This window comes from Mucilaginibacter sp. P1_D10, from assembly GCF_056406215.1.
This window is the reverse complement of record NZ_JBFUAP010000003.1, coordinates 173,014-230,684: the sequence shown is the minus strand read 5'-3', so window position 1 is coordinate 230,684 and position 57,671 is coordinate 173,014. Positions and strand designations below refer to the sequence as shown.

Genomic DNA, 57,671 nt, shown 5'->3' with positions numbered 1-57,671 from the left:
CATTGGTAAATATCGGCACCGAAGGCGGCTACCGCACCACGCTGCACCAAACCGGCTTCGCTGGTAAATATGGGCACGTTATGTTCGTTGCAGCTCTTCAGAATAGTTTCGAATGCCGCGAACACCGTATTATCCGGGTTGGCAAAAAAGGCATCGATGTTTTTGCCGAGCAAAGCCTGTGTAACCAACTGCGCATCTGCAGATGAATTCAAGGGCAGGGCGATAATCTTCACGTTGAGTTTATCCGCCAAACCTTGTATCCGGTTAAGGGCATCCGCAGATTGCGGTTCGCTTTGGTTATAGATCATGCCAATGGTGAGCTGCGCGCCTTTCGGCTTCAAAAGCTTGGGGATAATGGCAAAGGAGGTATCAATATAATTCAATTCCTCCATGGTGCCGAACAAATTTGCAGGGCCTTTGCCGCTTGCATCGGCCACCTTCATTCTTTCGGGCGTGGGCGAAACCATCTGGAAGATGGGTATCGTTTTTGTTTTTTGGATAGCCGTTACGGTGGATAAGGTGGTGGAAGTGGCGAGCAAATCCACTTGCTCTGATACGAACTGGTTCACTATCGTAGTAAGCGTAGGGATGCTGCCCTGCGCGTTGCTGTATTTTATTTCGATGTTCTTTTTGTCTTCGCTGAAGCCATTGTCATTTAGGGCTGCTACGAAGCCGTCTTTAGCCTGCGATATGGTTGCATCCTCAAAAGCATCCACGAAACCGACCAGGGGCACGCCGTTCTTTTGGTTAGTTTTACAAGAAAAAACGGCGGTAATTACTAAGGCGGCGAGTAGAAGCTTGGCGGTTTTCATATCATCAAAAGTAGTTAAAGGCGGTCGTTTTTAAAGCCCTGTATGGGCGTATTTTGTCTTTCAAATATCAGAATTTTCCTATCGCGACGCTTTTTTTACTTATTTTAGCCCTTAATGATACCCATTGTTTCAAAATTACCTCAAACCGGCACCACAATATTTACGGTAATGTCGGCCCTGGCTGCCGAGTTGGGCGCAATCAACCTATCGCAGGGTTACCCCGATTATGATTGCTCGCCCGAGTTGGTAGAGTTGGTAAGCAAGGCCATGACTAACGGGCATAACCAATACGCACCCATGCCGGGATTGATGGCCCTGCGCGAACAGATTGCTATCAAAACCGAAAAACTTTACGGCGCTGTATATAATCCCGATACCGAAATCACCGTTACCGCCGGCGGCACGCAAGCCATATTTACGGCCATAAGTGCGGCAATACACCCCAACGATGAGGTAATCATATTCGAACCGGCTTACGATTGTTATGCCCCTGCCATTAAGCTGATGGGCGGCGTGGTTAAGTCGCTGGAACTTGACCCGCCCGATTACCGCATTGCCTGGGATATGGTAAAACGCCTCATCAACGGCAAAACCAAAATGATCATCCTCAATTCGCCGCATAACCCTACTGCAACCATTTTGCGCAAGGAGGATATTGACGAGTTGAGTGCCCTGGTGAAAAACCAGGATATACTGATACTGAGCGACGAGGTGTACGAACACCTAATATACGACGGCGAAACGCACCACAGCATGGCCCGCTACCCCGAGCTGCAGCAGCGCAGCTTCATCGTATCGTCGTTCGGCAAAACCTTCCATGCCACGGGCTGGAAGATGGGCTATTGCCTCGCCCCTGCTTATCTGATGGCCGAATTCCGCAAAATACACCAGTTTTTGGTATTCAGCGTGAACGCACCCATGCAACATGCCATAGCCGAATATCTAAAGGATGAAAACACTTATTTAAGCCTGCCGGGCTTCTTCCAGCAAAAGCGCGATTACTTCCGCGAGGGACTGAAAGGCAGCCGTTTTAAACTGCTGCCATGTGCGGGTTCGTACTTCCAGTCAGTTAGTTACGATGGCATTACCGATGAGAAAGATACTGAGTACGCCATTCGCCTTACCAAAGAAATAGGCGTAGCTTCTATACCTGTTTCGGTGTTCTACAGGCAGGGTACCGATAGCCACATATTGCGTTTTTGTTTCGCCAAAAGGCAAGAAACCATCGATAAAGCCGTTGATAGGTTGTTGAAAGTGTGATGACAGATAGTTCATGGTTCATAGTTCATAGCAGAACCATGGCGCTATTGTATATTTACTAACGAGATGGCTATGAACTATCAACTATACCCTATGAACTAATATGGATAATTTGAAAGTTACCGTTTACCAGGGATATTTATTTTGGGAAAACATCGATAAAAACCTGCAGAATATATCGCTGAAGCTATCCGGCATCCGCGAGAAAACCCACCTCATCATCCTGCCCGAGATGTTCAACACCGGCTTCAGCATGAATGCCGAAGCATTGGGCGAAGAAATGGGTGGCAAAACTATGCAATGGATGGATGCCACCGCCAAAAAATACGATTGCGTGGTAACAGGCAGCCTCATTATTAAAGAAGACAATAAATATTACAACCGCCTCATTTGGATGCGCCCCGACGGCAGCCACGAGCATTACGATAAACGCCACCTTTTCGCCCTCGGCAAAGAGCATAACACCTATACGGCAGGCACCAAAAAACTCATCGTGGAGTTAAACGGCTGGAAGATATGCCCGATGATTTGCTACGACCTGCGTTTCCCGGTGTGGCTGCGCAATGTGAACGAAGATTATGATGTGCTGCTCATCGTAGCCAACTGGCCCGAACGCCGCGCCCTGCACTGGCGCACCCTTATCCCCGCTCGGGCAGTCGAAAACCAAAGCTATGTAATAGCCGTGAATCGTGTAGGCCACGATGGCAACGAGGTATACCACTCCGGCGATTCTACCTGCATCAGCCCCAACGGCGACGTAGTGTACTACAAACGCGACGAGGAAGACCTCTACACCTTCTCCATCATCCACGACGAAGTAAAGAAAATCCGCCGTGCCTTGCCGTTTTTAAAGGATGCGGATGAGTTTAGGTTGGAGTAAGATGTGCAGATTTTAGATTTCAAATGTGCAAATGACGTACCCGCACCCCGCGTCATCGAAAAGTTAGACTCATTGGTATTGAACAACAAAGGCCGGATCGCAATCCAGCCTTTGTATATAATCGTGAAATATTTTACTTCTTTTTTTGACCGGGCAACCCCACCCTTTGAAGGGTCTGTGTGGCTTCCTCCAATTTTTCGATAAAAAACGGCTCATTGGCGTGGCTTTTAACGTTCTCGCTAACAACACCCGGCCCAAAACCTTTTATCGTTTTCAACTTTTTTTCTACCGTAGGCATACTTACTCCTTTCATCAACCTGATATTCAAATGTAATTAATTACTTCTGATATGCCTTGATTCCATCAATATCAGCCTTTACCATCTTAATCAGAAAGTTAGAGATGAGGGATTCTCAAGCATGTTCTTTAAAATTCTGTTAATTCTAAAATTCTGTAAATTCTGATTCAGACAAATTATTATGGCGATGCCTTCGGCCCTGTCTGCCGACAGGCAGGCCGGGCTATGCGCTCATACTACACAGGCCTTAGCCACACGGCCGGTATCCGCTCCTATCCCTGGATTGCGCGCTTTTTCAAATTCTTTGCGGCTTCGCGCCTTTGCGAGAAATAACTCTACCACTCACATTCACCACCACACACCAATGAACCAGTGAACAAATGAACCAGTGAACCAACCAAACCAATATTTCTTCCTATTTTGCGTTATCCAAAAAACTAAAACTGGCTTTCTACATGAGATTGATTATACGCGGTGCTTTACTGGTGTTTATTTTAAGTTCGGCATTGGGCGCACTAGCCCAGGACACCGCTAAAACTGCTGCAAAGCCCAAAAAGGAAAAGAAAGAAAAACCGCTCAAGAAAAAGGAGCTCACCCAGTTCGTTAACCCCTTTATTGGCACCGGCGGGCATGGGCACACTTATCCCGGCGCGGTTGCGCCATTCGGCATGTTGCAGTTGAGTCCCGATACACGTTTAGAGGGCTGGGACGGCTCGTCGGGCTATCACTATAGCGACACCACCGTTTACGGTTTTTCGCATACGCATTTGAGCGGGACAGGCATTGCTGATTATTGCGACGTGCTGTTTATGCCCACCACGGGCGAGCCGCAATTCAAGAACACTAATTACCGCTCGGGCTTCAGTAAAAAGAATGAGTTTGCTTCCCCCGGCTATTACAAAACCAAGCTGAATAAATACGACATCGAAGTAGAGCTCACCGCCACCACCCGCGCGGGTATGCACCTGTACGACTATCCAAAAACCGATAAAGCCAACATCATCATCGACCTGCAGCACCGCGATGAGGTGCTGGATTCCTGGATAGAAGTAGTTAACGACCATGAAATACGCGGTTTCCGCCGCTCAAAATCATGGGCAAACGACCAATACCTTTACTTCTACGCCAAATTCTCCAAGCCTTTCAAAACCTACGGCATAGCACTTAACGACCAATTGCAGGCCGGCCAAAGCAAGATACAAGGCAAAAACGTGAAGATGTATATCCAGTTCGATAACCCCGGCGAGGTGCTTTCCAAGGTGGGTATATCATCCGTAAGCGTTGATGGCGCACTGAAGAACCTCGACACCGAAATGCCTGATTTCGATTTCAAGAAAATACTCAAAGCCACCAAAACCGCCTGGAACGACGAACTGAACAAGATACAGGTAGAAGGTGGCGCGCCACCCAGAGCGCAGCAGCAACAGGAAGTTGGCCCATACGGCTACCCTACCTATATGAAAAAAGGTGTCGAGTTGCCCGACCCTGCACGCCGCAAACAGGTGATATTTTACACCGCGCTGTATCACTGCATGCTGGCCCCCAATATCTATAATGATGTAGACGGCCAATACCGCGGGCTGGACCAGCAAATACATACCGCAAACGGCTTCAACTACTATACGGTATTTTCGCTATGGGACACCTTCCGTGCCGAAAACCCGCTATTGACGCTTATCGACCGCAAACGCACTACCGATTTCATCAAGACCTTTATAGCCATGTATGAGCAGGGCGGCTTGCTGCCTATATGGCCGCTGGCTTCCAACGAAACCTTTTGCATGGTGGGCAACCACTCTATCCCGGTAATTGTTGATGCTTACGCAAAAGGCATCCGCGATTTTAATGCCGAGGAAGCCTTCATTGCCATGAAAGCCGCCGTAAACCGCAAGCAGTTCGGACTGGATAATTACGTAACTACAGGCGCGGTAAACGCCGATGTTGAGCATGAGTCGGTGTCTAAAACGTTGGACTATGCTTACGATGACTGGTGCATTGCCCAGATGGCCAAAATGCTGAACAAACCCACCGAGTACGCCGAATACATCAAACGCGCACAGTATTGGAAGAACGTTTTCAATAGCGAGAACACCTTTATGCAGGCCCGCGATAACGGCGGCTGGTACACGCCGTTCGACCCTACAGAGATCAACAACAACTACACCGAGGGCAACGGCTGGCAGTACACCTTTTTGGTGCCGCAGGATGTGGAAGGCTTGATAAAAGCCATGGGCGGCAAAAAAGATTTCGAGATAAAGCTGGATGAACTATTCAGCACCACGGCAAAACTCAGCGGCCGCGACCAGGCCGACGTTACCGGACTGATTGGCCAATACGCCCACGGCAACGAGCCGAGCCACCATATTGCCTATCTGTACAATTTTACCAATGCGCCCGATAAAACGGAGTACTATGTAAACAAAATACTGCGCGAACAATATAGCGACAAACCCGATGGCCTGTCGGGTAATGAGGATTGCGGGCAGATGTCGGCCTGGTATGTGATGAGCTGTTTAGGCATTTACAATATCGCGCCGGGGCAGCAGCAGTTCCAGGTGGGCGTGCCACAGTTCGAGAGTATCATTATCAGCCTGGAGAACGGCAAACGTTTCAACATTAGCAATACCGGTGCAACCGTTAGCCGCGACAATAACTTCTTGCAGGGCCTCAACCTGGATGGCAAAGCCTATAACAAGCTATACATCAATTACGAAACGATAGTGAAGGGCGGCACCTTCGAGGTTTTCAGCGGCAGGATTGCCAATAAGCTATTCGTGCAGGATTTGGAGAAACCCACCTCGTCCATCACCGATGAGCTGATCGTACCGAACCCTTACATCGTGGCCGGCACCAAAACTTTCAAAAAACCTATCACTGTAGAAATTAAATGTATAGATGCCGCAGCAAAAATATACTACACGCTGGATGGCACCACCCCTACCGCAGCATCGCAGATTTACGATAAGCCTATACAGATATTGGTAAACACTACCGTTAGGGCTGTAGCTATCAATAATGGCAAGAGCAGCTTTGTAGATGAGGCCACCTTTGTCAAGATACGCAGCGACATCAAACTAACCCTTACCAATAAATACCTACCTAATTATTCGGCGCAGGGCGATGAAACGCTGATCAATGGCATCCATGGCACCAGCAACTGGCGCTTGGGCAACTGGCAGGGCTATCAGGGCAAAGATTTGGAAGCGGTGATTGATATGGGCACTGTGAAACCCATCAAACAGCTAAGCCTGGGTACGCTGCAGGATAGCCGGGCCTGGATCGTTTTCCCGCAATACGTACAATACTGGATATCCGATGATGGCAAGAATTACAAACTGGCCGCAACGGTAAACACCAAAGTGGATGTAAAAAACATGGATGTGCAAACCCAGGAATTTGCCGCTACGGTGAACGTAAAAGCCCGCTACATCAAACTCGTAGCCAAACAATACGGCCCGCTGCCCGATTGGCACGAAAGCAAAGGCAGCCCGTCGTACATTTTTGCAGATGAGATAACGGTGGAGTAGATTTGAGATGTGAGATGTGAGGTGTGAGGTGTGAGATGTGAGATATAGGTGCAATTCTAATTTAGAATTTTGGTTTTAGATTTAGAATTTAGGGGTTAGAATTTAGGATTTAAAAACATGGATGAAAATCTTTTAAATCGTGTACGCGAAGCGTTGGTAGATATATCGCACATCGAAGAAAAGCGCATGTTTGGCGGTATTTGTTTTATGGTGGATGATAAGCTCTGCATCTGCGTAAACAGCCAGGAGATGCTCTGCCGCATCAACCCTGATGAATTTGAAGACGCACTGGAAATGGATGGCGTGCGCCCCATGCAGCAGCGCGAACGCACCGCAAAAGGCTACGTTTTTGTGCATGAGGATGCCCTCACCAACAAAAAAGATTTCGACAATTGGGTCCAAAAGGCGCTGGCTTATAACAAGATAGCTAAGGCTAGTAAGAAGAGGAAGAAGTAAGCAAACCCCTCACCACAACGTCATTGCGAGCGATAGCGCGGCAACCATCGGTAGGCAGAGCGGCTCTGCAAGTCCGACCTTTGTGCCGAGGATTGCTTCGTACCTCGCAATGACGCGTTGGTGAACGCCGCGTCGCCCCTTCCCCCAAATCCCCCGCTGCGACTCGCAATGACATTTGGGGGAAGTCGCGGTCATTCACCCCCCATCAATCCCAATTAAACGTAACCTCCCTATTATTCAGTTTCCACTTTTTTGGCCATTGTTCGCTTATCCAATCAAGCGGCTCGCCGGTTGGCTGTACTTTGGCTGCCTGGGCGAAGGCGGTCTTGATAGCGGCCTTTTTATCTGCATCTAAAAATTCGGTCTCGGCAGATATGAACAACGGCGAGCCGCTTTCTGCCAGCAATTGCAACCACTGGCGGTTCCGTTCCCAGGCGATATCGTGCGTAAGGCCTACGCAATCGCCATCGGCGGCGTAGAAAGTATTGTTTTGCGGCAGGCGGAACGCAAGGGTATTCACGCCATATTTTTTGGTACGTTGCCATTCCTTCCCACTGGTATCATCGCCTATGCGGTTTAGTTCGAATATGCCTGCCGATAAATGGCTCACGGTATTACAGCCGATAATGTACATGTCTCCCGCCGCCTGGCGTATAGTGCCGTAAAGGGTGTTGATGATTTCGGCGTTGGTCTTACTTTGGTCGTTAAAATGCCAGCCGGGTACGGTAAGCCCATCCTTCATCTGAACCCCCCAGCGGCCAAAAATATCCCAGCTGCTATAGTCGTGCTTTACCATATCATAACCCCAAGTTTTATACAGGCTGATGTTACGCTTTACCCTTTCCAGGGTTTCGGGCAAGGTGGGGTCGAGTATCTTCTCGTCGGTGTTACTGCGGGTAGGCAGCGTTGGCGCCAGCAGCGAGGCTTTGTCATCGTGTCGGGCAATCAAAGGGCGTGTCCACAAGCCAGGGCGCATGCCGATGCTCTTTATCTCATCGGCCATTTTGTGCATGTCTTTAAACTTATCGTTTACAATCGAAAAATCATCTGGCTGTTGCCAGCCATCATCGATAAGCGAGAACGGACGGTTAGATGAATCGGTAACAAAGCCCGCCATTACCGTAGTTTGCTGTTTTACGCTTTCAAATGAGTTTTTGCCGTACATCACATACCAATCGTTTATACCATAAACAGGCTGCTTAGGCAGGCGTGGTTTTGCGCATATCAGCCTGCAAAAACGCGTTAAGGTTGCCCAGGGCCTTTCGCCTGCAGGGCTAAGGGAAGTAACGATATCTGCAGCATGCAGTTTACGCTGGCCAAGCTTTACGCCATCTCCGCCCGATCTCGTGTCCATGGTCAACTGCAGGCTGTCGTCTGCAACATCCCACCAGCACATGGTATTGCCGCCTGTTTTCACGCCGAAGGCGGCGGTTTCTTTCCCATCATGCAGCAGCACATACCATGGGTTGCGTACACCTACTTGTGGCGCTTTCCAGCCCAGGTCGGCATAGCTCCGTTCCCAGTGGTCGCCGAGTACCCTACTGTATTTTTTTGTTTGGTATTTCCATTTAAGGCGCACAGAAAGCAAATCGGCAGTTGGCGATTGTACATAAACTGCCTGCGCATTGCCTGCGGCTTTTAATTGCACCTGCACATCTTTATAGGTATAAGCAGAACCGCCCGAAGCCCTTAGTTTCACCCAACCCTCGGCCAATTCGGCCCAGGCCTCGTCGGGATGGTCGATAAAGGCATTGCCGCCGATACCTGCAAAAGTGAGCCTGCTGTACATTGCCGCGGCCATAGATGCAACAGATAGTTTGATAAAATTACGACGTAACATAGGGTGCTATAATAGGTAGGATAAATGTAGTAATTACAGGCAAAAATCGCTCTATCGCTTGTAACAAATCCTCAAAGCCGCACTCTAACTGCATAAGGAATACTAAATTAATACCATACGCTCTATGAATTGGAAATTCTTATCACGCAAAAAAACCGATACAACTAAGCCTAAAAAGAGCAAGGCGCGCGAATGGGTAGATGCTATTTTGTTCGCCCTGGTTGCGTCAACCATTATCCGTGGTTTGCTATTTTCGGCATTTGCCATTCCTTCGGCCTCTATGGAGGGCAGCCTGATGACAGGCGATTATCTTTTCGTGAGCAAATTATCATACGGCGCGCGCATGCCCATGACGCCTTTAGCTATCCCGTTTACTGAGTCTACGGTTTATGGCGGCATGAAAACTTATTGGGATGCCATACAGCTACCCTACTACCGCCTGCCCGGCCTTGGCGAAGTGAAGAGAGGGGATGCCGTTGTATTTAACTACCCTGCCGAAACCGAACCCCGCCCGGTAGATATGCGCGTGCACTATATCAAACGCTGCGTTGGGCTGCCCGGTGAAACCATTACTATTGTAAACGGCCAAGCCTATGCCGACGGCAAAGCGGTAAAAAACGCACCGCATGCGCAAACATCATACGATGTTGTTACGAACGGAACGCCTTTAAATCAGGATATTTTAAACGACCTGCATGTGGAGACGGGTAATTTCAACGGCGTAGATACCTACGAGATGATTATCCCTACCGATGCCTACGAGCAGGTAAAAAGCTTTTCTAACGTAAAATCAATTACACAGAAAAATGAGCCGAAAGGCCAGGCCGATATGCGTATTTTCCCTCAAAGTACACTATTTAAATGGAATGAGGACAATTACGGCCCTATCCTAATACCTAAAAAAGGGATGACCATAACCCTTAACGACAGTACCACCGCGCTATACAGCCGCGCTATTGAGGTGTATGAGCACAACAAACTGGAGATTAAAGGCAAGGATGTGTACATAAACGATAAAAAAGCCGATACCTACACTTTTAAGATGAACTACTACTGGATGATGGGCGATAACCGCCACAATTCGGAAGACTCGCGTTTTTGGGGATTTGTTCCCGAGGACCATATCGTAGGCAAGGCCGTTATCACCTGGATGAGCATCGACAGCACCGCATCGTTCTTCAGCAAAATCCGCTGGAACAGGGTGTTCAGGCCGATACACAGCGTAGAGCAATAGGAACTTGTCTGAACTCGAATTTTAAGGAATTAAATAAATTGACAGAATTAAAATTTCATAATTCTGTTAATTCGGAAAATTCCCCCAAACTGCGAAGCTTTCTTGAACACCATCTAAAATAATAATTACTTTGTGAAAAATTCGGGTTCAGACAACCTCTCATGCCTCGCCCCATAGACAACTACTTCCTTCAACAGCCCGAGCCGACCAAAAGCTGCTTGCAATTCCTGCGCGGGCATATCCTCGCATTAGATGCCAACCTTACCGAGGAATGGAAATACGGCATGCCTATGTATTGCTATAAGGGCAAAATGTTTTGTTATTTATGGACGCATAAGAAATACGGGCAACCCTATATCGGTATAGTAGAAGGCGGTCGTATCAATCACCCTGATTTGTTGCAAGAGAAACGCGCCAGGATGAAAATATTGCTGATTGATGCCGCGCAGGATATCCCGGTTGAGAAAATTGACGGGATATTGAGGGAGGCGCTTGGGTTTTATAAATGAACCCTAAAATCTTCGCTATCGCGATTAACGCAGCGTATCTCGTGGTGTGCATAGTGCAAACTTCCAGCTTGCGTCAGTTGAAAGCTGATGCAATGCCCGCCACGAGTTGGAAACTCGCGGCAGCTAACATTACTACCGCTGCATCAGCCTCGCCACATATTTGCCAATAATATCAAACTCCAAATTAACAACGCCGCCTTCGCGTACGTTGTGCAGGTTGGTATGTTCATAAGTGTAAGGGATAATGGCTACGGAGAAATAATTTGGACCGGAGTTTACTACCGTAAGGCTGATGCCGTTTACGCATATTGAGCCTTTCTCAACCGTAACGTTGCCTGTTGCAGCATCGTATTCGAAGGTGTATTCCCAACTGCCGTCCAGCTCGGTAAATTTGTTGCAGATGGCGGTTTGATCTACATGCCCCTGTACGATGTGCCCATCCAACCGGGCGTTCATCTGCATACAGCGTTCCAGGTTTACGGGCTCGCCAACTTTTAGGTGGCCAAGGCTGGTTTTATTCAGGGTTTCTTCTATGGCCGTAACCGTGTGCGTGGCTTCTGTAAGCCCTACAACCGTAAGGCAAACGCCGTTATGCGCTACCGATTGGTCTATCTTCAATTCATTTACAATGGCCGATTCCACAGTGATATGCAGGTTGCCCTGTTCCCGGCGCAAATCGGTTATTTTGCCTAAAGTTTCTATAATTCCTGTAAACATGTCGCAAAAATAATGTTTTGCTACGCGATTTTTAAATGGCGGGCATAAGAGGATATTTGGATGAGAATTTACTTACTCGTTGTTGCTCACCACCACTATCTCCACGCGCCTGTTCAGGTCCGAATCGTGGGCAGTAACCTCGGGGAAAATTTTCGGATCGCTGCTGCCAACGCCTTTGTGGCTCATCCGATTTTTCTCAATACCGGCCTTTACCAGGTAATTGTACACGAATTCGGCCCGATATTTAGACAGTGCGTATTTCTTGTTATCGAAATCGAAGCCATCCCGCCCGCTATATTCGCAGCAGATATGCCCTATAATTTTGATTTTAAGCTTAGGGTGCTTCTTCATCAACTCCACCAAAATATCTGCGTATTTGTAGGATGCCGGCGTCAAAAAATGCTTGCCGCCCATAAAAAGCAATTCATCTATATCGATTTTTTCTCCTGGTTTCAGTGTGGCCAGCCTATCTACCTTAGCCTGGAATATGGTGTCCCTAAAAACAGGGTCAGCGTGGTTTATTACCGTTAGCGTATCGGGCGGCATAGGTAACAACGGGATAGTTTTGAGCACGATAACATCCACCCTCCTATCCTTTGGGCTTCCTTTGGAAGTTGTTTGTCCGTAAGATGCCAGCTCACCTTTTCCTTCGCTTGAAATATCTATTCCCGGCAAAAGCTGTTGCAGGTAAGACTTAACATTATCCGCACGGGCTAAGCTTAGCCCCGCGTTGTATGTCGTGCTACCTAAATAATCCGCGTACCCGATAATCCTTATTGCTTCTATGCGGCTGCTATCCGCCACAAAAGCCGAATCGAGTTTTTGCCGGTGCAGGTTTACATCTTTTTGGTTGATGTTGTAATACAGGTGTAGGGTGTCGATTTGTGCAAAAAGGGTTGCCGATTTGAAAAACAAAACGATGATGAATACAAATGCAGTTTTATAGCTAATCATTAATATCCTTTAGCGTACCCCTATTTAAAACAACTAGCCAGTTCCACCCTTTTGTTGCGCAAATCCTTTCCGCCTTCCATTACCGATTTTAGGTTGGCGAGGTAAAACGTCCACCCTATCTGGCATTGCACCAGCAGGTTCTTTTCGGGGTCGCTCTCCTGCGGGATATCTTCCTGCAACAAATCGATGATGGTGAGCCCGTTGCGTGTGGAGAAAGACACGCTTACGGTTGTATTCCCGGTAAACGTAAACTTGATGAAATCCTTGCCGTTGGCTTCCAGCACGTTGCCTTTTTCGGTAACGGTATTATCGTAACCGTGCCAGTGCCATGCGTAGGTATCTTCTTTAGCAATCTGCTCATCAGGTTCGCGGCGGCGTTGGGGAACGGTGAAAAAATCGGCCTTGCGCAGGAACCATTTCTCCAGTCCACCGGGCGTGGCCCAGGCCAGGTAAAGGCTGCGCATATCCACATTATAGTCGCCGCAAAGCTTGAATTTCTTCCACCTGATGTCTTCCATAACCGGTTAAATTGGTCAGATAAAACTAAGTATAAAACTTTGCGTTTCGTTATCTTACCATCAAATTGATTTAAACATGCCAAAGCAAAGCGCGGGGATTTTAGCCTACCGGAAATTCAATAACCACCTGCAGGTTTTCCTGGTACATCCCGGCGGACCATTCTATGCAAAAAAGGATGCCGGTGTATGGAGTATCCCCAAAGGGGAGTACGAAAGCGACGAGGACCCGCTAATTGCAGCCAAAAGGGAGTTTGAAGAAGAAACAGGACATGCTATCGACGGCCATTTCATCGCCCTTGCCCCTATCAAATACAAAAGCGGCAAAGTAGTGCAGGCATGGGCGGTGGAGGCCTACATAGATCCTGCCAATATCAAAAGCAATGAGTTCGAAATGGAGTGGCCGCCCAAATCGGGCAAAATGGCCAGCTTTGAAGAAGTAGATAGGGCGGATTGGTTTGATGTGGATGTCGCGAAGCAGAAGATAGTGCCCGCGCAGGTGGGGTTATTGGTGGAGTTGGAGGGAATGCTCTGAACCGTTGATTTTAATGATTAAATGATTTCGTTGATGAAAAAGCAATATTAACTCCTGTTCTTCACCCAATTAGATACCCCACCTCCGTTACTTTCCGCCAAAACAATCTTGTTACAGCCCAATAGCTTCTCCATCACCAAAGCAGCGATTAAAGCCTCTTCCTCCGTACCGGTATCCAGTGATTCCGGCGTAAAGTATTTCTTTACGAAGTGCGTATCGAACTGCCCCGAGGTAAAGGCCTCGTGCTGCATTACGAATTTGCCGAAAGGCAAAGTGGTGGTGATGCCGGTAATGTGGTATTCGTCAATAGCGCGTACCATGCGTTCTATGGCCTCGGTGCGGTCTTTACCGTAGGTGATGAGCTTGGCAATCATTGGGTCGTAATAAATGGGGATTTCCATGCCTTGCTCAAAGCCATCATCTACCCTTACGCCGGGGCCTTTTGGGGTAATGTAGGTTTGCAGCGTGCCGATATCCGGCAGGAAGTTATTGGCGGGGTCTTCGGCGTAAACGCGCAATTCCATGGCATGGCCCTTTATTTCCAGGTCTTCCTGTTTAAAACTGATGGCTTCGCCACGGGCAATTTTTATCTGTTCTTTCACCAAATCTATGCCGGTAATCAGCTCCGTTACCGGGTGCTCAACCTGCAGGCGAGTGTTCATTTCTAAAAAGTAAAAGTTGAGCTGTTCATCCATAATAAACTCTACCGTGCCTGCGCCGGTATAGTTTACAGAACGCGCCACATCCACCGCGCATTTACCCATGGCTTCGCGAATTTCGGGAGTCAATACCGATGATGGCGCTTCTTCCATCACCTTTTGATGGCGGCGCTGTACCGAGCAATCCCGCTCGAACAGGTGTAGGATATTGCCATGCGTATCGCCCAAAACCTGTATCTCTATATGCCTCGGCGAAGAAACATAACGCTCTATGAATACCGATCCATCGCCAAACGCCGAAGTAGCCTCGGATACGGCGAGATCCATCTGTTCTACAAAATCTTCGGGGGTATCTACTATGCGCATGCCTTTGCCGCCGCCGCCCGCCGCAGCCTTGATAAGTATAGGGAAGCCTACTTCAACCGCGCGGAGCTTTGCTTCGGCAATATCGGTAATGGCTTCTTCGGTGCCGGGCACCATGGGGATGTTGTATTTTAATGCGGCGGCCTTGGCGGATAGCTTGTTGCCCATTACCTCCATAGCCTCGGGCGAGGGGCCGATGAGTATCAAGCCTGCCTCACGTACCTGCCGGGCAAAAGCAGCGTTCTCGCTTAAAAAGCCGTAGCCGGGATGTATGCCTTCGGCACCGGTCAGCTTACAGGCCGCAATAATTTTATCGCCGACAAGGTAACTTTGGTTTGACGGTGCTTCGCCGATGAACACGACTTCGTCGGCATAGCGTACGTGCAAAGCCTCGCGGTCGGCAGAAGAATAAACGGCCACGGTTTTAATGCCCATTTCGCGCGCGGAGCGCATTACCCGCAAAGCTATCTCGCCACGGTTTGCTACCAGTATTTTTTGCATAGGTAACAAATGTAATGGTCTGAACCGGGATTAAGCAGATTTTTACGATTTATGGGATTTTGAACTTCCACGTTATGTCGAACTTGCGTCTCTCTGGGTCTCTTTAAAAAAGGACCCGGCGGCTCGAGGACATTCACACGCAGCATATCCGCTCTGCATAGTGAGAATTCATAGAATATGGAATAATGCACAGGCTTTAATTCTGACAATTCGTTAATTCCTTAAAATTCGAGTTCAGACAGTTTACCCTACCAAACTTTCCTGCTCAATTTTCTTTTGCAGTTCCAGTATGGCGCCTATCAGCGCTTCGGGGCGCGGGGGGCAGCCTTGTACGTAAACGTCTACGGGTATTACCCTATCAACACCCTTTACCACGTGGTAACCGTGCTGCCAGTAAGGGCCGCCGCAGTTACTGCAAGATCCCATGCTGATCACATATTTTGGGTCGGGCATTTGCTCGTAGAGGCGCTTGATGCGCTCGGCCATTTTAAAGGTAACGGTACCGGCTATGATAATTACATCGGCCTGGCGACTGGATGGACGCGGGAAAACGCCGAAACGGTCGAGGTCATAGGTAGCGGCCATGGCACCCATCATTTCTATAGCGCAGCAGGCAATACCGAAACTCAGCGGCCAAAGCGACGACAGCCGCGCCCAGTTGAGCAGATCGTTCATCTTGGTTATGACGATGCCGCCGCTTTCGTTAGTTAAATCAGGCGTCATTTGCGGGCTTTTTAAAACTTGGTTTAAACATAGGCTTGGGCGGGGAAGTTGCAGTGGCAGATGCAGTTGCAGTCGGATTAGTGGCAGTAGCAGGAGCTTGCAGGCTGAACGCTTTTACTTTAAACGCGCTTTGCTGCAGGTTTATTTTATCATACAGCGATTGCGGGATGTTGGTGCCGGAATCGGGCACGGTTGGGTTTGGTTTTATCCAGTCGAGGTCGCCTTTTACCCAAACATAGGCGAGACCTAAAATGAGGATGCCTAAAAAGATGAACATCTCGATAAGCGAGAACCAGCCCCAGCGCGGATCTAATTGAATAATCTCCTTGTTGCCGAAAACGGTGGCCCATGGAAACACGAACACCATCTCTACATCGAATAATAAAAACACCAGTGCGATGACGTAGAAACGCGAATTGAAGGGCAGCCAGGCATTGCCGGTAGGTTCTTCGCCGCATTCGTAGGTACTAAGCTTCTCTGGGTTAGGGTTTCGAGGGGCCAGCAAGCGGTTCACGCCGAATAGCATCAGTATCATTACGATGCCTGTAATTAAAAAGATAAGTATCTTTCCAAATTCTGATATTTGCGAAACATCATCCATGACAGCAAATTTAACAAAACAAACCCAATTCGACGCGATAATTATCGGTGGAGGCGCCTGCGGGCTCATGTGCGCCGTACAAGCCGGCTTTTTAGGCAAACGCGTGCTGGTACTGGAGAAAAACGATAAGCCCGGCGCAAAAATACTCATCAGCGGCGGTGGCAGGTGCAATTACACCAACCTGTATGCTACGCACAAGCAATTCATATCACAAAACGAACATTTCAGCCGTTCGGCTTTAGCGCAATGGACGGTTGACGATACCGTTACTTTTTTTGAAACCTACGGGATAGAAGGCAAAGAGAAAACCCTGGGCCAATTGTTCCCCGTGAGCGATAAAGCGAAAGATGTAGTGAATGTTTTTACCACCCTATGCGATGATTTGGGGCAGGAAATTTGGTGCGATGCCGAGGTTACCGCCATTGAGCAAGATGCGGACGGCTTTACTATTTCCTTCGAACGGCATGGCAAGCAACAAACCCTATCGGTTCCTAAAGTGGTCATCGCCTCCGGCGGCCTGCCGATAGCCAAAATGGGGGCAACAGATTTCGGTTTACGCGCGGCGCGTAAATTCGGTATGCTGGTTACCGAAACCTTCCCTGCCCTGGTGCCGCTCACCATCACCGGCAAAGACCAGCCCTGGTACGAGCAGCTAAGCGGCAACAGTGTATTTTGCCGGGTATGGAACGACAGGGCAAGCTTTGAAGAAAATATCCTGTTTACGCATTGGGGATTGAGCGGCCCGGCCATTTTACAGATATCCTCGTACTGGAAACCCGGCGAATCTATCTATATCGACCTGCTCCCCGGCAAAGATATCACAGAGATGATACTGACCGAGCGCGAGCAAAACGGCAAAAAAATGCTGCTGGCTTACCTTGCCGGCCTGTTTACCCGAAAATTTGCCGACGCGCTTAGCGATTACGTGCCGGCCGAAAAAAACCTCGCCTCCCTTACCAAAACCGAACTTGAAGACATCAGCATACTGATACACGAGTTTAAAGTAAAACCGGCAGGCACCAAGGGTTATGATAAGGCCGAAGTGATGACCGGCGGGGTAGACACCAACGAACTATCCTCCAAAACCCTCGAAAGCAAAAAGGTACCGGGCCTGTTCTTCGGTGGCGAATGCGTAGATGTTACGGGCTGGCTAGGCGGTTACAACTTCCAGTGGGCCTGGGCAAGCGGGTTTGTTATAGCGCAGAATTTATAGGGCACGAATTGAGTGAACACTAAATCCACGAATTGAGACGAATTTCACAAAGCGCAATTGTAATTGAGCCGTTTACTTCGCGCAGTGAAAGCGCCTAACGATTTGTAAAATTCGTGGCAGCTCCAAATTCGTGAAATTCGTGTTCACTCACATCCACGTAAACGGGTCGCCCGAGGCGATATGCGTTATTTTCATACCTGGCAGTTTGGGCTGAAGCCATTCTACAAAATACTCCATGCCGGGTTCTTCGCTCACCGAATGGCCCAGTACGATCAAGGCAATTTTCCGGCCTTCCTCATTGGCGTTTCTTATAAATTCGGCTGTCTCCCATTCAGATTGCTCGCCGATTATCAATACGTCGGGTTTATCGTTAACTACCGCCGTAAGGTGCCATTTGCCGCCGGCCGCACCCGGAATGATCGTGAGTTTCTCACAAGGCTGCTCTAAATCGCCAATTACCCGCAGGTGCGCTATATTAAGCGTCGACTTTAAGTGCTGTACTACCTGGCGCAGGCTTTCCTTAGGGATTACAACCGTAGTACCTCCTTTATAATATGGTAGCCAGCCGGCCTTCTTCAACACCCCGTACCCAATTACATCGGGTTTTATGGAGTGGATATAGTCGTGGCAACGCCATACGGTTATTTTGTATTTATTCAACAAATCGAGTTTTTGCTGCATAACCGGGTTATTCTTCACAAATTCCTTATCGTCGGTATGGTTATAAAAGGTGGGTTCGTGCGCGATGATAAAATTAGCTCCCAGCTTCGCTGTTTGTTCAATCACGGCAATCGTAGCAAACATGGTGGTAACTATGCCGGTAACCACCATATCGGCGCTGCCACTTTTGAGAGTATCAACCGTGCCGGGTATGGGGCTGAGGCCGCCTTCTTTAAGTATCAGATCGATAATTTGCTGTACGGTAATCCCTTCGGCCCTGCTGCCTGACAGCCTGAATGCCGAGTTTAGCCCCAGCAGGGCTACCCCACCCGTTACTGTTAAGGTTTGTGCAATGAATTTTCGGCGGGAGGGCAATGTTTCTTTCATAATTGGTTGGTTTATTGGGTCAACAGCACATTGGCGCATTCAAGGTACGGCAATAAGAGCAACTGAACAAATTAGCGCAAAATATCAATAAAATAAAAAAGCCGCCCTTTTTTGTGGCGGCTTCATTAGGCTGTACCTAAATCGTTATTTCCCTGATGGTGGCTGCGTGCCAGGAGCAGGTGAACCCGCAGGCGGTTGAGCACCAGGTGCACCGGGACCACCAGGAGGCGGGCCACCCGGGCCACGGCGTTGCGGCGCTGGTGGGGCAACAACTTCCGGGTGCGATACACCACGGTGGCAACTGTAGCAGTTGATACCGGTTTGCGTCATCATACCCAAGCTATCCTTTTTGGCCTCGAAATATTTTTTGTTGATGTCGTTCATCATTTTATACATATGGCGAGCCATATCTTTTTCGGGCTTGGCATCGCTGGCGAAGTCCATTTTGTGGGCCTGCTCGTCGCGTACGTGGCAAAAATTGCAATGTACGTTCAAGGAGTGCGCCCATTCATCCATTACTGCATCTAATTGCTTATCAGTAATGTGTTTTGGCAAAACCTTTAAATTTTTGAATTTATGCTCTTCGGGCTGTGGCGCGGGCGACATGGCCATAAACACAACTACCGATAGCAGCGTTGCAGTGGCCAATAGTTTTTTGTTGATAGTCATTTTTTTTAGGCTGATTTAATGATACTAAGCTAACTCAAAAAAATCGAATCAAAGCGTTTGAAAACAGAAATGTTACAGAATTGTCATTTTATTTATGTTCAAACATGCTTTGGTTAGCCTAAAGGAAGGGTTCTATCATTTCCATGCTCATCTCCCATAGCTTTTTGCGGGCATCATCGTCCGTTGCCCTCGCAGCCGGGCTATGCACCTTCCCGCCTTTAAAGTATTTGCCGCTTTTGGCATCTATGCGGCTCCCCGTTGCCAGGTAAACCACATTTTGCGCTCCCTGTTCTGCCGTTATCATAAACGGTCGTGCCAACCAAAGCCACACCTTGCTGAATCCGCTGAGCCCGGCCCCGAAATTGGTGTTTACCACGCCGGGATGCAGGGCAAATGATGTAACACCCTTTGGCCCGTATTTTACGGCGATAGAACGTGTAAAGTATATATTGAAAAGCTTGGCCATAGCGTAAGCCTTAAGCGGCGAGTAGTGTGCGGTTTCCCACTGCAGATCTTTAAACTGCGCTTTACCCAGGCGGTGTGCATCGCTGCTAACGTTAATTATGCGGGCCTGCCCTTTCTCCAGCAAGGGCATCAGCAATTGGGTAAGCAAGACATGCCCGAGGTAATTTACCGCGAACGTCATCTCGAAACCATCCCTGGTAACCTGTCGAGTGGCAAATATCCCTCCTGCGTTATTTATCAGTACATTGATGCTGAAGAGGCTGCTTTTGAGGATGCCCGTAGCATTGCGGATGCTATCCATATCGGCCAGGTCGCAAGAAACCAGGTAGATATTGTTATTCTTGGATATGCTTATCAGTTCCTGCTTTACCTGTTCTCCTTTATCCATATCGCGCACCAGCAGGTAAAGAGCATGGTTTTTTTTTGCGAGCGCCAAAGCAGTTTCTTTGCCTATGCCGGATGTTGCGCCGGTGATAACGGTTGTAGTAATTGGCATGGTAATAATAGTTTGGTAAGGGGGATTTTGCTCTACCAAAACTAATATATTGCACGGTATTTGCAAAGGGCATTGTGGTAGCAAGCTACGCCCCCTGCATTCATCGCAATCATATCCATGAAACAGAGCCTTTCGACTGCCAAAAGCCCAAACATAAGCTGGATAAACAACCTGCGGTTGATAAGCATGGCTGCAGTGGTAGTTTTACATACGGCCTCTCCTTTGTTGTTCAATTATAAAACGGCTACACCTGGCAATTGGATGGCAGCAGACGTTTATAATGCCCTAACCCGATTTGCCGTGCCGGTATTTGTAATGGTAACCGGCGCATTGCTGCTAAAACGCGAATATGAACTGGGCGATTTCCTGCGGAAACGCCTTGGCCGCCTGATACTCCCTTTCCTGTTTTGGAGCCTGGTGTATGTGGGCTATCAATGGTATAACGAAATAATCGTATTCCCTGCCGATGCCTGGGGTTGCATAAAAATGGTATTGCATCAGCTAAAAACGGGCAGCTCTTACCATTTGTGGTACGTTTACCTGCTTATTGGCATGTACCTGTTTATCCCTATCCTGGGCAAATTTGCGCGGAATGCTACCGAGCGGGAACTGCTCTATTTTTTGGCCCTATGGTTTATTACCATCCTCATCAGCGAGCCATATCTCGACCGTTTCGAAACAGCAATAGACCTACACAATTTCGCCGGCTACACCGGTTACCTTGTTCTTGGCTACTACCTCACTAATAAGCAATTCAATTTTCCAGGGACCATACTTTTGATTATTTTGATATTCTGTTGCCTGGCGACAGTAATTACCATAGGCACTTATTATCTGGAAGTGAAAACCGGGGAGCTAAGCACTTATTTTTATGAACCAGTTGGCCCCTTTGTGGTGCCGCTGGCTGCAAGCGCGTTCCTTATTGCGAAACATACCACAGAAAAGATTCCTCCAAAAATCATAAGCCTCTGCGAGAACGCCGGAAAATATACGCTGGGCATCTATTTTTGTCACGCACTCATCCTGAATATTTTAGAGCTGAACGATATCACCTACGCGTTGTTCAACCCATGGCTCAGCATACCCTTGGTGGCTTTGTTATGCTTCCTGTTATCGTGGCTCTTGGTGTTGTTGATGAGTAAAATACCTTTCGTTAGACACCTGGTAGGATAATTCGGTGAACTGCTACTGTAAACTGCAAACTAAAATTAGTAACTTTGCGTTATCTGCAAACTGGCAACCGCCTACTGCGAACTTCAAAAAAATGGGGTCGACCGGAATTGACAGGATGGAGATAAATAAGTAAGCATGCAGCGCGTTGGGTGAATTAGCGCTAAAATCTGAACGCTCAAACTTTCAAATGGCGAAAATAATTTTGCCTTAGCTGCCTAATTTAGAATTAGTATAGCTTTTGTCCCGCCGGTTTTCTGTTCTGTTGGATCGGCAACCGGGGCATCGAAAAACGGAAATAGCCTGCTTAAAGGTGTGGTAAGCAAGCGAAACAAAGCACCTAAGGATTAAGGTACAGGTAAGCGGTTAACCTTCCATAGTCCCTACAATTAAATAACAGCTAAGCATGTAGAAAGCTTACTTTATACCATGTTTGGACGAGGGTTCGAATCCCTCCGGCTCCACTAAGTTCAATGTTAAAACAGACTAAAAGCCTGCAAATCAAATGATTGCAGGCTTTTATTTTTTAGTCAAATGGCTATATTATTCACCAATTCGCAATAAAAAGGGGCGTAATTCGGTGAGTAAGTTTTAGAAATCCCCTACTCACCAAAACGATTTATTGATTTGATAATCAAGATGTTCATATTTTGAACATCTTGTACAGATGTGATTGCAAGCTTAATTTTGTTTCACTTTTTAATGCTTAAAACATTATGAGAACTAATGTAAGTCAACAAATAGCAAATCCGGTTAAAGTCGATAATACTTTTCTCATACAGAAAGTAGATTGATTAATAATGTTCAATAAAAACCTGAAAGCGTGATTGTGTGGCCGTGTACTGCCAAAACCCATAAACCTTAATTTACAGCCGAAGCAGCCGGGAGAGCGCATTTTCTTAGGCCGCTGTTACAGGCAATCGATGTTGGTTTGTTTATGGTCACAATACTTAACCATTTAATATTACCGACCCGGCGAAGCACTCATAAACAATTCTAACCTACCACCTGCGGTAATATCTTTAAAGCTGATGTGATTGTTGCTTAAAGTGCGTCCGTTTAACTTTATAGATTTTATATAAATATTTTTTGGCGAATTGTTGTGAGCCTTTATCACAAACTGCTTTCCTTTGAAGAAACGTGGATCGAGATTTATGGTCATATCCGTAAATAACGGGCTGGTGATATCCACCCGCAGATCTGGCGAGGTCCCCCCATTCATCTCAAATAATCCTAAAGCGCTCATCACATACCATGCCCCCATCTGCCCCTCGTCCTCATCACCATTCCAACCAACGTAGGGCGAAGCATCGTAAAAGGTATTCAATATTTTGCGCGTATAGTATTGCGTAAGGTCGGGGCGGTTGGCATAGTTAAAAAGGTATGCCGCCTGCATATTTACTTCATTTCCATGGTTGATATAATACTCGGCAGATTGCCCCTGGGTACGATCTAGCGCATGCGCAGCAAACTTGTGGAACACCGATTTTTTAAAGCCTTCTTTTAAACGGGTTACAAAAGTGTCTTTTCCCATTGCAGTTACCACCCCAGGTATATCATGCGGTACATAGAAAGAATACTGCCATGCGTTGCCTTCCACAAAGTGGCTTACAGAGAACCTGTCGAAGTTGGCTACATAACTTCCGTCTTCCTTTTTTGGTGTAACGTAACGGTTAGCCGGGTTGAAAACGTTGCGCCAATTGCCGGATCTTTTCATGAAAAAATCAAAGTCGCTTTGTTTGTTCAAAAACGCGGCAATTTGCGCCACGCACCAGTCATCGTAGGCATAATCCAATGTTTTTGATGTTACGCCATATTCTATCGGTACGTAGCCCATCCTGGCGTACGTACTTATCTGGGGGTTGCCCGGATTACCCCCACAAACAGCCCCAGGCTCAACCTCCATATTTTTCCGCATGGCCGCATAAGCAATATCCGCATCTTTTTTTACGATGCCTTTTAAATAGGCGCTTGTCATCAATGCCATTTCGTGCGAGCCTTCCATAATGCCGGAATATTCTATCCCTGCCGCCCCTTTTGATGTCCACCCGGTTTTTTCGTACATCTCCAACTGTGTATATACCATTTGCTGCACAAACTCCGGCGAGGATAAGGTCCAAAGCAGATTCAAATTCCAAAACGAATTCCAGTAAGCATCACCACCAATCATTGCCTTGCGGCCGCCAGTTAACTGCTGTAAATTTTCGCAGGCGTCAAGGTATTTGCCGTTAACATCACTCATAATCATTTTGGCGGTAAAGCACCGGTAAAAGTTGGTGTAGAATTTTATCTTATCCTGCTCAGTGCCACCGCTCACCATTATGGTGCTCAACTGCTTGTTCCAAACGGCACGGTTATGTTTTACCAGCGCATCAAAATCCCAACCAAAAGGTTTCAGCTCTGTTTGGAGGTTAAGCCTTGCCTGTTCAATGCTTACGAAAGAGATGCCGGTGCGTACAATAATCTGCTCGGCCTTTATAGTGGGGAAGGTAACATAGGCTCCCAATTCTTTATCCGCTTTCACCTCAGTTTCGCCTTTAACCTCCTGTCCGTACCTAAACCCCCGGAATTTGCTGAAGGGCTTGTTAAACTGCATCACAAAGTGCAGAGTGTAATCATTAAAATTAGCCGCTGAAATTTTAGCATAGCCCTGTATCTCGGTATCGCTTACTTTAGTTATCACGGCATCCTTCATATCGTAACCATACTCCTGCGGCGGGTTCATTTGTATCATTACCCGATTTGATGGATCGGCAGGGAAGTTATAGCGCTGTACGCCGGTACGCTCTGTCGCGGTAAGTTCCGCTTTTACATTTGGGTCGATGAGGTAAACAGAATAATAACCCGGGCTGGCGTGCTCATCCTTATGATCAAAACGGGAATGATAGCCGGCGCCGGCCCCTTTAAACGGCGCGTCTGCCGAACCAGGGCTCAGCGCCAAATCACCGTTCGCGGGCATGGTTGATAATCCCGCCATCGTCCAGCCGTGTAAAAATGAAAAGCCGTGGATACTGCCAATAGCATAATCATACCCCCCCTGCCATACGCTGCCCTGATTATCCGGGCTTAGTTTCACCATCCCATTGGGCTGGGTTACCCCCGGGAAAAGCATCCACCTGGAGTTGGAGGTGCCTATCATCGGGTCCACGTAATCTATCGGCTGTTTGGTTTGGCCGTAGCTCTCCTCTATTGCTAAAATAAGGGAGAGCGCGGCGATGGCTATTTTAATATTTTTCATCAATCTATCTATAAGAACCGGGCTGCTGGCTATTATCTATCGTGCGTGTAAAAGCTAAATTCCTCCATCGTCATAAAGCCGCTGTTACCCCAGTTGGTTAGTAGTTTAAACCGGTAGTATCTAAACTTAGGCGTTCCGGCAGGTGCTGTAAATTCTTCGCCCGCCTTTGCATAGTCCACATCAGCCTGCGTATTATTGCCAACCGGCTGCCCGGAAGGTTTTATCGAGGTATATGTACCGCCTATTTTTGTCCAGCTGGCATCAAAACTGCCATCTGCCGAAGGGTTGTTACTGCCATACAATTCAAAAGTTTTTACGCTTTCTTTCTCGTAAAGCCTGTCGTTTGCCTGCCATGTTTTAAACCGGCTGATAGCCGCGGCTGCTCCGGCATCAAAAGTAAACCAGCAAGGCACCCTGTTTTGGGTAGCAAAGCCGGGCGGATTGTAATTATTATCCCATAGATATTGTTGAAGCCAGCCATAGCCACCATCGCCAACATCGGTAGGCAATACCACTAATTTAAAATTTGACTTAGATAACTCCCTTTCAAAATCAGGCAATGTGGTTTCTGATAACGCCGGTGAAAAATCCTCAAAAGCGGTAGTATCCGGCCGATATAATGACCGGTATGTTAATTTACTTTTTGCGGTGTAACTGGGCAAATTTGTGGCAATTTCAGTAGATTTCATCAAAATTCTTTGATTTGTACCGTCTTGTGCCACGTAATTAATTTCGGTCGCTAATTCGCCGCCTGCAGATGGGCCCCAGGCCAATTGGATTTGGCTGCCATCGGGTGACGGGGTTACCGTTTTTAACGTGCGGTTGGTGAGCGAGCTTAAATAACTGTCGCCATACACTACGCCCGAGCTGTTGGCCACAACCGACTTATGATTGCCTGCATCAAAGGTGTAAACCGTAAAGTTATAATTACCCTCGGTAAGGTTTGGGATAATGATTTTCACGGTATCCTTAGTATGGTCAACCGGTACATCAACCGAATCGAGTTGGTTGTTCCAGTAGGCACGTATTTTAGTAACCAGCGGGTCGTTACCTAATATTACCGCAAGCTGAATGCGTTTGTAGCCTGCCTGTGCCAGTACGGAATCTGCACGACCGGGATACACTATCTCTCCGCCTTTCTGGAATTTATTATAGGCATCTCCTGTTGTTTTTGTACAGGAGATGATGGCTGCCACCAGTACGACTGTCATCAAAATGGCCAAGTTCTTTATTGTCTTCATCTTCAATTTTTTAGTTTGGATCGCCCCACATACTTAATTCGTAGAAATTCACGTAAGTACCGTTAGACCAGTTTTTAAGCGTTTTAAACCTGATGTAACGCACCTTTGGGGTATTTAGGCCGAACGTAACTGTTTCGCCCGCATGCGCCGCATCCATATCCGCCTGGGTAAGCTGCCCGCTTGGTAAGCCTGATGGTTTTATTTGTTCGTGCGTGGCCAGTAAGGTCCAGCTACTATCAAAACTACCATCCGGGTTGGGGTTGTTGGATCCCCATATCTCAACCACGCGCGGATTGTGCAAAGAGTAGAAGAACTGATCGCGCATGTACCAGTTAAGCCTGCTCAGCTTAGCGGTAACGCCCATATCAAAGGTGAACCATTGCGGCATCCTTGCGGCATCGCCCGAGTGGTAGAAACCATCGAGGATATTACCATCAAAAAGGCCGTTGATGTTACCGTTATAGCCCAGTGGCGCATCGGTAGGTAGTACAACACCTTTCATTTTTGTACGGTCGAGCTTTACTTCGAAGAATGGCGTAAGGGTAACAATCAGCGTATCGGACAGGTTACCCCACCTGTCGCGTACAAATACGCCAAACTTGGTTGGCACAGCAGGCAAGTTGCGTACCGCAAAGTTGCCTGCCCGCAGGTTGGTGTAATTGGTTGTTGTAGGAGAAAACTGCCCCAGTGAATCATTCGCAAGCACTACGATTGCCAGGCTTTCTTCAGCTTTGTTGCTGAACTGAATATTGATACCTCCAAAGTCGGGTTTAACTAATATGCTATCACGCACCAGGTCTACCGAAGGTGTAAGCGGATGAACCGTAACCTCTAAAGGTGCAGATGCGTTTTCGCTTTTATCCACCGCATAAAGGGTTACTTTATAAGCGCTGGTATCGCCAAAACCTACAACGGTTAGGTTACTGTTAAAACGGCTCACCTTTGTTTCGCGCATAACACCTTGTTTGGTGGTGTACTGCGCTTTAACATAAAGCAGGTCGGCATCGCCGGGTAATTTGTAGCTGATTTTTGCCGCGCCATTAAGGTTCTCTACAGTAACATCAGTAACCTGGCCGGGGGCTACGCTATCCTTCTCTACCGGTGCTAACGGCTCCTGCTTGCACGAATTGACGGCCAGCAGGCCCAACGCTATGCTACAGATGTAAAATATATTTTTCATTTTCAATATCATTTAATTGAATTTATAAGCTTTTAATTACCATCCGGGGTTTTGCGCCAGGTTAGGATTTATCTGGAGGTTGTACTCCTTTATCGGCCAAAAATAATCGCGCGGACCAATAAACCTTGGGTTATACAACAGCACTTTGCGGTTATAATCCTCGTAAGTGCTCTTCTCAATGTCCCAACCATAAATTGGCTGGCTTAACACCGCCGGCGCAGTTTTCCAGCGGCGAAGGTCCCAAAAGCGGCTGCCTTCAAATGCCATTTCAATAGCGCGCTCGTGGTGAATGATATCGCGGAGGCCCTCCACATTGGTGTATTTACCCGGCTGGTTAGAATAGGTTGACCATGAGGTTTCTACCGATTTTAAGCCCGCACGCGCCCTAATCTGGTTCAGATAAGGTAGCGCTTCTGCTGATTTTCCTGACTCATTTAAGGCCTCGGCATACATCAGGTACACATCGGCCAGGCGGATAACCGGCCATGGATACGATTCTACCGTGGTATTGGTAGATGAATACACCAGGTTCCAGTTTACCAACTTTTTGGTATAGTAGCCCGTTATTGAATAAATACGGCTTTGTTTTTTACCTGAGTACTGCTCCGATTTACTTTGGATGTTGTAGTTACCATTCTTCATAAACCATTTAGATCCATCAAACGCCATATCTGCATAAAAACGCCTCTCTCTGTTAAAATGCAGGCCTATAGTTTTGTAGCCTTCCTGCATGCCGGTATCTGCATTGGTAACCGTGCGCAGGTTAAAGCGGTTGGCATAATCCCAGGTTTTATCTTCCTCTATGGGTACACCGTTATTGGTATAAAACAGTTCAGCCATTTTTAACGGTGGTGCAAGTTTGCCCTTTAAATCGCCATTGAAGTTATTTGGATCGAGCTGAGGGATAGCGTATAGCTGTAACCAATAAGTTGGATTGCCACTTGCTGTTGAGCCCCAGATCAGTTCACTGTTCCACTTTTCGCAGATTGCGTTACGGATGTTTAATTCCGTTTTAGTTGTTGGGTCAACTGTTACCAATGATGAATTAAAATAATACAGTTTTATATTCACTGCGTTTGCTGCATCAATAGCGGCTTTACAAGCTGTTGCTGCGCGCTCCCATTTTGTTGCATCATAGGTTGCATTAAATAGCGGTACGCCATTCTTGCCTTTTAAACCTGCAAAATCGGTATTACCATTAAACAAAGGGCTTGCTGCAGTAACTAACACACGTGCCTTAATAGACAAAGCAGCAACCTTGGTTACGCGGCCTAATTCTGTAGAGGTGCTGGTAATCACGCTCGGTAAACCGCTGTTAGCATCACCTGCGGCGGCATCATCCAGCAGATTTGAAATATAATTCACAACCGAATCAACAGGCGCACGGTAAACCTGTACTTCTTCCGGCGTTGCGGTGGTTGGTAAGTTTTTATCCAGAATAGGGATAGGGCCGTACATCCGTAATAGGTACCAGTGGTAGTAGGCTTTTAAAAATTTAGCCTCGGCCACCCAACGTTCTTTTACATAGGGTTGCAGATCCGGCACACGGTCAACATTTTCCAGGAAGATATTACAGGTACGGATACCCTGCCATAATGATTTACCGTCGAAGCTGTCCCAATAGTTCATGTAGGGGTTATCGCGGTTTTGGTTACCACGGGCAATGTTGTATGGATCCAGGAAGAAGAAATCCTGAGTCATTGGCCAGTAGGTCCAGGCTTCGTCGCCACCGCTAAAGGCCGGGTTTTTATCCGGATGGCCTTCTTGCGGCAGGTAGGTGTAGCAAGTAAATAAATACTTCTCTGCCTCGTTACGATTGGCAAAAACGTTATCAATGGTAGCCACGTTATCCGGCACAATATCCAGGTAGCTTTTTTTACAGCCTGCCGCCACAATCAGCAGCATTGTTAAGGCAACAATGGTGTGGCTGGGGCTGCCTATATATGTTTTAAATCTTTTCATCTCTATAATTAGCTAATTGGTTTACAATTGGATATTTAAACCCAGGTTAAACACTTTTTGTATAGGGTAACCCAGGCCGTTCCCACCCTGCTCGGGATCCCAAAGTTTGAATGCGCTCACAAGAAACAAGTTGGAGCCATTTGCATAAAGCCTGAAGCCCGAGATATGGAGCCGTTTAAGTGCATTCCCTTTAATGTTATAGCCAATTTCGGCGCTTTTCATTCTTAGGAAAGCCCCATTGCGCATCCACCAGTTTGATGGCTGGTTGTTGTTGGCGCTTTGGGTGAGCCCTAAACGCGGCCAAAAAGCGTATAGGTTGCGGTTATCTTCTGACCAATGGTCATTTGCGATAACATTCAACAAACCGTGTTGGTTAGCACCATCCTGCACAAACGGAGAGATAGCAGCAGGATCGATAAACAGCGACGACCTTGCCGAGCCCTGGAAGAAGGTGCTGATATCGAAATTTTTGTATCCGAATGAAAAACCGAAACCGTAGATGATCTCCGGTGTGGTTGGGTAACCAATACCGTTCACCATATCAAGCGCGGTTATCTGGCCGTCTCCGTTTACATCGCGATATTTGATATCGCCCCCTCTTACTTCGCCGAAGTTTTGCTTTGGCGAGTTTTTCACATCCTCATCATCCACAAAAAGGCGCTCGGCAATTAAGCCGTACGATTCGCCGAGCGATTGTCCAACGCGGGATAAATACGACATGTTAGCGGGGTAGTTTGGCTCCTCGTTAACCAGTAATTTGCTGGCTGCATAAGTAAACGTTCCGCGCATTTGCAACCAGGCTTGCCCAAATGTTTTGTTGTAATCCATTGCAACATCCACGCCTTTACCTTCGGCAATACCCACGTTGGCACTAACCGGTGCGGTAAGGCCCATGGTGCTTGGTATATAAGCGCGTTGCATCAAAATATTGCTGCGGCGTTCGTGGTAGGCATCAATGGTGATGTTAAGCGCATCCCAAAGGCCAAGGTCCATACCTATGTTTAGCTTTTGCGATTTCTCCCAGGTAATGGCATCATTCGCATACCTGGAGATAGATACTCCCGGCCTGTAGAAGTTGTAGTTCTCGCCAAAGTAAGCGCCATAGTTACCATCGTTAAGCGATACGTTTGAGAGGTAGAAGAACCTATCGCTGGCGTTGCCAATCTGGTCGTTACCTACTAAGCCGTAAGTTGCGCGGAACTTTAATTTGGTGATGGTGCGGGCTATCGGCTCAAAAAATTTCTCGTTGTTAACGTTCCAGGCTACGCCGATGGATGGGAAAAAACCGAACCGGTTGTTTTGCGCAAAACGCTCCGAGCCATTGTAACCAAAGTTGGTCTCCAATAAATACCTGTTATCATACCCATACGTAAAACGGCCAGAAACGCCCTCATTACGAAATGGCAGCGATGATTGCAGATCGCCGGCATTACCATTTAAGTAGTTGCGACGGATACCGATAAGTAAGCCGCTTAGGTTGTGTACTTTATTAAAGGTGCGGTTATAGTTAACAGCAAGCTCGCCGTAAGTAGTGGTATTGGTAAGCTTTGAACCTTCTTTATAGTTAAGGTATTCTGTTGCCGTATTTTCGTTGATCAATGACAGCACGTAGCCCTTGGGATCGTTGATGGATGCTGCCGAGGCATAGTAGAACGGTGTATATTGACGGCTTAAGTCGAAATAAGAATAGCGCTTTGTGTAAATCATGGCGCGGGCAGACAGGCCCTGGGTAATGAAGTTCAAATCCTGCTTCAATTCTACCTGTGCGTTCAGCGTAGAGGTGTTATATTGCTGATAGCCTGACACCATGGAAGCCAAGGGGTTGGTATAGTAATCGCCGTTGGAGCCACGACGTGCGTTACCAAACAGCGGGTGATTTGCAAACGGCAAAGCTGATGCCGGGTAGGTAGCAGGGAACAGTACCGGGTTGGCATTTAACGTGCTGGCAAATACAGCGCCGCCACCGCCAACAGGGCCGCTAAAGTCATCAAAATCACCGGAGGTTCTTAAAATAGCCTCGGTAGAAGAGGTTAATTTGATATTGATGTTAGAGCGGATCTGGTAGCTTTTAAGGCTAACATTGTTATTAACGTTATTATTTGCCTGCGTTCTTAAAATGCCGTTATCCTGGTTGGCAGTAGCTGCAACATAATATTGCGCTTTGTTAACACCTCCGGTTATGTTTAAGTTGAGCCGTTGATTACTGGTGTAGTCCTTAATCAAGGAACCGATCCAATCGTTACTTGGGTAAAGCAAAGGGTTATCACCTGCTATGGTATGATCTATCTTGGTTTGGCTGTATGGCAACGCAGCTAAGGGGTTACGTGTTAAGGACCCTTCGTTAGCCAATTGCATGTAAGTAATGTTATCTGCCAAACGGAAGTTTTGCGTGTTTGAGGAAACTGAGTTCTCGAAACGCACATTCATTTTGGTGTCGCCAACCTTACCCGATTTTGTGGTTACCAGTATTACGCCATTTGCACCGCGTGCGCCGTAAAGCGATGAGGCAGCAGCATCTTTCAATACCGAGAAACCGGCAATATCATCCGGCTGCAAACGGGCAAGCGTGGTGTTGGTAGATTCCATGCCATCTATCAGTATCAATGGGTCTATTTTACCGGCGCCGAATGATGTGATACCGCGGATAAAGAAGGAAGCATTATCTGCCCCCGGCTCGCCGCTACGCTGGTAGGAGATCAAACCAGAGATACGACCCGCCAGCATGGTGGTTAAGTTGCTTGTGGGCCCCTTAATATCCTTGGGCGATACCGTGGTTATAGCACTTACCAGGCTTTCCTTTTTCTGCTGGCCGTAGGCCACAACAACCACCTCGTTCAGGTCGTTTTTGTTTTCCAGCAAAATCACATTAACAAGTGTCCATTTACCTACAGCGATTTCCTGTTTGGTATAGCCTACGAAGGTAAATACCAGTGTATCGGCACGCTCGGGCATCCTCACGGAGTAATCGCCCTCTTTGTTGGTGATTGCCCCGCCCTGAAAATGCTTTACCGACACGCTAACGCCGGGCATAGTAAGGCCCTTGCTGTCGGTTACTTTTCCGGTCACCGTGGTTTGGGCCTGGGCCCTCACCGTGAGGACGCACCCCAGCAGCATTAAAAAATAAAGGTATCTAACCTTTAAGTGTGTAAAAAGTCTCTCATTCATAATTGGTTTTTAGTAATAATTGGCAATGGTTTAAATTGAGGTTTAGTTTATTGCTGCGCCCGATGCCGGTTTAGCTCATCATACACAGCCTGTTAATGTTTTATGGTGTATCGTTTATTTTCATCGGCATTTATTTTTTAGGGGCATAATTTGTTTTCCAAAAGGTTTCTATCGTTTCCAGGGATTTACCCTTGGTTTCGGGTATTAGTTTCCAGGTTATCCATAAAGCCGGCGAGCAGCACAATGCAAACAGCCAGAACGTTCCGGACGGGCCTACGCCATCCAGCAACAGCGGCGTTAACTGCCCCACCAAAAAGTTGCCTACCCATAGGGATAGCGTTGCAAGTGCCATGGCTTTGCCGCGGATTGCATTCGGAAATATCTCGCCGATGACCACCCAGCATACCGGCCCGAAAGAAAAGGCAAAGCAGGCGATGAACATTAAGATGAAAATCAATATCCACGGGCCGGTAGTGATATTACAAGCGAAGAGCAGGCCGATAACCAAAAGCGCCAATACGGCCCCGCCTATACCAACAACCAGCAGTGGCCTCCGCCCCCATTTGTCAATGGTAAAAATGGCCACAAACGTAAATACTACGTTTACCAATCCTATGGTTACCTGCCCGCCCAACGCGTTGTTCAGGGTAAAGCCCGCCTGTTCCAAAATCCTCGGGCCATAATAAATTACCGCGTTTATGCCGCACACCTGCGAGAGAAAAGGGAGTAACAAACCAATCCATAGCGGTGTGCGATACATTGGGGTGAATAGTTGTCTTAAAGAGGTATCCTCGTCGCTGCCGTGTGATTTGTTAAAGTCGGCTATTTCGTGATCGGCCGCTTCGACACCATCTATTTTGGTGAGTATTGCCTTTGCTTTCTGTTCCTGCCCTTTTAACAATAGCCATCTTGGCGATTCGGGCACTAAAAACAGCATCACCAAAAATATAGCTGCGGGTACCGCACCCAGCCCGAGCATGGCACGCCATACCTCGGCCGAGAAGATCTTTTGAATTCCCGCTGTGGCAAATGCATCTTGTGTGTGGTTGGCTAAATAAGCATTTGAAAAGTATGCCAAAACAATACCTATGGTTAAGGCCAGTTGGTACAAAGAAACTGTCATCCCCCGGAAACGAGCCGGCGAAAATTCTGATATGTATAGCGGCGACACCATTGATGCGACGCCTATACCCAAACCCCCAACCAGCCTGGAGATAATCAACAAATTAAAAGATGTGGAAAGCATGCAACCTAGTGCCGAAGCCAGGAATAATACCGCCGATAAGATCAGTACAATTTTACGTCCATATTTGTCGCTTAACTTGCCTGATATGCTTACGCCTGCAATGCATCCCAACAGGGCGCAGCTTACAAACCAGCCTTCGTTAACGGCATCCAAACTAAAATCTTTTTTAACAAGGCTTACCGTGCCGGATATAACAGCAGTATCAAACCCGAATAAAAAACCGCCCAAAGCTGCCACCAGGCAAACCAAAGCCAGGTAAGTATTGCTTTTATTTTTTGCAGTATTCATTGTTGCTACGTTCATTTTTATTTTAAAAAGGCTTTAATAACTTTCAAACTACCGTAGCCCTTGTTAATGAGTTTGTATGATGTTGCCGCTGCAGGGACCACAAAGGTTTCGGCGTATGCAAAGACCTGGCTGGTGCCGTCTGCGGTTTCTAACAGTACCTGCTCACCTTCAACTACCATTAAAATATGGCAGCAATTATTTGTATTTACCTGCGCATAGGTATCAAACTCTATGCGATGCACATCATAAAAATGCTTTGCATGCGTTGGCAGGTGTACTAGCTTGTAATCTGCCCTCTGTTCTATAACCTGCGGTTTAGATATGTATTCTTCGGTAACCGCATCGCCCTTGCATTCAAAATTTACATTGTTAAGTGCGTGTTCTATATTGATAGGGCGCGGGTTGCCATCCAGATCCAGCCTCAACCAATCGTACATTTTAAAAGTGAAGATGTACGGTGTTGCACTAATCTCCAGCACCAGGTTATTTGCACCAGCGCTATGGATAGTACCATTGGGGATTAAAAACAAGTCGTGTTTTTTTGCGTTATGCACCTGCACAAAATCTACAATATCCAGTTCCACGTTTTCGTCCTGGCTTTTTTCCAACGCATTTCTGAATTCAACCGGGTTGATGTTATCCTGGAAACCGAGGTAAACCTTTGCGTTTTCCTTGCAATCTAAAATATAGTAGGTTTCATCCTGCGTAATAGTTTCGCCAAATACTTCCTGGATGTATTTTAAGGCAGGGTGGCATTGAATGGATAAGTTGCCGCCATCGAAAGTGTCTAAAAAATCGAACCGGATCGGGAACTCGTCACCAAACTGTTCAGCATGTTTGCCCATCACCTGCCTTTGATTATGGAACATTAAAAAATCAAAAGATACTTCCAGCAGGTAACCATTGCTCTCGAAAACCAAGCCATTCTCAGGCACTATCAACTCAAACGACCAGGCATAATTCACTACATCCTGATTCATGCCGGGGATGTGTTCTTTTATCCATTGCCCCCCCCAGGCACCAGGTTCGAACCATGGACGCACACGGATCACGGAACGACTCATTTTATTTAATCCTTCGGCCAGGTCCGATTTAAACATCCAGTTGATATCATTCGCCCATTGGCCGTCGGCTATTACCGCAATCCTATCCAGCAGTTCCTTTTTATGTTGATTAAGCAAAACCCAATCTACAAAATAGAAGCGCTTGTACATGGCAAAAGGCGATTCGGTTTCGCTGTTACCTAAATTTGTTACAGAGCCGGCCCGCATACGAAATTGCAATTCGTTTTTTGGCAGGTCGATGTATAAAACCGGCGCATCCCAATTAGCTAACGAAGCCCCAGGCCCCATTATAATATTGATATCAAATCCTTTATCGGGTGAAACGGAACCGAGTTCTTCGGTGTAAAGATCCTTCAGTGCAAGCGTACATTTAGTCCCCCAAACGGAGTCTGCAGTACCTAAAAAGGGACTTACCAATATATCGACCTCTGTTTGCGGCTTTAAATAATTTGTAGTATAAATCCAATTTACCTTCAGCCTCTTTAAAGACAGCTGTTCTTCGATGCAAGTTTTTACGCTATCCCAAAGCACACCCACATAACCCTCTATCACAACTGTTTTTTGCCCGGCTATCCAATTTGTAAGCGACGCATAGCCGTTAAAGATGCTGCCATCAGCAAGTTTATGCGCAGGGTATATGTTGTACCTGCCAGCCAACGCTGTATTATTAGCTAACCGTGCGGGCATAACCGGCTGCGATGACTTGCGCAGGTTAGCAGCGTTTGAATTGTTTAACAGAATTTGTTCTTTAGATAAAATTAAACTCATTTTAATTGTACATATGTACATACATATTACAAGATACAAGTAAATACCTTATGTATGTTTTGGTTGGTGCTGAAAAATTTATTATTGGCTATATATTATAATGTACAAACATATCAAATAAATTGTAAATCCAAATTTTAAATAAAAAATTTAATTATTGCCTTAAAAAACGCCAACCAAGCGAATTTGATAATTCGGTATGTCTAAACAAATGAAACGGCTTTTAAAATACTTAACATTGCATATATTTGTATTAGATGAAGTATTCTATCGATCATAAAAGCCCGGTACCTTTACATGCACAGGCAGAGATTTTACTGCGGAAATTAATTGAAGAAGAAGAGTATCAAAACGGCAAGATACTCCCCAACGAGGTTGAACTGGCCAAGATGTTGGCCATATCGCGCACCACGTTAAGGCAGGCCATAACCAAACTGGTTTTTGAAGGGCTTTTGGTGCGCAAGAAAAGGACCGGGACAAAGGTTGCGCAGGCGGCAGTGAGTTCTAAATCGAACAATTGGCTCAGCTTTTCGCAGGAAATGAAATTAAGGGGCATCACCATCCGTAATTTTGAATTACATGTTACCTGGGAAATGCCCAGCACCGAAGTAGTGCGGTTTTTTGAAATTAAACCCGATAAGCAGGTTTTAAAAATGGAACGTGTACGGGGTAAAACAGACGAACCATTTGTATACTTCGCTTCATACTTTCACCCCCGGGTGGGCCTAACCGGCGATGAAGACTTCAAAAGGCCGTTATATGAGCTTTTAGAACACGAGTATTCTGTAATTGCTACCCTGTCGAAAGAAGAAATAAGCGCTATGGCGGCTGATAAATTCATTGCCGAAAAGCTGCGTGTGCCTGTTGGCAGCCCAATATTATTCAGAAAACGTTTTGTTTTTGACCAGGGAGAGCGCCCAATAGAGTTTAACATTGGCTATTATAAGGCCGACAGCTTTGTCTATACGGTTGAAAGCACCCGATAAGCTGCCTTAGGAGAATAAGAAGCGGCCGCTTAGGCTATATTTGCCAAATTAGTTGGGCATTTGCCAATACCCTTTATAAAGATTTCTTCGTATTTCTTCTCAGGGTTTTTAGGGCATTGATTTAGCCCACCACACGCTTCAAATCAACTGTAAATGAATTCGAAATCCCCCCCCTATGGACTATCAATTTAGCCTGCTTTCGGCCATTTAAATTATCCGGAGCACGACTCGAAGGCCTACAGTTCTACCGGGACAATTAATAAGACACGCATCGTCTGGAGCCTTGAAACTATTAAAGCAAGCCGTGACTGGTTGGTTATTTTGTTAAAGGATTTTGGAGCTTGAGACCGATAAGCGAAAAAAAGAGCACCCAAAACTATGTTAGAAATTGCTTAAATTAGCCATTTATCAGTTGGAATGTTTCCCCCAGCATGGTAACCAGCACCTCCAGTTTTACAGGTTTGGCAATATAATTGTTCATCCCGGCTTCCATGCATATTTCGCGGTCTTCTAACATGGCGTTGGCGGTCATCGCAATAATAACCGGTTGTTTCGCGTAGTGTTGCCTTATATAACGGGTAGCGTCTAATCCATCCATATCGGGCATTTGCACGTCCATTAAAATCACATCGTAAAACTGTTTGTCCAGCATCGCAATAGCCTCTGATCCATTTGTTGCCAGTGCCGGCTGGAAACCAAGTTTTTCCAGCACTCGTAATATCATTTTCTGATTGATCAGGTTGTCTTCTGCCACCAGGATGTTCAAGGGGTGTAAGGCGGAAAAATCTTTGTTAAGCAAAGTAGCGTGTTTCTGGTCCTGATCTGCCTGTGGCGGTAATTGCAGCAATTCGGCTATTATTATCTTTCTTAAACGCTGTTGCTTAACAGGTTTGGTTAACACAGCAGCAAATAAACCGGGGTGTTGCTTTTTAGTTTCGTCGCCAATGGAACTTAACAGGATAACCGGTAAAGCTTTATTTTTTTCTTTGATAGCGGTGCTAAGCTGAACACCATCCATCTCGGGCATCTGCATATCGGTTATCACAAGGTCAAGATCAGGTTTACTGTTCAAAATTTGCAACGCATCATGCCCGGATGAAGCCATAACCGGCTTAAGCCCCCAATTCTCCAGCTGTAACTGCAATATGCGGCGGTTGGTAGCATTGTCATCCACTACCAGCACTTGTCTTCCTTTAATTCCGTCTATGTTTAATGGTTCGGGCTCCTGTTTGTTTTCTGTACTTAATTTACATTTTATGGTAAAACGAAAGGTTGTACCAATACCGGGTTCGCTGTCAACCGTGATGTTTCCGCCCATAAGGCTTATCAGGCGATCGCAAATAACAAGGCCTAAGCCCGTACCGCCATATTTTCGGGTAGTAGAAGAATCAACCTGCGAAAACGGTTCGAATAATTTGGACAGCTTGTCTGCGGGTATCCCTATCCCGGTGTCCCTTATTTCAAAACCAAGTTCTATTTCGTCATCACTCAACACATTTTTAAGGCCGATATCTAAAAAAATCTCTCCCTTATGGGTGAATTTCATGGCGTTACCCATCAAATTGATCAGTACCTGCCTAAGCCGCATACTATCACCAATCAAGTAGGCGGGCAATCGATGGTCCAGCTGGTACATCAGGTCGAGGCCCGCCCCGGCGGCTTTGCCGGCAAAAAGATCCAGTACTTCCTCCACGCAGGTCCTCAGGAAAAAAACTTGCGGGTCGAGTTCCATTTTACCCGATTCTATTTTCGAGAAATCCAATATGTCGTTTATCACGTTCAGCAAGGCCTCGCCACTATGCAATATAGTTTGCGAATACTCGTGCTGTTCGGGGTCAAGATCCGTTTCGTTCAGCAGGGAAGCCATTCCTAAAACGCCATTCATAGGCGTCCGTATCTCGTGGCTCATCGTTGCCAGGAACACACTTTTGGCCTCGTTGGCCCGCTTTGCTTCCTCGGTTTGAGTTTTCAGTTCTTCATTAAGTACGTGCAGCACTTCTGCCTGTACCTGTAATTCTTCGGATTGGGCCTGCAATTCTTCCGCCTGTGCCTGAAGCTCACCGTTTGCTTCCTGTAGTTCTTCCGCTTGCTTATGCACTTCGCGGGTGCGTTCTATCACCTGCTTTTCCAACCTGGATTTTTGTTCCTCGATGTTACGTACCTTGTTTTTGTACCAGGCATAAATAATTGCAACAATAGATAGTAAAACCAGCGCCCTGAACCACCACGTGGCCCAATACGGAGGCTTGATAATGATTGTTATTGCGGTGCCTTTTTCATTCCAAATGCCGTCGTTATTGGATGCTTTTACCCTAAAAATATAGGTACCGGGGTCGAGGTTGGTGTAAGTAGCCTTACGCTGCTTCCCTACATAATTCCATGCTTTATCAAAATTCTCCAGCATGTAGGCATATTCGTTTTTTTCGGGCACGGTATGGTCAAGGGCTGCAAACTCAAACGTTAGTACAGATTGATTGTAATTAAGGGAAATTTCTTTGGTGTACGTAATGGGGCGAACCAAAGGTGAGTTTTTGGTGCCAACCTTTACAGATTTGTTGAACAACTGAAAATCGGTAAGTATAACTTTTGCAATATTACGGTTGCGGCTAACGCTTGCAGGGTTTATTGCATTGAAGCCGTTTATCCCGCCGAAGTAGATATCTCCGGTACTGCTACGAAAACCGGCGCGCTGAACAAACTCACGGCTTTGAAGCCCATTATGCACATCATAATTGTTGAACAGGCGTGTTTTAGGGTCGAACCGGCTGATGCCATTATTGGTGCTTAGCCACAAAAAACCGGCGCTATCTTCCACAATACTATTGATCACATTACTGCTTAAACCGTCTGCTATGGTATACGAAATAAATTTTTTGCGTTTGGCATCCCAAAGGTTAAGCCCGCCGCCCATCGTACCCACCCAAATATTACCCTTAGCATCGCCTTTAATACAAAAAATGATATTGTTTGATAGGTTGCTGTTTTCCACATTGAGCCTGCCGAAAGTTTTGGTTACCGGATCGAAAATGCTGACCCCGGCGTTATAGGTGCCGATCCAAATATGGCCTTCGGGGCCTTCATAAAAAGCATTGATGGAACTGCCTGACAGCGCGTTTGGGTCGTTTAGGTTTTTGTCATTTGAATTGTAACGAATAACTTTCCCGCTCGCCGGATCGAGCACATTTACCCCATTGGTGTTTGTGCCCATCCATAGGTTACCATTATGGTCTTCCATCAGGGCAAAAATATTATCGCTGCTTAACTGGTTGCTTGCACTGCCTGCCCGGTAATGCTTAAAAGTGTTTTTTTTCGGGTCGAAATAATTCAACCCTCCTCCGTAAGTGCCCAGCCATAAACCTTCGCTGTTTTTATGTTTGCAAATGGCAAGCACTGCATTGGCAGATAAGCTGTTTTTATTTGCCGCATCGTGAACGTAATGCCTGAATGTCCCGGTTTTGGTGTTCAGCAGGTTAAGCCCGCCACCGTCGGTACCTATCCAAATCCCGCGCTTACCGTTTTCCCCAAACGCGGTTACTATACCCTGGCCTAAGGCATCGCTTTTGGTATCTTTACTGTGGTACACATCAAACAGGAGTAAATTTTTGTCGTATTTATTCAGCCCCCCGCCATTGGTGGATGCCCACAGGATGCCTGCGTCGTCTGCCAGTAGGGCTAACACAGATTTGCCCTTTAAAGAATTTAGGTCATCAGGGTTGTTGTTGTAGGCGGTAAATTCGCCCTTGTCGGTATCCAAAACGTTCAAGCCTTCTTCGGTTCCTATCCATAAAGAACCATCCCTGCCTGCGGCAAAGGAGTATACTGTATTACTGCTGATACTTTTTGGGTTTTTGGCATCGTGTTTATAAGTACGGAAGGTATGGCTACGGGCATCGTATTTATTCAGGCCATCCATGGTGCCAACCCATATATTGCCTTTAGCATCCTGCGCAATCCCACGTACCTGGTTATCACAAATAGAACCCGGATCGTTAACACGATGCGAAAATTTAACAAACTGGTTTTTACTGCGGTCGTAAAGGTTTAAGCCGCCGTTGGTGCCAACCCATATATTATGTTTATTGTCTTCAATAACTGCAAAAATATTGCTGTTGCTCAAACTATCGGGGTTCAACAGGTTTGCGTTGTAATGCATAAACCTTTGCGTTTGCCGGTTAAAAACATTTAGGCCACCGTAGGTACCAATCCATAAATTGCCCAGGTAATCATCACATATACTCAATATATATTTGTTGCTTAACGCACCTTCGCTTGCTTTTGTAGGGTAGTTTATAAACGAATCATTTTCCCGGTCGTATTTACTTAAGCCATTATTGGTACCTATCCAAAGCGTGCCGTCCCTATCTTCAAACAGCGCTCCTATGCTGTTGCCATTTAAGCTATGTATGTTTTTTGGGATATTACGGTAAATAGTAAAATTATAGCCGTCGTAGCGGTTAAGGCCATCAAAGGTGCCAAACCACATAAAGCCGTATTTGTCTTTTAAAATACACCGCACTACGCTTTGCGATAGGCCGTCTTCGGTGGTAAGGTGCGTAAACTTTATTTTTTGCTGTGCATTTGCCGAACAATTGCATAGCATTCCCGATATTAAAAATATATAGAATGCTATTGGCCTTATATAGAGGTACGCTCGCTTTAACATTTGTTATCGTAAAAAAATCGCCAACACAGGTTGCTATTAAATAGTTTAGTTTCCCTTTGCCAATAAGCAAATCCTGACTTCTTTACGAAAAAAATAGTTACTATGTTGTCTTTACCAAGCCATACGAAGCAATAAAATATAAGTTTAATTGCCTGTTGCTAATCTGCATTATTGATAAACCGATGAATTCAGATAATGAATTTTGATCTTTAGCTATATGCAGGGATATATGAGAAGGAGGCAGTAGTCTTCTGACATAACTGCGTGTTGCATTGCATCACATTTTTCACAAACATTTGATTACGATCTTTTCAAATGTCCTGTTCAGGTGATAATGAGCAGCGATAGCGTTTTCGAACGCATATTCCGCATCGATCACCGGCTTAATTTTGTGCTTTTCTATCACTTCGTTCATCGCCTTGAATGCTTCGAAATTGCCTACAAGTACGTCGGTTATCTTTGTACCGCCTAAAACAACCGGCAGCAGGTCTACATTTGCCGATATATTTACCAGTTAATCGGGGAAGGATCTTTTTTAAACTATCTGTTTTATTTGATTGGGCATAGCTAATGCTTTGGCAAAAAAAAGCCACGAAAATAAAAGTGAGCAGGTTGCGCGACCATTTTGGCATAAATAATTGTTCTGAAGGAATTAAAATAAATCAATTTGATTTAAGCTTTCAAAAACTTTAGAGGTCTCCGGGATGGATATTACATTTTAACTGCGTTGAAAACTTCACCCAACACTTTACTGTGTTGATTTTGAATCGCCAGTAAGCGTTGGTACGCGCGTATCGGTAATGGAGTTGTTAGTAAACTCGTTATTAAATGGGGCTATATCCTGCATAGTGCGCGAGGGGTAGCGTTTGGTATCGAACTTGCCGGTCCAGTCGGCATTTTTACCGCCGCCTATGATTATCCCGGTGTTGCAATGGCTGATGCGGTTATTTTTGACAATGCAATCGCTTGCGGTGATATAGAAACCAGTATCTATTTTTCCTTTCGCCATGCCATACATTAGCCTGATAGCAACAGGCAAATTACCGAACGAATTATTGCTGATAGTGTGCGCAGTGCCGTTAACCCTTACGCCGCCAGTGCCGCCCGCAAAAGTATTGCTGTCAACAAGGCATTCGTGCCCGCCGCGCATAACCAGTTCGCCGTGGCAACCTTCAAAGTAATTATTAATATACTTATTGCCCGATGCTTTGTTGCTGATCACCTCGGGCTCGCCGTTGCAGCGGATAAAACGATTATCGCGTACGGTAGCATAAGCGTAGCGATTACCCAACAGGATAGGGTCCTGCCCTATTTGTACGCATTCGCCTCCATTGTAGGCTTTCCAGGTTACGCTGTCTTTGTCCATAAAAATATTATGGTCTACCAGGGTGTAAAGCGGCACCTCGTTGACGCCTACCCTCACCTGCACCTCCATATTGTTAACATTGCTGCTGAACCTACAATTATCTACCCGATTGTGCCCGCCATTGCCGGAGAGTACCACTATAGGCATAAACTGCGCATCTACCGTATTTTTTGTAAAAGTACAATCAGTAAGGCGGCTGTAATTGGTGGCATCCATCTGTATCAATACCACATCGGCACCCTTTTCTTTAAACAAGCTGCATCCCTCAAAGCTCAGCCCTTTTATTTGCACATAATTGCCTGTAATTTTAAATACGGATTGGTGCACCTCTCCGGTAAATATAACCTTGCCCGCCACATCTGCACGGATGATAATGGGTTTCTTTTCGGTGCCGCTGGTGCTTAGAGCCACGCTCCAGCCGGTGTAGCTGCCGTTTGCAATTACAATTTCATCGCCTGGCATAAGGCCACCTGCTGCCTGCATAAACCCTTCAGCAGTTTTCACCTTATATACTTTGCTAAAACTTAGTTGAAATGCCAATAGGCAGCTAATCGTTAATATCCAATATTTCATTGTGTATTTAATTTAACCATATCAATGGGTGCCTTATGGGCAGGTTTCTTATTACTTCAGGTTCTTGCGGATCATGATCGAGTTTTTGCCAGGTAGCAAGCCAATCTTCGTTTTGGAAAGCCAACGCGCCAAATATTAATGATGGCGCAGCCACCGGCCAATTATCCCAATACACTACATCATGTGGGTATGGCCACCTGTTTTTATCATTAAAAAAAGGATATAAAAACTCCAACCCTCGTTTTATCGACCGGCCATCAGGGGTTTCATAATCCCATAAATTATCGCCCGGCGTGCTCAGGATGCTGCAAATTGCCGCCATAGCATCCAAATTGAAAATAGAATAGCCGTAGGGTTTGGTACGTTTTAATTCCAGCGGGAAACTGCCATCAGCAGCCATTTGGCTGGGCAATAATACTTCCTTATACCGTGTTTTGCAGAAAGCAAGCAGGCTGTTGTTGCCCGTAAACCTGGCAAAACATGCCACCTGCATTACCCAACAGGTGCCGTGGTTATTTTTTGCATTCATCTCATCCTTGCCGTACGCGTGTGTGCTTAGCCAATTTAGGTATCCGGTAAACCAGGCCTTTGTTGCAGTAAGGGTTTGTTGATCCATAGCTGCGGAGTTCTCCATGGCGATTATCCCCTGTACTACCTCCATCAGTTGGATAGTATCGATGATACCTATCCCTCGCCCGGTAACCACGCCTTTTATAGCTTGCGCATACTGCAGATTGGGGTTCATTAGCGTTTCCGGGTTGGCAAACCATGCGCGGATGTGCAACAAAGACTGTTTTACGTATTTATCATCGTGCGTTATTTTGTATGCCGAGGCAAGCGCGCCAATTATCCTGCTAAATCGTATCATGGCCAACCGGTGCGCGGTAAAATTCTGCGGGTTGCTTAGCCCATCTTTTTGTACATATGGGCCGCCAGGATTGGCGGCATCCGGCCACCAATAATCTCCTTCCGAATAAAAATCGTGCTTACCGCCTACGCTGCGCGGGCTGGTTTCAGCGGTTACGGTTATTGGCTGTTGGCTAACTGCCCACGCAGCCTCTTTTAGAACATAAGGGCGCAGGGTAGCTTCCACATCCTTTACCGATACGCCGGCAGTGGTAAAGCCGCAAAGCATCAGGGTGCCAGCCAAAAAAATATAAAGCCCGCCTTTTTTCATCATGCGCAATCTAAAAAAAGCTCACCGGCTAAAGCGTACACACCCTTGCCGAATATATCTAAACATTATAAATATTAATAACCAAGCCCATAAAATACAAGGCCTGGTTATCCAAATGAAACTAAAATATTATGCGGTTATGCGCCTGTATGAAACATATAACTGCATATCGAATATTATTGAACTATCTTATCTAAAGGAGGGATATTGTTCTCCGATCCCGAATAGCCTTTATTTTGGTTGATATGCCCGTTAATGTTCAGGTCGATATCAGCTTGTGGTATTGGCCATAACACGTGGTACGGCGAAATGGTAAAGTGGTTACCCGAGTTGGTTACAACGGCAGGATTCTTATAAAAGTCGTTTTTCTCCATTATCCTGTCGTAAAAGAAGTTATTGGTTGAAAAATCGGCAACGCTATAGGTTTTACCATTGTATGCAGGTTTACCGGTTTGTGCAAAAATATAGGCTATGCGGGTCAGCTCGGTTTTACGCGGCTCTTCCCAATAAAGCTCCCTTTGGCGCTCATCCAGTATAGTGCCTATGTTTACCTTGCTGTCGTCTACTAACAACTCCGCCTTGGCGCGTGCCCTTACTTTGTTTATATCAGCCATAGCCAATGCTGTTTGGCCTTTCCACCAGTAGGCTTCGGCGCGCAGCAGGTAGGTTTCTGCTAAGCGGAACACGTACCAGTCGGTATTGGTACCACGCGGCGGCGACCACCATTTATCAGCAGCTGTTTTACCCGAGCCGATAAATACTTTATAATGCGGCCAGCCGAACCAGGCGCGAATGGTATCTTTTGCGCCATTCAAAAAGCGTTGATTTACGTTTGCCGCGGTATATTGCTCCAGGTTTTTGCCGTACCAGGCAGCGTCTGTTGTTTTAAGCCCGGGTTGGTTGTAAACCAGGTCGGTCATATCCATCCACATACCTTTTGCGTGGCGCAGGTCGGTGTTATCGGTCCAAATGTATTTAGTAGCATATGGTGTGCCGCGTAAACGCCCAATACCACGGCCATACCAAAGCGTAAGCGGGAACTCCTCTGTAATTTTATCCGAAATACCCGGCTTTAATGCACCCGGGGTTAAAATGGTACCATTATGCCACATCGGTACGCAATTACGCATTACCTGCGATCCGTTTACCGTAGCGCCGTCTAAAGTTTCGCGGTCTATAACAACATACAATGCTTCGGTGTTAGTGGCGATAGATTTATTCTCGGGCCGGTGCAAGTCCCACACTACGTTCTTTGTAGCATCGCTGGCAACTACACCAAAGCGATTTGTCATTAAAGCGTATGGGCCGTTTATGGCAATGTTTGCCGATGCTATAGCCTCATCAAACAAACCCAGTGCAAGGTTTATTTTGGTTAACAGGTGGGCTGCTGCACCTTTTGACGGCTCGCCTTTATTGCCATTGTCTACCAGTTTGGTTACCGCGAAGTCAAGGTCTTCCTTCATTTTTTTTAGGATTACCATACGCTGCGTGCTTACAAACGAGGTATTCACAATTGTCTCTTCCTTTAAAAGCAATGGGATATCTCCAAACTCGTGCACCAGGCGGTAATACCTGTAAGCTCTGTGAAAATAGGCAGCCGCTAAGGTTCTATCCTTTTCATCCTGTGATGTCCATTGAATATCGTTTATCCTGGTAATGATTACGTTGGCATCGTGCACGCCTTGCCACCAAACCGTCCAGTACCTGCCTATTTTGTTAAAATCATCGCTGTTTAAGTTAGCAGTAGGCGTTATCCTGATGTTGAGATCCTGCGCGGGAGTAGTTTTGTCGGTAGTCCCTTCAACTGCGGCATCGGTAAAAATCGACTCCGTTAACATTGGTGCCGAGTCGCCAAAGTATTCAAACCTTACACTTAGGTTTAAGTTGAGCAAGGCAGATCTGAACGCTCCCGGGCTAACCAGGGTGTTGCCCGGCGTATATTTAGAAGGAGCCTCCGGGAAAAGGTCTTTCCTTTTGGTACAACCGCTGCCGGCAAATACAGCAGTAATTACCAACCCGACTATTATATTTTTATTTATCTTTTTCATGTGCTAAATTTCTTGATACTTTAAAAAGTGACGTTAAAACCGGCTGCAAAAAACCTTGGGGTCGGGCCGTTATTTTGCGGATCCCACATGGGCCAGTTAGAGAACACTGCCGCGTTTGTGGCATTAACAAACAACTTGGCGCTTGACATGTGCAGGTACTTGATCAGCTTAGGGCTGAAGGTGTATCCTAAGGATACCGTTTGCAGCCTTACAAAAGATGCTTTACGCCAAATGTTGATGGTTGTACCCGATGAGCCGGAGTTTAGGCGTGCATAATCGTTTATTGGGTTGTCAGCCGTCCAGTATGGTAATTTGTATGAATTCATACGGCCATTACCCACGCTACCCGGGTTATTAACAGCCTGGTTATACTGCCTTAATTGCCCAATGCTTGATACCAGCATAAACGAGAAATCGAAATTCTTTAAGAAATTCACATCGTTGCGTAAGGACCAGCTGAATTTAGGGTTGGTGGCGCCAAGGAATACCTTATCATCATTTGTGAATTTGAAATCGCCGTTAAGGTCTTGCAGCTTAAAGTCGCCGGGTACTGCGCCGTACTTCTTGGCTTCGTCAAGTTCCGGAGTTTGCCATACGCCCAGTACTTTATAATCCCAAACTGCATTAACATCGTGGCCAATAAACCAGCCGTTGCCGATATCATTTTTTTCGGGGACAACAGTTGTAACACCCGCAGCATCGGTGGTTGTAGAGGTGCCATACAAATGCACCAGTTTGTTGCGGTTTAAATAAAAGGTACCGCTCGCATTCCAGTTAAAGTTTTTGCTTTGGATGATCTTCCCTTCCAGCAATACCTCGATACCCTTATTGTTTACCTCGCCAATGTTTGTGTACACATCAGGCGTAGTGTAACCCATAATTGGAGGCAAGGTGCGCTTAACAATTAAGCCGGTTGTTTTACGGTTGTAAACATCTATCGAACCACTAAGGCGGTTGTTTAATATTGCAAAATCTAAACCTAAGTTAGGGCCGGTAGTACGCTCCCAGGTTAGCAGGTTGTTTTGCAGTGAAGTGATAGCAATACTGTTGTTGTTGGTAATAGTTCCGTCCGGAGCGACAGTAGGGTATTTTGCACCGGCAATAATGGCCAGCGCAAGGCTTGGATCGGCCGTGCCGCTTGGTAAACGGTTGCCGTTAGAGCCATAGCCAAAGCGCAGCTTACCATAGTTTAGCCATTTAAAGAAATCGGTTTTAAAGAACTTTTCGTCGCTGAATGTCCACGCTACTGCACCATCTGCATAGCTTTGGCGCGGCTGTGTTAAACCAAATGGCGAGAAACCATCCCGGCGGGCGGTAAAAGCAAAGTTATACTTGCCCAAAAGGGTGTAGGCTATACGGCCCATTAATGCATCGGCATTGTAAACGCGGTCGTCGCTGCTTTCAATAGGCAGGGTACCGGCACCGATGTTATGGTAGCCTAAAACATCACTCGGGCTAAACTGCGAGTTATTAGTACGGGTGTACCAGGTTTGGTATTTTTCCTTGTTTAGCAGGAAGGTAGCATCAAAGTTGTGAACACCGAACGATTTGTTCCAGTTAAGGATATTATCCAAATTGTACCGGTAGCGCTGCTCCATAGAACGGTACGCTGTACCGGTAAGGCCGTTTACGGCTATCTCGTTAGGGTTTGCGCCCGGCCTGAAGAAGAAGTTCTTGTACGATTCAAACTGCGGCGAGAAATTCAGCGTGTACTTAAACCCGTATGGCAGATCTACCTTGGTAAATAAGGTAGTAAAAAGCACATTTTGCGTGTAAACGTTTTGGTTATACTTGTTACCCAGAAAAGGGTTGCGCTGGTTTAAGCCGCTATCATCGGTATCTATGCGGGTTAAAGTTCCATCAGACTTATACACATCGCCGTAGGGTGATGAGTTGATGATCTGCCCCCAGTCGGCCTCATTAAGATCATAGCCGGAAATGTTAAAAGGGTTGCTCGAGTGGCTTTCATCGCGCACCGAATACTGTGCGTTGATACCGATGGTTAAAAACTTAGCTGCCTTACCCTCGATGTTTGCACGGAAACGGGTGTTGTTATAGTCGCCTCCTTTTATCAGGTTCTCGTTATTGGTAAAGTTGCCCGAAAAATAGTAGCTTACGGTTTCGCTCCGGCCCGATAAACTGGCAGTATAATCCTGGCGCAGGCCGTTCCTGAAGATCAGTTTGGACCAATCGGTAACTTTGCCGGCTTTGTAGTTGGCAATTTCATTAGCGAACAGGCCGAGACGCTGTAAGTAAACGTCGACAGGGTCGCCGGTAGAGCCCGATAAGAATTGGTCTACCGTAACGCCATCAGGCAAGGCCCTGGGGTCACTATAAAAGTAATAGGGTTTGGTGGTGTTTGCGCTGCGTTGCACATCCGAACGCCAGTGCAGGAAATCTTCGCCCTGGTAAAACTTTTGGTTTTGCAGCAATTGCGCAATGCCCGTATTAGCATTCAAGGTAACTACAGACCCACCTTTTTTACCCTTTTTGGTAGTGATGGCAACAACGCCACCTGCCGCCTGCGCACCGTAAACGGCCAGTGCGCTTGGGTCGCGCAGCACGTCAATGCGGTCAACATCATTCGGGTTTATATCGGCCAGGTCGCCAAAGTAAATAACACCGTCTAAAACGATCAATGGTGATACGTTGCCCGAAAGGCTGGCTTTTCCCCTTATTTGAAAATCGCCTGTACCACCACCTTTTGCAGAGGTGTTAAGCGCTACCGAGATCCCCGGTACAGCACCGCGCAATACATCTGTTACGCTGGTTGGATTATCGTTCTCAAACTTATCTGCTTTAACACTGGTGATGGCGCCGGTTACATCTTTTACCGCGCGGGTTCCGTAACCAATTACCACTACTTCGGTAAGATCTTTTGAGCTGGGTACTAATTGCACATTGTATTCAGCAGCGGCACCCACTACTACTTCTTTTGTGGCATAACCAATAAAGCTGAATACAAGCGTAGTGCCGGCATTTGCATCGAGCGAAAACTTACCGTTTACATCCGTTGTAATACCGATGGTGGTGCCTTTAATTTTTACGCTTACGCCCGGCAATGGCAGGTTCTTTTCATCGGTAACTATGCCGGTTATTTTTGCCTGGGTGGCAATGAGGCTGTTGCCCGGAGTAGTTCCGCCGGTCGGCACTATGCCGGCCGGATGCGCTTTGTTGTTAGATGCATAAGCGCTTGCACCCATCGCAAAAAGCGATATGGCGACGAAGGCAGCACATCTTTTTAATGTTTTTTGTAGAGGTCTATTCTTCATATTTTTATGTTAAGAAATAAGGTTTCGAAAAAATTTGGCAAAAGGATTCCCCTGCGGTTATTCACCACAAAAAATTTGTTTTCGATAAGAGAATCAGATTCTTTTAAATTACGCCAGGATACGGCATCGGTGCAGGCTTAGATTACTGCGTTTGAATTTCTTGCTTCATAGTTTGTCTTTTAAGGTTAGTATATATTTGGTTATTGGTTTCTTTTTACTTTCGATAAAATAAAAGCGGTGATATCTGCCGCGGCTTTATCATTATCAAACCCGGTCGGCAACCGGCCGTTTACATACTCATTGTACAGCCAGGGGTCGCCAATAGCTATTACTGTCCCTTTGCCGTATTTGGCTACCGCGCCTATTACCGCGCCATTGGCTGCCTTCAACAAGGGTTTTGCCTTACCGCTTAAGCTTATGCTGCAGGCATCTTTTATAAATGCTTTTTGCGCGGTTTTAAATACAGGGTTGTTAGCTGCCGATACTGCTCCATCCTCAAAATGGGCATCATCAATTACATGGCTTTGCAAATCGTTGTTAAAGTGCAGACCAAAACAGGCAGCAAGCTGGTTAAAATGGGGCAGCTCTACATTGGCGCTGTCGTTTGCCATCAATACCAATACGCCGCCGGTTTTAACCCATGCCGCAATATTATCTATATCCGCTTTTTGGATATAGTTGGGATTTGGATTTTCTTTAGGGCGATCAGGATCTACAATAATATAAACTGCTGCGGTTTTCAGGTTTTCGGCCGTCGGCGCGGCATCTATATTGCTTAGCATTGCGCCCTTTGCTCTAAAAATATCTGCCCATATCGAAAAGCCGGAATTAGCCGTCTCCTCCCACAAATAATGAAACCTTTCGGGCTGCCCGGTTTTGCCGGTATGGGTTTCGTGGTTAAAATAATAATCAAGCGCAACGGTTTGCGCCATTGCTTGCCGGGCAAAACATGAGTACACGAGAACCACAATAACGTATAGCTTGCGTTTCATTTTTTTTTAATAATTATTACTTGGGCAGGGCTTATAATTGGTAATATCTACAAAGCACTAAACCAAAAATACCTCGATTAGGTTAGCAATAGCACTGTTAGGGGATATTTATTTACTACATCGTTTTCGCTAAACTTTACGAAAACGATGTAGTAGAATTTTGTAGCCACCTGTGCCACAAAAGCTTAAAAACACTAAGCAGGGAATTAAGCTTTAACTTTGCCCTGCTTTGGGGCGGTAGAGTCGCGGGTGACCAACTGGGTTGGCAATACCAAAGTTTCAAATTCGTAAACGGGGCGCTTGGCCAATATCAGTTCCAAAAGTTTTTGAGTTGCCTTTTGCCCCATCTCAAAGCCGGGCTGGTAAACCGAGCTGAGCGACGGGTTTAAAACATCGGCCAACGTGGTATTGGTGTAACCGATAAGGGCAATTTCCTGTGGAATTTTTATTTTCAATTTATTTAACAGGAAAAGTGTTGTGGTTGTGATCCTGTCTGATGTGGTTAAAATAGCATCGGGCTTATCGTCCATCATAAGCAATTCATTGAGGGCGTTTTCAATTTCCCCAACATCGCGACCGCCGTGCGGGCAATGCTTAACGTACTGCGGATTAATGGCGATACCGGCTTCTTCCAGCGCTTGTTTGTACCCGGCAAAACGCTCCTGAGTGATGGAAATGTTCGGCGGGCTGGTGATATGGGCAATACGCTCGTACCCCGAATCGAGCAGGTGACGGGTTGCATCATATCCGCCTTTAAAATTATCGGCAATTACTTTATGCGTTTCAAAATCGTGCGATATCCTATCGAAGAAAACGATGGGAAGTCCTTGCCTGTGCAAGCTGTGTAAATGACCCAGATCTGCCGTTTCGGTAGATAGGGATATCAACAGCCCATCGATGGAATGGTGAGTAAGGTGCCCAACGTTCTTCACCTCCAGGTCGTATGATTCATGTGTTTGCGTAATAATAACGTTAAAGCCGGCCTCGTAAGCAACGGATTCTATTCCGTTGATCACCTGCGAAAAAAATTGGTTCTCTATGGTAGAAACCACAATACCTATTGATTTGCTTCGCCCCTGTTTCAGGCTTTGGGCAATGGGATTTGGGCGGTAGTTGTGTTCCTGCGCGTAGGCCTTTACAAGCTTTTTTGTTTTTTCGCTTATCTCATAGCTATCCCGCAAGGCTTTAGAAACCGTGGATACCGAGAGGTTTAGCGCAGTGGCAATATCTTTTATCGTAATCGAACTGAAATTCATTTTGGTTTATCGGCCTGGTAATAGCAAACGCTATTTACCCAACATTGTACCAATGTAATAAATTTCTGGTTAATCGGGTTAATTTCCACTACAATTTTACAGCTTTCATACGCGGAGTTAGCAGATGCATAATGCACCAGGCAAGCAGGTATATACTTGCGCAGATAGAAAATATAATATTATAACCTGCGGTGATGTTACCTGCCTCTTTATAATTCTCCAGTACCCACCCAACAATAAGCGGGAATATAATACCGCCTACTGAGCCAGCCATCCCCCCGATACCCACTACCGAACTTAGCGCCCGTTTTGGGAAAATATCTGATGCCGTGGTGAATATGTTGGCGCTCCAGGCCTGGTGCGCCGCAGCTGCCAGCCCAATGAGGGCAACCGCCTGCCAAATATTGGTGGCATACCGCGCCGCAAATATGGGCAGTACGCAAAGCGCAAATAAAAACATAGCGGTTTTGCGCGCCTTAAAAACCGGCATGCCCCGTTTGATGAACCAGGAAGATAGGTACCCACCGCCAATACTACCGATGGTTGTTGCTGTGTATATCAGCACCAGGGGAAGGCTGGGTTTGGTAAGGTCGAGCTTAAATGTGCTGGAAAAGTAGGACGGCAGCCAGAACAGGAAAAACCACCAGATGGGGTCGGTCAGCAATTTCCCCACAACAAAGGCCCAGGTTTGCCTTACGCCAAATAGCTCTACCCATTTTATTTTTTGTTGTACTTCTCCATCGGCCAAAGCATCCTCCGCATCACTGTGGATGTAATCAAATTCGGCCTGGTTAACCGCTTTATGCTTCGACGGTATTTCGTAAAATATCCACCAAAATATAAGCCACACAAAACCAATGGCCCCGGTTATTAAAAACGCCATCTGCCAATTGTAAGCGCCCAATATCCATGGTATCATAATCGGAGCAGCAACCGCACCAATGTTTGCGCCGGAATTAAATATCCCCGTTGCCAAAGCCCGTTCCTTTTTAGGGAACCACTCGGCAACCACTTTGATGGCGGCGGGGAAGTTGCCCGATTCGCCCAAACCCAAGCCGGCCCGTACCGCGCCAAAGCCAAAAGTTGTCCGGACGAGCGCGTGCAACATGGCCGCCAGGCTCCAAACCACGAGCGAAAGCGTGTAACCCAGTTTCGTGCCCAGTTTATCTATAAAACGACCAAAGGCCAGCAAACCTAAAGAATACGCCACCTGGAAAGCGATAACAATATGGCTGTAGTCTACCTCCGTCCAGCTAAACTCTTTTTCGAGCGTGGGTTTCAGGAAGCCTATCACCTGCCTGTCGAGGTAGTTGATCGTTGTAGCAAAAAACAGCAAGGCAACTACAACCCATCGGTAGCCGGTTTTATTGGTATCGTTCATCATTTACTTGTATTTGTTATTACCCAGAGCCTTAACCGCGTTGTACCTATTTTATATCAGTAATGCCAATGGCATCCATGTCTGTATAATCGAGGTTCTCTCCGGCCATGCCCCATATAAAGCTATAATTTGCAGTACCTACGCCGGAGTGGATGCTCCAGGGCGGCGATACCACCGCATTATAATTGCCAATTAAAATATGCCTTGTTTCTTGTGCTTCGCCCATCAGGTGAAACACCCGTTGCCCTGCGGGGATATCGAAATAAAAATAAGCTTCCATACGCCGGTCGTGCACATGCGGAGGCATAGTATTCCATACACTGCCTTCGTGCAAAATGGTTAGCCCCATTACCAACTGGCAGCTTTTTATACCGTTGGTGTGTATATATTTATTAATGGTGCGCTTATTTGCGGTAGCGCCGCTGCCGGTATGCAGTTTTTCGGCTTCCTCTATGGGCATCAATGCCGTTGGGTAATTTTGGTGGGCCGGCGATGATAACAGGTAGAACACCGGCGGGTTTGCGGCATCTATGGCTGTAAATAACACGTCCTTTACCCCTTTGCCAATATACAGGCAATCGAGCTTCTTCAATTGGTACGACACGCCATCGGCAGAAACTTCTCCGTCGCCGGCAACATTGATAATGCCTATTTCGCGGCGCTCTAAAAAATAATCGGCCTTGAGGTTAGGGTAATTTTCGAGTAGAAGGGTTTGGGTAACCGGGTGTGCTACGCCTATCACCATACGGTCGTAATGGGTATAAACGCATTCCAAAGCATCCGGCTTCACCAGGCCATCCATCAAAAAACGGTCACGTATCTGTTCTGTCTGGTAACTTTTAAAGTCGCCAGGGTGAACGCTGTGTATTGCTTTCAAAACAAGAAAGGGTTTAGTTTAATATTATAATTGTTGGGCAAGTGTACAATTATGAAGCAGCAATCAAAAGCAATCGGCAGCTTATTTCTACGCAAACGTTATCGAAGATCATCGCCTTCACAAAAGCCCGCAACTATAACGTTTGCGTAGATATAGTGGCGTTCCCTGGTCTATTTTTAAACTATTTCCTTGTAATATTGAACGCTGCCGGCTCGCTATACGCTTTTAAGAAAGCGCCGCAGGCCCTATAAACCAATTAGGAACCATGAAAACTAAATCAATATCCGGGCTGCTTATAGCAGCCATTAGCCTTTTTATGATGGGAAATAACGCAATAGCACAAAACAAAACCAATGATGCCACCAGCCTGAAAGCCGCGCAAAAATGGATGGATAGCAATAGTTGGAAAAACGGCATAAAACTAAATGTACACCCATCAACAGATGCGGCAGCTTTCTACAGCCAATACCATAAAAACCAGGCCGCCTGGGATAAAGCTTTTGCTTTTTTAAGAGAACAAAACCTGGATACCCTAAGCATAGGCAAGCACCCGATAGATGGTGATAACGTTTTCGCCAGCGTCACCGAGGCACCGTCGAAAGATTTGGATAGGGTGGGCTGGGAATCGCACAAAAATTATATCGACCTGCAATACGTGATAAAAGGCAAAGAGCAGATCGGCGTATCGCCCATTGATAAGGCAAACGTTACCAGGCCCTATGACGAGAGCCGGGATGCCGCCAACTACACAGCAGAAGGGACTTATTACACCGCCGAACCGGGCATCTTCTTCTTATTCTTCCCGACAGACGTACACCGCCCCAACATTAAAGTGCAGGGTTATGATACCGTGAAGAAAATAGTGATAAAAATAAGGATGACCTATTAATACGATAAAAACACCCATGAATATCAAACAACTCGCACTGCTTGCCTTGTTAAGCGGGTCAGCGCTGAGCTTATCGGCACAAAATAGTGCGCGCAAAGCATTCCCGTTCGCACAGCGCCAAACCAGGTTATTGCTTGCCGAAACTGCTAATGCCAAAACAGCGGCTACCAAACCCAACCTGCTATCGCCCCGTTCGCTGGGAGCCAACGGCGAACTGGTACTGGTATCGCCGAAAGATTGGTGCAGCGGATTTTTTGCGGGCAACCTTTGGTTTTTGTACGAATACACCGGCGATAATTTTTGGAAGGTGCAATCGGAACCCTTCACCGCCGTAATGGAAAACGAAAAAACCGACGGCGGCACCCACGATATGGGTTTTAAGCTGTACAACAGCGTTGGCAACGCCTATCGTTTGACACACGAGCTGAAATATAAAGAAGACATTATTACCGCAGCTAAAACTTTGATTACCCGCTTTAATCCTAAAGTGGGCTGCATCAAATCCTGGGATAACCGGAAGGAGTGGAAATTCCCGGTAATCATAGATAATATGATGAACCTGGAGTTGCTGTTCGAGGCTACCAAGCTAAGCGGCGATTCCAGCTTTTATAAAATAGCGGTATTACATGCCAATACTACATTAAAGAACCATTTCCGGGCGGATTACAGCTCATTCCATGTGATAGATTACAACCCCGAGACCGGCGAGGTGGTACACAAGCAAACTCATCAAGGTTTTGCAGATAGCTCTGCCTGGGCGCGCGGGCAGGCATGGGGGCTTTATGGCTACACCATGTGCTACCGCGAAACCGGCAACAAAATATACTTGCAACAAGCCGAAAAAATTGCCAACTACATTTTCAGCAACCCGCAAATGCCTGCCGATTTGGTACCCTATTGGGACTACGACGCAGCGAAACTGGGCAATCAACCCCGCGATGTGTCGGCAGCGGCCATTGCTGCATCGGCATTGTATGAGCTGAGCACCTATAGCAAAAACGGAAAGATTTATAAAAAGGCCGCTGATAAAATATTGAAGAGCCTCAGCAACAAGTACCAGCCCCAACCGGATAGCGCACGGGGGTTTCTGTTGCTGCACAGCACCGGGCACAAACCCGCAAACAGCGAAATTGATGTACCCATAATTTATGCCGATTACTACTACCTTGAAGCCCTACTGCGCCAGAAACGCCTGGCCAACAAGAAACCGGTGATAAACGCCGCTGGTATTTTAAAGCAATAAGCATATGATACAGAGCAATATATTTCAGTTTGAAGCAGAAACCGCTTGGGAAACCGTGGGCGAGGGCGTACAGCGGAAGGTAATGGGCTTTGATGATAAGCTGATGATGGTAAAGGTTAAATTTGCCAAAGGCGGTGTTGGCGCCTTACACAGCCACGCGCATGCGCAGGTTGCCTATGTAGCAAGCGGCGTTTTTGAGATGACGCTGGGCGAAACCGTACGCATTATACGCCAGGGCGATGGTTATTACGTGCCGCCCTTTACGGTACATGGCTGCGTATGTTTAGAGGAAGGTATGCTTTTGGATGCCTTTAGCCCGGCACGCTGGAATTTTTTACATACCGATACAGAAAAATATACTTTGTAAATTAGGCGCACAAAACGCAACAACATGAGCTTAGAACAAACATGGCGCTGGTATGGCCCAAACGACCCGGTGAGCCTGGCAGATGCCCGCCAGGCCGGCGCAACCGGCATAGTGACTGCTTTGCACCACATCCGCAACGGCGAAGTTTGGACTGTTGAAGAGATCCTGAAAAGGAAACAAATCGTTGAAGATGCAGGGTTACGCTGGTCGGTTATCGAGAGCGTACCCGTTCACGAGGACATTAAAAAACGCAGCGGCAATTATAGGCAGTATATCGAGAATTACAGGCAAAGCCTGTTAAACATTGGGCAATGCGGCATCAACATTGTTTGCTACAATTTTATGCCCGTGCTGGATTGGACGCGTACCGACCTGGATTACCCGCTGACTGATGGCTCTACCGCCCTCCGCTTTGACACCGCCGCTTTTGCTGCGTTCGACCTTTATATCTTACAGAGGCCCGGTGTCCAAAACGATTACCCGGAACCGCTTAAAACGAAGGCAAAAGCTTACTACAACAATTTAAGTGTAGAAGAACAAAACCAACTGGTTAAAAATATCATTGCCGGTTTGCCGGGCTCTGAAGAAGGTTACACTACCGATAGGTTTTTGCAAATGCTGGCCTCTTATGGTGATATTGATTCAATAACCTTAAAAGCAAACCTGTCGCATTTTCTACAGGAAGTTATCCCCGCCGCAGAGCAGGCCGGGGTACGGATGTGCATCCATCCGGATGACCCACCCTACCCTATTTTGGGATTGCCCCGGGTGGTGAGCAATGAGCAGGACATCCTTGATATTTACGATGCTGTAGATAGCCCTAATAACGGGCTTACGTTCTGCACAGGCTCTTTCGGTGTAATTGCAAGTAATGATCTGCCCGGTATGGTGCAACGGCTTGGTGAGCGCATCCATTTTATACACCTCCGCAGCACCAAACGCGATGAGGAAGGCAATTTTTACGAGGCGGACCACCTCACCGGCG

At 46.6% G+C, this 57,671-nt stretch carries 41 protein-coding genes and 1 other RNA gene (2 of these 42 only partly in view); 15 read left to right on the top strand and 27 right to left on the bottom strand.

Going from position 1 to position 57,671, the window contains the following annotated elements; genetic code table 11:
• Nucleotides 1-812, bottom strand: the 5' portion of a protein-coding gene (locus tag AC1DYT_RS05500; protein WP_477468640.1) for an ABC transporter substrate-binding protein. Its footprint begins 160 nt before the window's first position; the window shows 812 of its 972 coding nt (coding positions 1-812); its start codon is at nt 810-812; its stop codon lies off the left edge, out of view.
• Between the two features lie 114 nt (nt 813-926).
• Between AC1DYT_RS05500 and AC1DYT_RS05495 the strand changes: the two genes are divergently transcribed.
• The 4 genes from AC1DYT_RS05495 to AC1DYT_RS05480 all read left to right on the top strand — a co-directional run bounded on the left by AC1DYT_RS05495 (nt 927) and on the right by AC1DYT_RS05480 (nt 7,233).
• Nucleotides 927-2,072 (top strand): methionine aminotransferase, encoded by a 1,146-nt coding sequence (locus AC1DYT_RS05495; RefSeq protein WP_477468639.1) that lies wholly within the window; start codon nt 927-929, stop codon nt 2,070-2,072.
• A 103-nt stretch (nt 2,073-2,175) separates the two neighbouring features.
• Nucleotides 2,176-2,952 (top strand): amidohydrolase, encoded by a 777-nt coding sequence (locus AC1DYT_RS05490; protein WP_477468638.1) that lies wholly within the window; start codon nt 2,176-2,178, stop codon nt 2,950-2,952.
• A gap of 753 nt (nt 2,953-3,705) precedes the next feature.
• Nucleotides 3,706-6,777: a GH92 family glycosyl hydrolase gene (locus tag AC1DYT_RS05485; RefSeq protein ID WP_477468637.1), complete on the top strand. Its 3,072-nt coding sequence runs from the start codon at nt 3,706-3,708 to the stop codon at nt 6,775-6,777.
• 117 nt (nt 6,778-6,894) lie between these two features.
• Nucleotides 6,895-7,233, top strand: coding sequence for a TfoX/Sxy family protein (locus tag AC1DYT_RS05480; protein WP_477468636.1), 339 nt, complete (start codon nt 6,895-6,897; stop codon nt 7,231-7,233).
• Nucleotides 7,234-7,438: 205 nt separating this feature from the next.
• Here AC1DYT_RS05480 and AC1DYT_RS05475 read toward each other — a convergent pair whose 3' ends face one another.
• A complete protein-coding gene (locus AC1DYT_RS05475; protein ID WP_477468635.1) occupies nt 7,439-9,073 on the bottom strand; it encodes an alpha-amylase family protein in 1,635 nt (544 codons plus the stop codon).
• Nucleotides 9,074-9,197: 124 nt separating this feature from the next.
• Between AC1DYT_RS05475 and lepB the strand changes: the two genes are divergently transcribed.
• On the top strand, nt 9,198-10,307 hold the full coding sequence (lepB, locus tag AC1DYT_RS05470) for a signal peptidase I (protein ID WP_477468634.1): 1,110 nt from the start codon (nt 9,198-9,200) through the stop codon (nt 10,305-10,307).
• A 161-nt stretch (nt 10,308-10,468) separates the two neighbouring features.
• Nucleotides 10,469-10,816: a DUF1801 domain-containing protein gene (locus AC1DYT_RS05465; RefSeq protein ID WP_477468633.1), complete on the top strand. Its 348-nt coding sequence runs from the start codon at nt 10,469-10,471 to the stop codon at nt 10,814-10,816.
• 132 nt (nt 10,817-10,948) lie between these two features.
• Here the strand turns inward: AC1DYT_RS05465 and AC1DYT_RS05460 are convergent, their stop codons facing one another.
• The 3 genes from AC1DYT_RS05460 to AC1DYT_RS05450 all read right to left on the bottom strand — a co-directional run bounded on the left by AC1DYT_RS05460 (nt 10,949) and on the right by AC1DYT_RS05450 (nt 13,005).
• Entirely contained in the window at nt 10,949-11,533 is a 585-nt protein-coding gene (locus tag AC1DYT_RS05460; protein ID WP_477468632.1) for a riboflavin synthase, read from the bottom strand.
• A gap of 72 nt (nt 11,534-11,605) precedes the next feature.
• Entirely contained in the window at nt 11,606-12,487 is an 882-nt protein-coding gene (locus tag AC1DYT_RS05455) for an OmpA family protein (protein ID WP_477468631.1), read from the bottom strand.
• Nucleotides 12,488-12,507: 20 nt separating this feature from the next.
• Complete coding sequence (locus AC1DYT_RS05450) at nt 12,508-13,005, bottom strand: SRPBCC family protein (RefSeq protein WP_477468630.1); 498 nt, start codon at nt 13,003-13,005, stop codon at nt 12,508-12,510.
• A gap of 76 nt (nt 13,006-13,081) precedes the next feature.
• Here AC1DYT_RS05450 and AC1DYT_RS05445 point away from each other — a divergent pair, with 76 nt between their 5' ends.
• Nucleotides 13,082-13,537, top strand: coding sequence for an NUDIX hydrolase (locus AC1DYT_RS05445; RefSeq protein ID WP_477468629.1), 456 nt, complete (start codon nt 13,082-13,084; stop codon nt 13,535-13,537).
• A 47-nt stretch (nt 13,538-13,584) separates the two neighbouring features.
• Here AC1DYT_RS05445 and accC read toward each other — a convergent pair whose 3' ends face one another.
• The 3 genes from accC to AC1DYT_RS05430 form a co-directional block, all read right to left on the bottom strand.
• Entirely contained in the window at nt 13,585-15,060 is a 1,476-nt protein-coding gene (gene accC, locus AC1DYT_RS05440; RefSeq protein WP_477468628.1) for an acetyl-CoA carboxylase biotin carboxylase subunit, read from the bottom strand.
• A 243-nt stretch (nt 15,061-15,303) separates the two neighbouring features.
• On the bottom strand, nt 15,304-15,783 hold the full coding sequence (locus AC1DYT_RS05435) for an NADH-quinone oxidoreductase subunit B (RefSeq protein WP_477461946.1): 480 nt from the start codon (nt 15,781-15,783) through the stop codon (nt 15,304-15,306).
• Nucleotides 15,773-16,384, bottom strand: a complete 612-nt coding sequence (locus AC1DYT_RS05430) for an NADH-quinone oxidoreductase subunit A (protein WP_477468627.1) — start codon at nt 16,382-16,384, stop codon at nt 15,773-15,775. Before AC1DYT_RS05430 ends, AC1DYT_RS05435 begins: the two co-directional genes overlap by 11 nt.
• Here AC1DYT_RS05430 and AC1DYT_RS05425 point away from each other — a divergent pair.
• The gene (locus AC1DYT_RS05425) at nt 16,383-17,597 is read left to right on the top strand and encodes a BaiN/RdsA family NAD(P)/FAD-dependent oxidoreductase (protein WP_477468626.1); all 1,215 of its coding nucleotides are present in this window, start codon (nt 16,383-16,385) and stop codon (nt 17,595-17,597) included. The two genes, AC1DYT_RS05430 and AC1DYT_RS05425, sit on opposite strands and share 2 nt — an antisense overlap.
• A gap of 147 nt (nt 17,598-17,744) precedes the next feature.
• Here AC1DYT_RS05425 and AC1DYT_RS05420 read toward each other — a convergent pair whose 3' ends face one another.
• The 3 genes from AC1DYT_RS05420 to AC1DYT_RS05410 form a co-directional block, all read right to left on the bottom strand.
• Nucleotides 17,745-18,644, bottom strand: coding sequence for a Nif3-like dinuclear metal center hexameric protein (locus tag AC1DYT_RS05420; RefSeq protein WP_477468625.1), 900 nt, complete (start codon nt 18,642-18,644; stop codon nt 17,745-17,747).
• A 144-nt stretch (nt 18,645-18,788) separates the two neighbouring features.
• The gene (locus AC1DYT_RS05415) at nt 18,789-19,313 is read right to left on the bottom strand and encodes a c-type cytochrome (RefSeq protein WP_477461942.1); all 525 of its coding nucleotides are present in this window, start codon (nt 19,311-19,313) and stop codon (nt 18,789-18,791) included.
• A gap of 118 nt (nt 19,314-19,431) precedes the next feature.
• A complete protein-coding gene (locus tag AC1DYT_RS05410) occupies nt 19,432-20,274 on the bottom strand; it encodes an SDR family oxidoreductase (RefSeq protein ID WP_477468624.1) in 843 nt (280 codons plus the stop codon).
• Nucleotides 20,275-20,391: 117 nt separating this feature from the next.
• Here AC1DYT_RS05410 and AC1DYT_RS05405 point away from each other — a divergent pair, with 117 nt between their 5' ends.
• A complete protein-coding gene (locus AC1DYT_RS05405) occupies nt 20,392-21,447 on the top strand; it encodes an acyltransferase (protein WP_477468623.1) in 1,056 nt (351 codons plus the stop codon).
• Between the two features lie 93 nt (nt 21,448-21,540).
• Nucleotides 21,541-21,911, top strand: a transfer-messenger RNA (tmRNA) gene (ssrA, locus tag AC1DYT_RS05400).
• Between the two features lie 497 nt (nt 21,912-22,408).
• Here ssrA and AC1DYT_RS05395 read toward each other — a convergent pair.
• The 7 genes from AC1DYT_RS05395 to AC1DYT_RS05365 form a co-directional block, all read right to left on the bottom strand.
• Nucleotides 22,409-24,682, bottom strand: coding sequence for a GH92 family glycosyl hydrolase (locus AC1DYT_RS05395; protein WP_477468622.1), 2,274 nt, complete (start codon nt 24,680-24,682; stop codon nt 22,409-22,411).
• A 32-nt stretch (nt 24,683-24,714) separates the two neighbouring features.
• Entirely contained in the window at nt 24,715-25,923 is a 1,209-nt protein-coding gene (locus AC1DYT_RS05390) for a DUF4998 domain-containing protein (RefSeq protein WP_477468621.1), read from the bottom strand.
• A 10-nt stretch (nt 25,924-25,933) separates the two neighbouring features.
• On the bottom strand, nt 25,934-27,103 hold the full coding sequence (locus tag AC1DYT_RS05385) for a DUF5000 domain-containing lipoprotein (RefSeq protein ID WP_477468620.1): 1,170 nt from the start codon (nt 27,101-27,103) through the stop codon (nt 25,934-25,936).
• 36 nt (nt 27,104-27,139) lie between these two features.
• Complete coding sequence (locus AC1DYT_RS05380) at nt 27,140-29,065, bottom strand: RagB/SusD family nutrient uptake outer membrane protein (RefSeq protein ID WP_477468619.1); 1,926 nt, start codon at nt 29,063-29,065, stop codon at nt 27,140-27,142.
• A gap of 21 nt (nt 29,066-29,086) precedes the next feature.
• Entirely contained in the window at nt 29,087-32,230 is a 3,144-nt protein-coding gene (locus tag AC1DYT_RS05375; protein ID WP_477468618.1) for a SusC/RagA family TonB-linked outer membrane protein, read from the bottom strand.
• 130 nt (nt 32,231-32,360) lie between these two features.
• A complete protein-coding gene (locus tag AC1DYT_RS05370) occupies nt 32,361-33,764 on the bottom strand; it encodes a sugar porter family MFS transporter (protein WP_477468617.1) in 1,404 nt (467 codons plus the stop codon).
• Nucleotides 33,765-33,781: 17 nt separating this feature from the next.
• Nucleotides 33,782-35,596 (bottom strand): class I mannose-6-phosphate isomerase, encoded by a 1,815-nt coding sequence (locus tag AC1DYT_RS05365; protein ID WP_477468616.1) that lies wholly within the window; start codon nt 35,594-35,596, stop codon nt 33,782-33,784.
• 257 nt (nt 35,597-35,853) lie between these two features.
• Here AC1DYT_RS05365 and AC1DYT_RS05360 point away from each other — a divergent pair, with 257 nt between their 5' ends.
• Nucleotides 35,854-36,582: a GntR family transcriptional regulator gene (locus tag AC1DYT_RS05360; protein WP_477468615.1), complete on the top strand. Its 729-nt coding sequence runs from the start codon at nt 35,854-35,856 to the stop codon at nt 36,580-36,582.
• A gap of 397 nt (nt 36,583-36,979) precedes the next feature.
• On the opposite strand, the gene AC1DYT_RS05355 is transcribed toward AC1DYT_RS05360, so the two are convergent.
• The 9 genes from AC1DYT_RS05355 to kduI all read right to left on the bottom strand — a co-directional run bounded on the left by AC1DYT_RS05355 (nt 36,980) and on the right by kduI (nt 54,187).
• On the bottom strand, nt 36,980-41,182 hold the full coding sequence (locus AC1DYT_RS05355) for a hybrid sensor histidine kinase/response regulator (protein ID WP_477468614.1): 4,203 nt from the start codon (nt 41,180-41,182) through the stop codon (nt 36,980-36,982).
• A gap of 811 nt (nt 41,183-41,993) precedes the next feature.
• Nucleotides 41,994-43,115 (bottom strand): chondroitinase-B domain-containing protein, encoded by a 1,122-nt coding sequence (locus AC1DYT_RS05350; RefSeq protein WP_477468613.1) that lies wholly within the window; start codon nt 43,113-43,115, stop codon nt 41,994-41,996.
• Between the two features lie 76 nt (nt 43,116-43,191).
• Nucleotides 43,192-44,364 carry an alginate lyase family protein gene (locus AC1DYT_RS05345; protein ID WP_477468612.1) on the bottom strand — a complete coding sequence of 391 codons (1,173 nt, stop codon included), beginning with the start codon at nt 44,362-44,364 and terminating at the stop codon, nt 43,192-43,194.
• A 173-nt stretch (nt 44,365-44,537) separates the two neighbouring features.
• Nucleotides 44,538-46,409, bottom strand: a complete 1,872-nt coding sequence (locus tag AC1DYT_RS05340) for a RagB/SusD family nutrient uptake outer membrane protein (RefSeq protein WP_477468611.1) — start codon at nt 46,407-46,409, stop codon at nt 44,538-44,540.
• Between the two features lie 20 nt (nt 46,410-46,429).
• Nucleotides 46,430-49,681, bottom strand: a complete 3,252-nt coding sequence (locus tag AC1DYT_RS05335) for a SusC/RagA family TonB-linked outer membrane protein (protein ID WP_477468610.1) — start codon at nt 49,679-49,681, stop codon at nt 46,430-46,432.
• A 200-nt stretch (nt 49,682-49,881) separates the two neighbouring features.
• A complete protein-coding gene (locus tag AC1DYT_RS05330; protein WP_477468609.1) occupies nt 49,882-50,673 on the bottom strand; it encodes a DUF4350 domain-containing protein in 792 nt (263 codons plus the stop codon).
• Nucleotides 50,674-50,879: 206 nt separating this feature from the next.
• Nucleotides 50,880-51,929 carry a LacI family DNA-binding transcriptional regulator gene (locus tag AC1DYT_RS05325; protein WP_477468608.1) on the bottom strand — a complete coding sequence of 350 codons (1,050 nt, stop codon included), beginning with the start codon at nt 51,927-51,929 and terminating at the stop codon, nt 50,880-50,882.
• An 88-nt stretch (nt 51,930-52,017) separates the two neighbouring features.
• Nucleotides 52,018-53,313, bottom strand: coding sequence for an MFS transporter (locus tag AC1DYT_RS05320; RefSeq protein WP_477468607.1), 1,296 nt, complete (start codon nt 53,311-53,313; stop codon nt 52,018-52,020).
• 43 nt (nt 53,314-53,356) lie between these two features.
• Nucleotides 53,357-54,187 carry a 5-dehydro-4-deoxy-D-glucuronate isomerase gene (gene kduI / locus AC1DYT_RS05315; protein WP_477468606.1) on the bottom strand — a complete coding sequence of 277 codons (831 nt, stop codon included), beginning with the start codon at nt 54,185-54,187 and terminating at the stop codon, nt 53,357-53,359.
• 265 nt (nt 54,188-54,452) lie between these two features.
• On the opposite strand from kduI, the gene AC1DYT_RS05310 reads away from it, so the two are divergent.
• The 4 genes in view from AC1DYT_RS05310 to uxuA are tightly spaced (at most 24 nt apart) and all read left to right on the top strand, a layout consistent with a single transcriptional unit that may run on beyond the window.
• Complete coding sequence (locus AC1DYT_RS05310) at nt 54,453-55,076, top strand: NanQ anomerase/TabA/YiaL family protein (RefSeq protein ID WP_477468605.1); 624 nt, start codon at nt 54,453-54,455, stop codon at nt 55,074-55,076.
• A 16-nt stretch (nt 55,077-55,092) separates the two neighbouring features.
• Complete coding sequence (locus tag AC1DYT_RS05305; protein WP_477468604.1) at nt 55,093-56,319, top strand: glycoside hydrolase family 88 protein; 1,227 nt, start codon at nt 55,093-55,095, stop codon at nt 56,317-56,319.
• Nucleotides 56,320-56,323: 4 nt separating this feature from the next.
• A complete protein-coding gene (locus AC1DYT_RS05300) occupies nt 56,324-56,686 on the top strand; it encodes a cupin domain-containing protein (RefSeq protein WP_477468603.1) in 363 nt (120 codons plus the stop codon).
• Between the two features lie 24 nt (nt 56,687-56,710).
• On the top strand, nt 56,711-57,671 hold the 5' portion of the coding sequence (gene uxuA / locus AC1DYT_RS05295) for a mannonate dehydratase (protein WP_477468602.1). Its footprint extends 227 nt past the window's final position; only the first 961 of its 1,188 coding nucleotides appear in the window; the start codon lies at nt 56,711-56,713; the stop codon falls past the right edge of the window.

Bases quoted from the DNA above. Each gene is read 5' to 3' on its own strand.
- AC1DYT_RS05490 (WP_477468638.1), top strand. From the start codon at position 2,176: ATGGATAATTTGAAAGTTACCGTTTACCAGGGATATTTATTTTGGGAA.
- AC1DYT_RS05355 (WP_477468614.1), bottom strand. From the start codon at position 41,182: ATGCTATGCAATTGTTCGGCAAATGCACAGCAAAAAATAAAGTTTACG.
- AC1DYT_RS05410 (WP_477468624.1), bottom strand. From the start codon at position 20,274: ATGCCAATTACTACAACCGTTATCACCGGCGCAACATCCGGCATAGGC.
- AC1DYT_RS05335 (WP_477468610.1), bottom strand. From the start codon at position 49,681: ATGAAGAATAGACCTCTACAAAAAACATTAAAAAGATGTGCTGCCTTC.
- AC1DYT_RS05495 (WP_477468639.1), top strand. From the start codon at position 927: ATGATACCCATTGTTTCAAAATTACCTCAAACCGGCACCACAATATTT.
- AC1DYT_RS05475 (WP_477468635.1), bottom strand. From the start codon at position 9,073: ATGTTACGTCGTAATTTTATCAAACTATCTGTTGCATCTATGGCCGCG.
- AC1DYT_RS05395 (WP_477468622.1), bottom strand. From the start codon at position 24,682: ATGAAAAATATTAAAATAGCCATCGCCGCGCTCTCCCTTATTTTAGCA.
- AC1DYT_RS05370 (WP_477468617.1), bottom strand. From the start codon at position 33,764: ATGAATACTGCAAAAAATAAAAGCAATACTTACCTGGCTTTGGTTTGC.
- AC1DYT_RS05425 (WP_477468626.1), top strand. From the start codon at position 16,383: ATGACAGCAAATTTAACAAAACAAACCCAATTCGACGCGATAATTATC.
- AC1DYT_RS05480 (WP_477468636.1), top strand. From the start codon at position 6,895: ATGGATGAAAATCTTTTAAATCGTGTACGCGAAGCGTTGGTAGATATA.
- AC1DYT_RS05375 (WP_477468618.1), bottom strand. From the start codon at position 32,230: ATGAATGAGAGACTTTTTACACACTTAAAGGTTAGATACCTTTATTTT.
- AC1DYT_RS05320 (WP_477468607.1), bottom strand. From the start codon at position 53,313: ATGATGAACGATACCAATAAAACCGGCTACCGATGGGTTGTAGTTGCC.
- AC1DYT_RS05415 (WP_477461942.1), bottom strand. From the start codon at position 19,313: ATGACTATCAACAAAAAACTATTGGCCACTGCAACGCTGCTATCGGTA.
- AC1DYT_RS05300 (WP_477468603.1), top strand. From the start codon at position 56,324: ATGATACAGAGCAATATATTTCAGTTTGAAGCAGAAACCGCTTGGGAA.
- AC1DYT_RS05435 (WP_477461946.1), bottom strand. From the start codon at position 15,783: ATGACGCCTGATTTAACTAACGAAAGCGGCGGCATCGTCATAACCAAG.
- AC1DYT_RS05305 (WP_477468604.1), top strand. From the start codon at position 55,093: ATGAATATCAAACAACTCGCACTGCTTGCCTTGTTAAGCGGGTCAGCG.
- AC1DYT_RS05345 (WP_477468612.1), bottom strand. From the start codon at position 44,364: ATGATGAAAAAAGGCGGGCTTTATATTTTTTTGGCTGGCACCCTGATG.
- AC1DYT_RS05450 (WP_477468630.1), bottom strand. From the start codon at position 13,005: ATGGAAGACATCAGGTGGAAGAAATTCAAGCTTTGCGGCGACTATAAT.
- accC (WP_477468628.1), bottom strand. From the start codon at position 15,060: ATGCAAAAAATACTGGTAGCAAACCGTGGCGAGATAGCTTTGCGGGTA.
- AC1DYT_RS05465 (WP_477468633.1), top strand. From the start codon at position 10,469: ATGCCTCGCCCCATAGACAACTACTTCCTTCAACAGCCCGAGCCGACC.
- AC1DYT_RS05310 (WP_477468605.1), top strand. From the start codon at position 54,453: ATGAAAACTAAATCAATATCCGGGCTGCTTATAGCAGCCATTAGCCTT.
- lepB (WP_477468634.1), top strand. From the start codon at position 9,198: ATGAATTGGAAATTCTTATCACGCAAAAAAACCGATACAACTAAGCCT.
- AC1DYT_RS05330 (WP_477468609.1), bottom strand. From the start codon at position 50,673: ATGAAACGCAAGCTATACGTTATTGTGGTTCTCGTGTACTCATGTTTT.
- AC1DYT_RS05460 (WP_477468632.1), bottom strand. From the start codon at position 11,533: ATGTTTACAGGAATTATAGAAACTTTAGGCAAAATAACCGATTTGCGC.
- AC1DYT_RS05325 (WP_477468608.1), bottom strand. From the start codon at position 51,929: ATGAATTTCAGTTCGATTACGATAAAAGATATTGCCACTGCGCTAAAC.
- AC1DYT_RS05405 (WP_477468623.1), top strand. From the start codon at position 20,392: ATGAAACAGAGCCTTTCGACTGCCAAAAGCCCAAACATAAGCTGGATA.
- AC1DYT_RS05340 (WP_477468611.1), bottom strand. From the start codon at position 46,409: ATGAAAAAGATAAATAAAAATATAATAGTCGGGTTGGTAATTACTGCT.
- AC1DYT_RS05380 (WP_477468619.1), bottom strand. From the start codon at position 29,065: ATGAAAAGATTTAAAACATATATAGGCAGCCCCAGCCACACCATTGTT.
- AC1DYT_RS05360 (WP_477468615.1), top strand. From the start codon at position 35,854: ATGAAGTATTCTATCGATCATAAAAGCCCGGTACCTTTACATGCACAG.
- AC1DYT_RS05385 (WP_477468620.1), bottom strand. From the start codon at position 27,103: ATGAAAAATATATTTTACATCTGTAGCATAGCGTTGGGCCTGCTGGCC.
- AC1DYT_RS05365 (WP_477468616.1), bottom strand. From the start codon at position 35,596: ATGAGTTTAATTTTATCTAAAGAACAAATTCTGTTAAACAATTCAAAC.
- AC1DYT_RS05420 (WP_477468625.1), bottom strand. From the start codon at position 18,644: ATGAAAGAAACATTGCCCTCCCGCCGAAAATTCATTGCACAAACCTTA.
- AC1DYT_RS05445 (WP_477468629.1), top strand. From the start codon at position 13,082: ATGCCAAAGCAAAGCGCGGGGATTTTAGCCTACCGGAAATTCAATAAC.
- AC1DYT_RS05455 (WP_477468631.1), bottom strand. From the start codon at position 12,487: ATGATTAGCTATAAAACTGCATTTGTATTCATCATCGTTTTGTTTTTC.
- AC1DYT_RS05390 (WP_477468621.1), bottom strand. From the start codon at position 25,923: ATGAAGACAATAAAGAACTTGGCCATTTTGATGACAGTCGTACTGGTG.
- AC1DYT_RS05485 (WP_477468637.1), top strand. From the start codon at position 3,706: ATGAGATTGATTATACGCGGTGCTTTACTGGTGTTTATTTTAAGTTCG.
- AC1DYT_RS05430 (WP_477468627.1), bottom strand. From the start codon at position 16,384: ATGGATGATGTTTCGCAAATATCAGAATTTGGAAAGATACTTATCTTT.